49 protein-coding genes (1 of these 49 cut by a window edge) are annotated in these 57,671 nt (G+C 59.9%); 26 read left to right on the forward strand and 23 right to left on the reverse strand.

The genetic code is table 11. The features are described from left to right. Positions 1-3: 3 nt before the first annotated feature. Genes HXW87_RS17915 through pncA form a run of 3 tightly spaced genes read left to right on the forward strand, consistent with a single transcriptional unit; the run spans position 4 to position 1,894 of the window. Positions 4-462, forward strand: coding sequence for a sigma-70 family RNA polymerase sigma factor (locus tag HXW87_RS17915; RefSeq protein ID WP_230679381.1), 459 nt, complete (start codon positions 4-6; stop codon positions 460-462). Beyond that, entirely contained in the window at positions 459-1,217 is a 759-nt protein-coding gene (locus tag HXW87_RS17920) for a transcriptional regulator (RefSeq protein ID WP_239777082.1), read from the forward strand. Before HXW87_RS17915 ends, HXW87_RS17920 begins: the two co-directional genes overlap by 4 nt. A 50-nt stretch (positions 1,218-1,267) precedes the next feature. Beyond that, on the forward strand, positions 1,268-1,894 hold the full coding sequence (gene pncA / locus HXW87_RS17925) for a bifunctional nicotinamidase/pyrazinamidase (protein ID WP_121185359.1): 627 nt from the start codon (positions 1,268-1,270) through the stop codon (positions 1,892-1,894). 107 nt (positions 1,895-2,001) lie between these two features. On the opposite strand, the gene HXW87_RS17930 is transcribed toward pncA, so the two are convergent. Continuing rightward, the gene (locus HXW87_RS17930; RefSeq protein ID WP_239777089.1) at positions 2,002-3,303 is read right to left on the reverse strand and encodes an ATP-binding protein; all 1,302 of its coding nucleotides are present in this window, start codon (positions 3,301-3,303) and stop codon (positions 2,002-2,004) included. A 4-nt stretch (positions 3,304-3,307) separates the two neighbouring features. Next, the gene (locus HXW87_RS17935) at positions 3,308-4,009 is read right to left on the reverse strand and encodes a response regulator transcription factor (RefSeq protein WP_007963407.1); all 702 of its coding nucleotides are present in this window, start codon (positions 4,007-4,009) and stop codon (positions 3,308-3,310) included. A 277-nt stretch (positions 4,010-4,286) separates the two neighbouring features. Between HXW87_RS17935 and HXW87_RS17940 the strand changes: the two genes are divergently transcribed. The 3 genes from HXW87_RS17940 to HXW87_RS17950 all read left to right on the forward strand — a co-directional run bounded on the left by HXW87_RS17940 (position 4,287) and on the right by HXW87_RS17950 (position 9,775). After that, positions 4,287-5,444 (forward strand): efflux RND transporter periplasmic adaptor subunit, encoded by a 1,158-nt coding sequence (locus tag HXW87_RS17940; protein WP_121185355.1) that lies wholly within the window; start codon positions 4,287-4,289, stop codon positions 5,442-5,444. Between the two features lie 15 nt (positions 5,445-5,459). Beyond that, a complete protein-coding gene (locus HXW87_RS17945; protein ID WP_239777091.1) occupies positions 5,460-8,558 on the forward strand; it encodes an efflux RND transporter permease subunit in 3,099 nt (1,032 codons plus the stop codon). Positions 8,559-9,133: 575 nt separating this feature from the next. Further along, complete coding sequence (locus HXW87_RS17950; protein WP_095666623.1) at positions 9,134-9,775, forward strand: DUF1345 domain-containing protein; 642 nt, start codon at positions 9,134-9,136, stop codon at positions 9,773-9,775. 52 nt (positions 9,776-9,827) lie between these two features. On the opposite strand, the gene HXW87_RS17955 is transcribed toward HXW87_RS17950, so the two are convergent. Together HXW87_RS17955 and HXW87_RS17960 are read right to left on the reverse strand one after the other, a co-directional pair. Continuing rightward, on the reverse strand, positions 9,828-12,362 hold the full coding sequence (locus HXW87_RS17955) for an autotransporter outer membrane beta-barrel domain-containing protein (protein WP_239777093.1): 2,535 nt from the start codon (positions 12,360-12,362) through the stop codon (positions 9,828-9,830). Between the two features lie 258 nt (positions 12,363-12,620). Beyond that, positions 12,621-15,461, reverse strand: a complete 2,841-nt coding sequence (locus tag HXW87_RS17960; RefSeq protein ID WP_239777095.1) for a hypothetical protein — start codon at positions 15,459-15,461, stop codon at positions 12,621-12,623. 233 nt (positions 15,462-15,694) lie between these two features. Between HXW87_RS17960 and HXW87_RS17965 the strand changes: the two genes are divergently transcribed. From HXW87_RS17965 to HXW87_RS17985, 5 genes are all read left to right on the forward strand, one after another. Further along, the gene (locus HXW87_RS17965) at positions 15,695-16,723 is read left to right on the forward strand and encodes a LacI family DNA-binding transcriptional regulator (RefSeq protein WP_121185351.1); all 1,029 of its coding nucleotides are present in this window, start codon (positions 15,695-15,697) and stop codon (positions 16,721-16,723) included. A 178-nt stretch (positions 16,724-16,901) separates the two neighbouring features. Beyond that, positions 16,902-17,684, forward strand: coding sequence for an AP endonuclease (locus tag HXW87_RS17970; RefSeq protein WP_239777097.1), 783 nt, complete (start codon positions 16,902-16,904; stop codon positions 17,682-17,684). Beyond that, positions 17,677-18,735, forward strand: coding sequence for a sugar kinase (locus HXW87_RS17975; RefSeq protein ID WP_239777099.1), 1,059 nt, complete (start codon positions 17,677-17,679; stop codon positions 18,733-18,735). Before HXW87_RS17970 ends, HXW87_RS17975 begins: the two co-directional genes overlap by 8 nt. Before the next feature lie 43 nt (positions 18,736-18,778). Beyond that, a complete protein-coding gene (locus HXW87_RS17980; RefSeq protein ID WP_239777101.1) occupies positions 18,779-20,077 on the forward strand; it encodes an MFS transporter in 1,299 nt (432 codons plus the stop codon). A 14-nt stretch (positions 20,078-20,091) separates the two neighbouring features. Continuing rightward, on the forward strand, positions 20,092-21,069 hold the full coding sequence (locus tag HXW87_RS17985; RefSeq protein ID WP_239777103.1) for an NAD(P)-dependent oxidoreductase: 978 nt from the start codon (positions 20,092-20,094) through the stop codon (positions 21,067-21,069). 141 nt (positions 21,070-21,210) lie between these two features. Here HXW87_RS17985 and HXW87_RS17990 read toward each other — a convergent pair whose 3' ends face one another. The 4 genes from HXW87_RS17990 to HXW87_RS18005 form a co-directional block, all read right to left on the reverse strand. Next, on the reverse strand, positions 21,211-22,398 hold the full coding sequence (locus HXW87_RS17990; RefSeq protein ID WP_239777120.1) for an aminotransferase class I/II-fold pyridoxal phosphate-dependent enzyme: 1,188 nt from the start codon (positions 22,396-22,398) through the stop codon (positions 21,211-21,213). A 41-nt stretch (positions 22,399-22,439) separates the two neighbouring features. Continuing rightward, a complete protein-coding gene (locus HXW87_RS17995; protein ID WP_239777122.1) occupies positions 22,440-24,065 on the reverse strand; it encodes a methyl-accepting chemotaxis protein in 1,626 nt (541 codons plus the stop codon). Between the two features lie 335 nt (positions 24,066-24,400). Then, positions 24,401-25,543, reverse strand: a complete 1,143-nt coding sequence (locus HXW87_RS18000) for a glycerate kinase (RefSeq protein WP_239777124.1) — start codon at positions 25,541-25,543, stop codon at positions 24,401-24,403. Between the two features lie 246 nt (positions 25,544-25,789). Next, complete coding sequence (locus tag HXW87_RS18005) at positions 25,790-26,911, reverse strand: sugar diacid recognition domain-containing protein (protein WP_182401032.1); 1,122 nt, start codon at positions 26,909-26,911, stop codon at positions 25,790-25,792. A 172-nt stretch (positions 26,912-27,083) separates the two neighbouring features. Here HXW87_RS18005 and HXW87_RS18010 point away from each other — a divergent pair, with 172 nt between their 5' ends. From HXW87_RS18010 to rarD, 4 genes are all read left to right on the forward strand, one after another. Beyond that, positions 27,084-28,394 carry an MFS transporter gene (locus HXW87_RS18010; RefSeq protein WP_041063709.1) on the forward strand — a complete coding sequence of 437 codons (1,311 nt, stop codon included), beginning with the start codon at positions 27,084-27,086 and terminating at the stop codon, positions 28,392-28,394. A 176-nt stretch (positions 28,395-28,570) separates the two neighbouring features. After that, entirely contained in the window at positions 28,571-29,470 is a 900-nt protein-coding gene (locus HXW87_RS18015; protein WP_239777132.1) for a LysR family transcriptional regulator, read from the forward strand. Positions 29,471-29,538: 68 nt separating this feature from the next. After that, positions 29,539-30,552, forward strand: coding sequence for an aldo/keto reductase (locus tag HXW87_RS18020; protein ID WP_239777146.1), 1,014 nt, complete (start codon positions 29,539-29,541; stop codon positions 30,550-30,552). 260 nt (positions 30,553-30,812) lie between these two features. Beyond that, complete coding sequence (gene rarD, locus HXW87_RS18025) at positions 30,813-31,694, forward strand: EamA family transporter RarD (protein WP_131670374.1); 882 nt, start codon at positions 30,813-30,815, stop codon at positions 31,692-31,694. A gap of 177 nt (positions 31,695-31,871) precedes the next feature. Here the strand turns inward: rarD and hppD are convergent, their stop codons facing one another. Both hppD and HXW87_RS18035 read right to left on the reverse strand, forming a co-directional pair. Continuing rightward, a complete protein-coding gene (gene hppD / locus HXW87_RS18030; RefSeq protein ID WP_041067161.1) occupies positions 31,872-32,948 on the reverse strand; it encodes a 4-hydroxyphenylpyruvate dioxygenase in 1,077 nt (358 codons plus the stop codon). Positions 32,949-33,193: 245 nt separating this feature from the next. Continuing rightward, on the reverse strand, positions 33,194-34,141 hold the full coding sequence (locus HXW87_RS18035; protein ID WP_239777148.1) for an EamA family transporter: 948 nt from the start codon (positions 34,139-34,141) through the stop codon (positions 33,194-33,196). 78 nt (positions 34,142-34,219) lie between these two features. Here HXW87_RS18035 and HXW87_RS18040 point away from each other — a divergent pair, with 78 nt between their 5' ends. The 3 genes from HXW87_RS18040 to HXW87_RS18050 all read left to right on the forward strand — a co-directional run bounded on the left by HXW87_RS18040 (position 34,220) and on the right by HXW87_RS18050 (position 37,343). Further along, on the forward strand, positions 34,220-35,092 hold the full coding sequence (locus HXW87_RS18040) for a LysR family transcriptional regulator (RefSeq protein WP_047294259.1): 873 nt from the start codon (positions 34,220-34,222) through the stop codon (positions 35,090-35,092). Positions 35,093-35,207: 115 nt separating this feature from the next. Beyond that, on the forward strand, positions 35,208-36,743 hold the full coding sequence (locus HXW87_RS18045) for an EAL domain-containing protein (RefSeq protein ID WP_131670373.1): 1,536 nt from the start codon (positions 35,208-35,210) through the stop codon (positions 36,741-36,743). Between the two features lie 234 nt (positions 36,744-36,977). Continuing rightward, entirely contained in the window at positions 36,978-37,343 is a 366-nt protein-coding gene (locus HXW87_RS18050) for a histone-like nucleoid-structuring protein, MvaT/MvaU family (protein ID WP_003224630.1), read from the forward strand. Between the two features lie 215 nt (positions 37,344-37,558). Here the strand turns inward: HXW87_RS18050 and HXW87_RS18055 are convergent, their stop codons facing one another. Next, on the reverse strand, positions 37,559-38,077 hold the full coding sequence (locus tag HXW87_RS18055; RefSeq protein WP_239779168.1) for a DUF4946 domain-containing protein: 519 nt from the start codon (positions 38,075-38,077) through the stop codon (positions 37,559-37,561). Between the two features lie 139 nt (positions 38,078-38,216). Here HXW87_RS18055 and gloA point away from each other — a divergent pair, with 139 nt between their 5' ends. Further along, positions 38,217-38,738: a lactoylglutathione lyase gene (gene gloA, locus HXW87_RS18060; RefSeq protein ID WP_007963339.1), complete on the forward strand. Its 522-nt coding sequence runs from the start codon at positions 38,217-38,219 to the stop codon at positions 38,736-38,738. Positions 38,739-38,864: 126 nt separating this feature from the next. Here the strand turns inward: gloA and ahpF are convergent, their stop codons facing one another. The 3 genes from ahpF to HXW87_RS18075 form a co-directional block, all read right to left on the reverse strand. Beyond that, positions 38,865-40,427 carry an alkyl hydroperoxide reductase subunit F gene (gene ahpF, locus HXW87_RS18065; RefSeq protein ID WP_041067149.1) on the reverse strand — a complete coding sequence of 521 codons (1,563 nt, stop codon included), beginning with the start codon at positions 40,425-40,427 and terminating at the stop codon, positions 38,865-38,867. A 132-nt stretch (positions 40,428-40,559) separates the two neighbouring features. Then, positions 40,560-41,123, reverse strand: coding sequence for an alkyl hydroperoxide reductase subunit C (gene ahpC / locus HXW87_RS18070; RefSeq protein WP_003224621.1), 564 nt, complete (start codon positions 41,121-41,123; stop codon positions 40,560-40,562). Positions 41,124-41,259: 136 nt separating this feature from the next. After that, the gene (locus tag HXW87_RS18075; RefSeq protein ID WP_041067146.1) at positions 41,260-42,198 is read right to left on the reverse strand and encodes a site-specific integrase; all 939 of its coding nucleotides are present in this window, start codon (positions 42,196-42,198) and stop codon (positions 41,260-41,262) included. 177 nt (positions 42,199-42,375) lie between these two features. Between HXW87_RS18075 and HXW87_RS18080 the strand changes: the two genes are divergently transcribed. Next, entirely contained in the window at positions 42,376-43,392 is a 1,017-nt protein-coding gene (locus HXW87_RS18080; RefSeq protein ID WP_239777159.1) for a DNA-binding protein, read from the forward strand. Here HXW87_RS18080 and gorA read toward each other — a convergent pair. Next, on the reverse strand, positions 43,389-44,747 hold the full coding sequence (gorA, locus tag HXW87_RS18085) for a glutathione-disulfide reductase (protein ID WP_239777160.1): 1,359 nt from the start codon (positions 44,745-44,747) through the stop codon (positions 43,389-43,391). The two genes, HXW87_RS18080 and gorA, sit on opposite strands and share 4 nt — an antisense overlap. Then, complete coding sequence (locus tag HXW87_RS18090) at positions 44,731-44,958, reverse strand: hypothetical protein (protein WP_047294243.1); 228 nt, start codon at positions 44,956-44,958, stop codon at positions 44,731-44,733. Before HXW87_RS18090 ends, gorA begins: the two co-directional genes overlap by 17 nt. Between HXW87_RS18090 and HXW87_RS18095 the strand changes: the two genes are divergently transcribed. Together HXW87_RS18095 and HXW87_RS18100 are read left to right on the forward strand one after the other, a co-directional pair. Next, on the forward strand, positions 44,945-47,191 hold the full coding sequence (locus HXW87_RS18095; RefSeq protein ID WP_239777169.1) for a TonB-dependent siderophore receptor: 2,247 nt from the start codon (positions 44,945-44,947) through the stop codon (positions 47,189-47,191). The genes HXW87_RS18090 and HXW87_RS18095 overlap by 14 nt on opposite strands. A gap of 203 nt (positions 47,192-47,394) precedes the next feature. After that, positions 47,395-47,604 carry a hypothetical protein gene (locus tag HXW87_RS18100; protein WP_239777170.1) on the forward strand — a complete coding sequence of 70 codons (210 nt, stop codon included), beginning with the start codon at positions 47,395-47,397 and terminating at the stop codon, positions 47,602-47,604. A gap of 84 nt (positions 47,605-47,688) precedes the next feature. Here the strand turns inward: HXW87_RS18100 and HXW87_RS18105 are convergent, their stop codons facing one another. The 5 genes from HXW87_RS18105 to HXW87_RS18125 all read right to left on the reverse strand — a co-directional run bounded on the left by HXW87_RS18105 (position 47,689) and on the right by HXW87_RS18125 (position 52,246). After that, positions 47,689-48,186, reverse strand: coding sequence for a GNAT family N-acetyltransferase (locus HXW87_RS18105; RefSeq protein WP_121187753.1), 498 nt, complete (start codon positions 48,184-48,186; stop codon positions 47,689-47,691). Positions 48,187-48,339: 153 nt separating this feature from the next. Then, entirely contained in the window at positions 48,340-48,921 is a 582-nt protein-coding gene (locus HXW87_RS18110) for a DinB family protein (protein ID WP_239777180.1), read from the reverse strand. Positions 48,922-48,938: 17 nt separating this feature from the next. Beyond that, positions 48,939-50,057: a cell division protein ZapE gene (gene zapE / locus HXW87_RS18115; RefSeq protein WP_239777182.1), complete on the reverse strand. Its 1,119-nt coding sequence runs from the start codon at positions 50,055-50,057 to the stop codon at positions 48,939-48,941. Positions 50,058-50,178: 121 nt separating this feature from the next. Continuing rightward, positions 50,179-51,138, reverse strand: coding sequence for an agmatinase (gene speB / locus HXW87_RS18120; RefSeq protein ID WP_103368976.1), 960 nt, complete (start codon positions 51,136-51,138; stop codon positions 50,179-50,181). A 16-nt stretch (positions 51,139-51,154) separates the two neighbouring features. Next, positions 51,155-52,246, reverse strand: a complete 1,092-nt coding sequence (locus tag HXW87_RS18125) for a polyamine ABC transporter substrate-binding protein (RefSeq protein ID WP_121187751.1) — start codon at positions 52,244-52,246, stop codon at positions 51,155-51,157. Between the two features lie 99 nt (positions 52,247-52,345). On the opposite strand from HXW87_RS18125, the gene HXW87_RS18130 reads away from it, so the two are divergent. From HXW87_RS18130 to HXW87_RS18140, 3 genes are all read left to right on the forward strand, one after another. After that, the gene (locus HXW87_RS18130; RefSeq protein WP_239777183.1) at positions 52,346-53,239 is read left to right on the forward strand and encodes a LysR family transcriptional regulator; all 894 of its coding nucleotides are present in this window, start codon (positions 52,346-52,348) and stop codon (positions 53,237-53,239) included. Positions 53,240-53,454: 215 nt separating this feature from the next. Further along, entirely contained in the window at positions 53,455-54,921 is a 1,467-nt protein-coding gene (locus HXW87_RS18135; RefSeq protein ID WP_086791097.1) for a nucleobase:cation symporter-2 family protein, read from the forward strand. 64 nt (positions 54,922-54,985) lie between these two features. Next, positions 54,986-55,459 (forward strand): LEA type 2 family protein, encoded by a 474-nt coding sequence (locus tag HXW87_RS18140; RefSeq protein ID WP_007966053.1) that lies wholly within the window; start codon positions 54,986-54,988, stop codon positions 55,457-55,459. Between the two features lie 142 nt (positions 55,460-55,601). On the opposite strand, the gene HXW87_RS18145 is transcribed toward HXW87_RS18140, so the two are convergent. Further along, positions 55,602-56,525, reverse strand: coding sequence for a carbon-nitrogen hydrolase family protein (locus HXW87_RS18145; RefSeq protein WP_182401008.1), 924 nt, complete (start codon positions 56,523-56,525; stop codon positions 55,602-55,604). Positions 56,526-56,609: 84 nt separating this feature from the next. Between HXW87_RS18145 and HXW87_RS18150 the strand changes: the two genes are divergently transcribed. Next, entirely contained in the window at positions 56,610-57,524 is a 915-nt protein-coding gene (locus tag HXW87_RS18150) for a LysR family transcriptional regulator (protein WP_239777185.1), read from the forward strand. Between the two features lie 8 nt (positions 57,525-57,532). Here HXW87_RS18150 and HXW87_RS18155 read toward each other — a convergent pair whose 3' ends face one another. After that, positions 57,533-57,671: the 3' portion of a hypothetical protein gene (locus HXW87_RS18155; RefSeq protein ID WP_003224595.1), read on the reverse strand. It continues 116 nt past the right edge of the window; only the last 139 of its 255 coding nucleotides appear in the window; its start codon lies off the right edge, out of view; its stop codon occupies positions 57,533-57,535.

The following is a 57,671-nucleotide window of genomic DNA, read 5'->3' on the forward strand; positions in this document are numbered from 1 at the left end:
TTGCTGCTGTCGCGCAATCGGCACGTGGCCGAGGATCTGGTGCAAGCCACATGCGTGCGGGCGCTGGAACGTGCCGGGCAATATGTGGCCGGCACGCGCATGGATCGCTGGTTGCTGAGCATCCTGCATTCGATCTGGCTCAATGAAGTGCGCGCCCGCCGGGTGCGTCAGGGTGCGGGCCAGGTTGATGCCGACGGGCAACTGGCCTTCGACGGCGAATACGCCGCGCAGACTCACGTGATGGCAGCGCAGGTGATTCGCCGGGTCGATGCGTTGCCGGAAACCCAGCGCGAGACCGTATACCTGGCTTACGTCGAAGGCCTGTCCTACCGCGAAGTCGCCGAGATCCTGCAAGTGCCGATCGGTACCGTGATGAGCCGTCTGGCCACCGCGCGCCTGAAACTGGCCGAGTACCCGCCGCTGCAAGCCGTGCCGAAAACCACCGGAGGTGACCGCCCATGAACAAGCCCTCCGACGGACAACTGGTGGCCTACCTTGATGATGAGCTGGACCCGGCGTATCGCAAGCAGCTCGACAGCGCAATTGCCGACGACCCGTTGCTCAGCCTGCGCGTGCAATGGTTCGAGCGCAGCAGCCTGCCGTACAAGGATGCCTATGACGAACTGGCGCAACAGGCGCCGCTGGAGCGTTTGCAGGCGCGCCTCGATGCCATCCCCGCTCCCCAGCGGCCGGGCTTGAGTCGACGCTGGTTTATCGGTGCGGCTGCCGCGAGTCTGCTGGCGGGCGGCGTATTGGCCGATCGCCTGTTTCTCGCCTGGCAGTCACAGCAGGCGCATAACTGGCGCGCCTTGGTGGGCGACTATATGGCGCTGTATGTGCCGCAGACGCTTGATCATTTGCCGGGCGATGAAGCCAGCCAACGCGCGCAATTGCGTGCGGTAGATGCACGGCTCGGTCTGAAGCTGTCACCGGCAGTGCTGAAGTTGCCGGGCGCCGAACTCAAACGTGCACAAATGCTCGAGTACGACGGCGTACCGATTGCGCAACTGACCTATCTGGACGCCCGGCATGGGCCGCTGGCCTTGTGCGTGACCCGCTCCAATAGCGGCAGCCGGCCACTGGCGCACGAACGGCGCCATGAAATGAACGTGGTGTACTGGACCGAAGGCGAGCATGCGTGGATGTTGATCGGGCGCAACCCGGCGCCGGAACTGGAAGATCTGGCCAGGCGCCTGATCGAACGGTTGAGCGCATGAGTGCCGCTGCCATTATGCTGAGCGCGTGATTATCCAAGGAGGAACCACCGATGCAGATTTCACCCCGCAGCGCCCTGCTGGTCATTGACGTGCAGAACGACTTCACCCCGGGCGGCCAGTTGGCCGTACCCGAGGGCGATCTGATCGTGCCGCTGATCAATCGCCTCAGCGGCCTGTTCAAACAAGTGATCATTGCCCAGGACTGGCACCCGAGCGGCCACGCCTCGTTTGCCTCGAGTCACCCCGGGCGCAAGCCTTACGATGTGATCCAGTTGCCCTACGGCGAGCAGGTCCTCTGGCCGGATCACTGCGTGCAAGGCACCGTCGGCGCCCAATTTCACTGCGAGCTGAAGCTGCCCCACGCGCAACTGATCATCCGCAAGGGCTGCAACCCGGACATCGACAGCTATTCGGCGTTTGTCGAGGCGGACCGGCGCACCACCACCGGTCTGGCCGGATACCTGAAAGAACGCGGTATCGACACGGTGTACATGGTCGGTCTGGCGCTGGATTTCTGTGTGATGTTCTCGGCGCTGGACGCGCGGGCGGCGGGGTTCAATACGTTTGTGGTGCTGGATGCCTGTCGCGCGATTGATATGGAGGGCTCACTGGCGACGGCCATGGAGCGGATGCAGACGGCCGGCGTTGGCCTGATCCAGTCAAACCAACTCATCTGACCCTGTAGGAGCTGCGGCACGCTGCGATCTTTTGATTCTGATTTCAAGAACAAGATCAAAAGATCGCAGCCTCGTTTCACTCGACAGCTCCTACAGTGGGTTGATGCTCAGCTTGCAGTGGGCAACCACAGCCTGAACCGCGCCCCACCCAGCGGCGAACTTTCTACCGTCAGCGTTCCGCCCTGCGCCTCCAGCGCCCGGCGGCTGATGGCCAGGCCCAGACCAAAACCACCGGTAGCGCGGTCGCGGCTGCGATCCAGGCGATAGAACGGTTCGAAAATCCGCTCGCGCTCGTCATCCGGGATACCAATCCCATCATCGTCGACCCAGATCCCGCAGCCATCAGGGCTGACCTGCACGCCAATCTGGATACGCTTCTCGCAATAGCGCATGGCATTGCGCAGCAGGTTCTGGATCGCTCGGGCGGTCAGACGCGGATCCAGCGAAAAGCGTTCGAGCTGACCATGCAGCAGCACATCAATGACGATGTCCGGTGATTCCAGCTCTTCATCGACGCTGCCCAGAATGCTGTCGATGAACTCATCCAGCGAAACCTCAACCTGTTCCGGTAAATGCGCCGGATTCTGCAGGCGGCTGTAAGACAACAGTTCCAGCACCAACTCATCCAGTTCACGAATGTGCGCCACCAGCCCTTGCAGGCGCTCGCGACTGGTCGCCGGCAAATCATCGGACAGCGCCAGGGCCAGACCGAAATCCAGACGGGTCAGCGGCGTGCGCAATTCGTGAGACACCGCATTGAGCAGGTCGCGCTGCTGGTTGAGCAAATCCTCGATATCGCCGGCCATGGTGTCGAAAACATTGGCCAGGCTGCCGATGTTGGAGCTGGCGGGAATCTGCGTACGCTCGCTCAGGTGGCCTTTACCGAAGCGCTCGGCGGCACCCTTGAGACGCTCCAGATCACGCCAGTGCGGGCGAATCCACAACAGCAGGCAGGCGAGCATGGTCGCGCCGATCAGCACGTTGATGCTCCAGTACAACAGATTGACGTCCAGCGGATCCGGTGGCACCACCATTTGCACCGCGACATCGTCGTTCAGTGGCGTGACCGCCAAGGTGCGCCATCCCCAATCGCCAATGCGCACCACGTTTTCCCCACGGCGCAAACGCGCCTGCTCGGGGGCGGTGAAACCAGCGTCGTCGATGCGCGCCAGAACGATGTGCAGCGGCTGAAAGTCCTTGTCCATCGACTGCGCCAGCGCCGGCCATTGATCCTGCGGCACCGCGTGAAACTGGCGGGTAATCAGCGATTGCAGGCCCCGGGAATAGTCGAGGTTATAAGTGATAAAGCGCTCGCGGAACGCCATGATCACCAGATCCGGCACCAGATAGATTGCCGCGCTGTAGGAGACGATCGTCACCAGGTACAGGCGAAACAGGATTCTGAACATCAGCTCAGCATTCCCATTCGGAACGGCTGAACAGATACCCCTTGCCCCACACGGTCTTGATCTTGCGCGCCTCGCCGGCGTGGTCGTCGAACTTGCGCCGCAGCTTGGAAATCGCCACGTCCACCGAGCGATCGGTGCCGTTGAACTCGATGCCGCGCAGGCGTTGCAGAATCTGATCGCGGCTCAGCACTTCACCGGCATGCCGGGCCAGCACCACCAGCAAATTGTATTCGCCGCTGGACAGCTCCACCGGTTGATCGCGCCAGGAAACCGTGCGTTCGGACAGGTCGATGCACAGATTGCCCATGACGATCCGGTCATTGACCGTCATCGGCTCACCAAGGCTGCTGCGTCGCAGCAAAGTACGCACCCGAGCCAGCAGAACCCGTGGCTCGCAGGGCTTGGTGACGTAATCGTCGGCGCCCATTTCCAGGCCCAGCACCTGATCGTGGCTGTCGTCGCGGGCGGTCAGCATAAGGATCGGCAGCGTCGCCGAATCGGCCCGCAGCAGACGGCAGACTTGCAGGCCGTCAAGCCCCGGCAGCATCAGGTCGAGAATGACCAGATCCGGCGGATTGATCCGTGCCCGTTCACGCACATGGTCGCCACGACCGATCACGCTGACGGAATAGCCGTTGCGCTCCAGGTAGCTGGAAATCAGTTCGGCGAGGGCGGTGTCGTCTTCGACCAGGAGGATGTTGGGCATGGGGGTGTTCCAGATATTGCTGTGGTGGATGTCAGACCCTCTTCGCGAGCAGGCTCGCGCCCACATCGATTTTGCGTCGTTCACAAAACCTGTGTGGGGGCGAGCCTGCTCGCGAAAGCGGTCCAACCGTCACAAAAGAATTCAAGGCGTAAAGGATATACGCCCTCACCCGTCCCTGAGTAAAACCCTTACACAATTTCACACAGCGCCTACAAAGCTTCACCGCTACCCTCGGCGTCTGGCCTTAGGATGCGGGCTTCAATATTGGGGGTGGTACATGTCGAAAAAACTTCTGGCCGGGCTCGGCCTGATCGCTGTTGCGTCGTTGCTGAGCGCCTGTGATTCGTCTTCGAAGGCCGAAGAAGAAGCGCCGCCGGCCACCGTGCGTATCGAAACCATCGAAACCCGCCCCCTGTCGATCAGCAGTGAACTGAGCGGGCGCATCGCCGCACCGCGCATCGCCGAAGTGCGGGCTCGGGTGGCTGGCGTGGTCCTGCAACGCACGTTCCGCGAAGGCAGCGACGTGAAAAAGGGCGACGTGCTGTTTCGCATCGACCCGGCACCGTTCAAGGCTGATCTGGACAGCGCCGAAGCCGCGCTGCGCAAGGCCGAGGCCAACGCCTTTCAGGCAAAATTGCAAGAGCAGCGCTACGCGCAGTTGATCGACGACAAGGCCATCAGCGCTCAGGACTACGACAACGCCCGCGCCAATGCCCGGCAAACCGCCGCCGACGTGGCCGCCAATAAAGCCGCAGTAGAGCGTGCGAAGCTGAGCCTCGGCTACGCCACCGTCACCGCGCCGATTTCCGGGCGGGTCGGCCGCGCGCTGGTTACCGAAGGCGCGCTGGTCGGGCAGAACGAAACCACGCCACTGGCGCTGATCCAGCAACTCAATCCGATCTACGCCGACCTTACCCAGTCGACCCGTGAACTCAACGAACTGCGTCGCGCGTTCCGTTCCGGGCAGTTGCAGGCAGTCGGTCAGGATCAGGTCAAGGCCACACTGATTCAGGATGACGGCAGTCTCTATCCGTTACCGGGCAAGTTGCTGTTCAGCGACATCACGGTCGACCCGGGCACTGGCCAGATCATCCTGCGCAGCGAGTTCCCCAATCCCGATCTCGACCTGTTGCCGGGCAGTTTCATCCGCGTACGCCTGCAACAAGCGACCGTGCAGAACGGCATCACCGTACCGCAACGTGCAGTGCAGCGTGACAGCGCAGGTATCGCTCAGGTGCTGACTGTCGACCAGCAGATGCGCGTGGCGCAGCAACCGGTGCAACTGGGCGCAGTGCAAAACGACCGCTGGATCGTCACCGGCGGCCTCAAGCCCGGCGACCGTATTGTCATCGAAGGCCTGCAACACGCCCGTCCCGGCGAAAAAGTGCAGATCGACGACACCCCTCTTCCCCTTGCCCAGACTTCTGGTCAGTAAGCAGGACGCTCTTCTATGCCGCAGTTCTTTATCGACCGCCCGGTGTTCGCCTGGGTTGTCGCGCTGTTCATCCTGTTGGCCGGTGCGCTGGCCATCCCGCAATTGCCGGTGGCGCAGTACCCCGACGTCGCGCCGCCACAAATCGAAATCTATGCGGTGTACCCCGGTGCCTCGGCGCAAACCGTCGATGAAAGCGTGGTCAGCCTGATCGAAGAAGAGCTCAACGGCGCCGATCACCTGCTGTACTTCGAATCGCAGAGCAGCCTCGGCAGCGCGACGATCAAGGCCACCTTCCAGCCGGGCACCAACCCGGAACTGGCGCAGGTTGATGTGCAGAACCGCCTCAAAGTGGTCGAGTCGCGCCTGCCGCAGGCGGTCAATCAGCAAGGCCTGCAGGTGGAAAAAGTCTCCGCCGGCTTCCTGCTGCTGATCACCCTGACCTCCAGCGACGGCAAACTCGATGACGTAGCGCTCAGCGATTACCTGGCGCGCAACGTGATGAACGAAATCAAACGCATCGACGGCGTCGGCAAGGCCCAACTGTACGGCGCTGAACGCGCGATGCGGATCTGGATCGATCCGCAGAAGCTGATCGGTTTCAACCTGACCCCGGCCGACGTCAACGCCGCCATCGTCGCGCAGAACGCCCAGGTATCGGCAGGCAGCATCGGCGATTTACCCAATCCGTCTACGCAGGAAATCACCGCGACCATTCTGGTCAAGGGGCAGCTGTCGACGCCGGAAGAGTTCGCCGACATCGTGCTCAAGGCCAACCCCGATGGTTCTACCGTACGCATCGGCGATGTGGCGCGGGTCGAGATCGGCAGTCAGGAATACCAGTTCGGCACGCGCCTGAACGGCAAGCCGTCCACCGCCGTTGGCGTGCAACTGGCGCCGGGGGCCAATGCGCTGGCGACCGCCACGTTGATCCGGGCGAAGATGGACGAGTTGTCGCGCTACTTCCCGGCGGGCGTCGAATACAAGATTCCGTACGACACCTCGCCGTTCGTCAAAGTCTCGATCACCAAAGTGGTCTACACCCTCGGCGAGGCGATGCTGCTGGTGTTCGCGGTGATGTTCCTGTTCCTGCAGAACATCCGCTATACGCTAATCCCGACGCTGGTGGTGCCGGTGGCGCTGATGGGCACCTTCGCGACCATGCTCGCGCTGGGTTTCTCGATCAACGTGCTGACCATGTTCGGCATGGTGCTGGCCATCGGCATTCTGGTGGACGACGCCATCGTGGTGGTGGAGAACGTTGAACGGATCATGGCCACCGAAGGCCTGTCGCCGAAAGAGGCGACGCGCAAGGCGATGACCCAGATCACCGGAGCGATCGTCGGCATCACGCTGGTGCTGGTGGCAGTGTTCATTCCGATGGCATTCATGCAGGGTTCGGTGGGCGTGATTTACCGGCAGTTCTCGCTGTCGATGGCGACGTCGATCCTGTTCTCGGCATTCCTGGCCCTGACGCTGACGCCTGCCTTGTGCGCCACGCTGCTCAAGCCGATTGCCAAGGGCGAGCATCATGAAAAGAGCGGTTTCTTCGGTTGGTTCAATCGCCGCTTCGAGCAACTGACCGATCGCTATCAAGGCTGGGTCGGTTACGCGCTGAAGCGCAGCGGACGTTATCTGTTGATCTATGGCGTGCTGCTGATCGGCATGGGGTTGTGCTTCGCGCGGCTGCCCTCCTCGTTTCTGCCGGTCGAGGATCAGGGTTACACCATCACCGATATTCAGCTGCCGCCGGGCGCGAGCAAGAACCGTACGGTGCAGGTGGTCGAGCAGATCGAGGCGCACAACGCCAGTGAACCGGGGGTGGGCGACAGCACGGTGATTCTCGGCTTCAGTTTCTCCGGCAGCGGTCAGAATGCCGCGCTGGCGTTCACCACCCTGAAAGACTGGTCGGAACGCGGCAGCGACGATTCGGCTACTTCCATTGCTGACCGCGCCAACATCGCCCTGAACCAGATCAAGGACGCCATCGCGTTTGCAGTGTTGCCGCCACCGGTCGACGGCCTCGGCACATCCAGTGGCTTCGAGTTCCGCCTGCAGGATCGCGGCGGTCTCGGTCACGCGACGTTGATGCAGGCGCGTACCGAATTGCTCGCCGCCGCCGAGAAAAGCCCGATCCTGATGAACGTGCGCGAAAGCGCGCTGGCCGAAGCGCCGCAGGTGCAACTGGAAGTGGACCGCAAGCAGGCCAACGCGCTGGGTGTGTCGTTCGCCGACATCGGCAACGTGCTGTCCACCGCCGTGGGTTCTTCGTACATCAACGACTTCCCCAATCAGGGGCGCATGCAGCGGGTGGTGGTCCAGGCCGAAGGCGATCAGCGCAGTCAGGTCGATGATCTGCTGAAAATGCACGTGCGCAATAACGCCGGGCACATGGTGCCGCTGTCGGCTTTCGTCCAGGCGAACTGGACCCAAGGCCCGGCGCAACTGACCCGTTACAACGGTTACCCGGCGATTGCGATTTCTGGCGAACCGTCGCCGGGGCACAGTACCGGTGAAGCGATGGCAGAGATTGAACGACTGGTCGCCCAAGGGCCGAAAGGCCTGGGTCAGGAATGGACCGGGCTGTCGCTGCAGGAACGTTTGTCCGGCAGTCAGGCGCCGATCCTGCTCGGCCTGTCGCTGCTGATCGTGTTCCTGTGCCTGGCGGCGTTGTATGAGAGCTGGTCGATTCCGACTTCCGTGCTGCTGGTGGTGCCGCTCGGTGTGCTTGGCGCAGTGCTGGCGGTGACTTTGCGCGGGATGCCCAACGACGTGTTCTTCAAGGTCGGCCTGATCACCATCATCGGCCTGTCGGCGAAGAACGCGATCCTGATCATCGAGTTTGCCAAGAGCCTGTACGACGAAGGTCACGATCTGATTGACGCCACGTTGCAAGCGGCGCGTCTGCGGTTACGGCCGATTGTCATGACGTCGCTGGCGTTCATTCTGGGCGTGGTGCCGTTGGCGATTGCCACGGGCGCGAGTTCGGCGAGTCAGCAAGCGATTGGTACCGGAGTAATTGGCGGGATGATCACCGCGACTTTGGCGGTGATCTTTGTGCCGGTGTTTTTTGTGGTTGTGGTGAAAGCCGTAACCCGATGGGCCGGAAAAAAATGATGCTTCACTATAAGACGGTCGGCTTTTACACCTGTCAACATTGACAGGTTCGCCGATGGCCTGAGGCGTTTAGGCTAGCTCCTGTCACGTTTCACTTCGCGGTTTGACTTGAATCAAGAGCTGCTCATGTCGAATGTCAAGGGCAATGCAGATGGCAACCGCTGATGTCGATGGTCTGAAGCCGCCAGTGAAGGGAAGCTACGGATTCGAGTCTGGTCAGGGCAGTGTTCGTGGAAAGACTCGCCGTTGGTATCGACCCTTTTTACCGAGCGATTCGAGGGACAGTCACTTTTTTCAAGCTCCCTGCTGTCGGCTCAGACAAGGGGCAGATTGAAGCCGAATTCGAGTTCCAGGGGCAGAACGGGGATCCTCTTCCGGAAATCGTGACGGTCTCCAAAGGCAAGCTTCATATCCAAAACCGATGCTTTTATGCGCCAGTCCATCTGAAACGAAAAAACCTTGAACCTCTGTCAAAGCTGACAAAGGTTCAAGGTTTTTTTGTTCGCCCTCCTGCCACCTGCCAGAACCCACACCCATGCTATGGTTTGCTCGACACCGTCAACACAGAGCCTGCCATGCGCTTCCTCGCCCGCACCCACCCTCGCCTCTCTGCCGCCGCCTTGTTAGGCCTTGCCGCAGGCCTCCTGGCCCCAGCGGAATCCGTCATCAGCAAAATCCTCATCGGCTGGAACGCCGGGGTCTGGACTTACCTGATCCTGATGCTTTGGCTGACCATCCGCGCCAAAGCGCCGGACGTCAAACGTATTGCCGAAGTCGAGGATGAAAATGCCGGGCTGGTGCTGTTTGTCGTCTGCATCGCGGCGTTGGCGAGCCTGGCGACCATTACCGTCGAGCTGGCTGGCAGCAAGGATCTGGAAGCCACCCGTAAACTCCTGCACTACGGTTTTACCACGCTGACGGTCATCGGCTCGTGGCTGCTGATCGGGGTGATTTTCTGCGTTCACTATGCCCGGCTGTTTTACACCTGGGACGGCAAGGAGCCGGCGCTGCGATTTGCCGAAGGTCTGACGACGCCCAACTACTGGGACTTTCTGTACTTCTCGTTCACCATCGGCGTGGCTGTGCAGACGGCGGATGTCGGCGTGGCAACGCGGGAGATTCGAAAGATCGTGCTGGCACAGTCGCTGATCGGTTTCGTATTCAATACGGCGATTCTGGGTTTCTCGATCAACATCGCCGCCGGATTGTTCGGCTGAGCGCAAAAAAACGCCCCGACATCTCTGCACGGGGCGTTGTTGTTTCAGCGCATCAGAAGAAATAACTGACTCGCAGGCTGCCACTCCAGTCCTGGTTGACAGTATTGCCCTTGCTGCCGCCAACCTGGCCCGAAACCTGCCAGTTGCGTTGTGCCGGCGTCCACTTCAGACCCGCTCCATATTCAACCCCGCTGCTGGCGCGATCATCATCGAAGCTGTCGTCGTTGATCTTGATCCGGTTGGCTTTGACGAACTCATGGTTGGCACCCAAAGACAGGCTCGGCTCCAACAGACTGCCGTTTTCAAGCGCAATGACTCGCCCCCCCCTTACACCGACATTGCCCTGAAGCGAACGCATGGTGTCGGCTTCGACTTCAAGACCGTTGTCCAACCGATAGCTGTCGCTCTGGGTCACACCGGTCGATACCCGGACCTGCGGCTCGACAAACCAGTTGTCCTTCAGGCGAATATGCTTGCCGACCGCCACCGAACCGCTGGCGCCCAGAGCCTTGTAATCGCCCTTAGCCCGCGTGCCATCGCTCATGGTGACCTTGGCCTTGTTGTCGAACTGATTGACCTTGGCCATGACGTTGACGAACACGCCGCTTTCAACATCGTAGGTGCTGCCGTAGACGCCGACGTTCAGACTGTCGACCGTCGCGCTGGAGCCGTATTTGAGATCCATGTTGGTACGGCTGGAACCTACAAAACCACCGATCACCCAAGGGCGACCGCCGATGTCCACGGTGGTATCGGCACCACCAGTGACGCCGTTCTGGTTCTGGGTGTAGCCGTCGCCGTAGGCATTTTTGACGTTGTACTGGTTGCCATAAGTGCGTACCCAGACGCTGTTGCTCAGCTTGGTGGTATCACTGTCACTGGCCGCGCGAAGCGCAGCATCGGGGCGGATACTCAGACCACGATCGCCGATCTGGTCGCTGAGCATGTTCATTTCGGCGTTCAGCACGCTGCGGGCACTGCCGGCCAAAGCCAGCGCGGTGTTGGCCGAGGTGCTGACAGTTTCCTTGTCCGGGGTGAGGTATAAGCCCTGCCCCTCCTGCTTCAATCGGTAAACGAATGTGCCGGCATCCACTGTGTCCTTGTTGGCCAGCGCAAAAGCAGCAGTGCCGGCGGCAATGTTGCCGACTTGCACCGGTTCTGCAGTAACCGGCGTCGTGCCCGTGGCAGAAACCAGCAATTGATGCTGACCGCTTGCGGTGCCGGTCACGTTCAGGAAGTCGGTACTGCCTGTTCCCAGGTCGGTGCCCATCACGAAGGTGCCGTTACCTGTGAGATTGCCGACGTTCAGTCGCTGAAATTGCTCGTTGGTGCCCATTTGCACGACACCATTGTTCATGCCCAGTTGCTGCACGGTGCTGTCGTCGGTCATGACCCATCGCGCAGCATTGTTGATGGTCAGGTTAGCCGAGTTATTGATCTGGCCGGTGAGTACCGAACTGTTATCCAGCAGCACACTGCCGTTGGCATCGCTGGTGACGTTACCGGTCAGCGTGCTGCCATTGTTCAGCGACAGGCTGGCGACATTGTCGACGTTACCGTTGATGGCTGAGCCATTGTCCAGGCTGACAGTGGCCGCGGTTCCCGCCACGGCTTCTACGTTGCCGTTCAAGGTAGCGCCGGTGTCGAACCGGGACCGGGTGACATTCTGCAGATTGCCGTTGAGCGTGGCGCCGTTCTGCATCAGCAGTGCAACCGTACTGCCGGTCTCGGCATTCACATCACCTGCCAGGGTACTGCCATCGACATTGAAGTTGGCGGTGGAGCGGTTGATCGCCTTCAAAACCGAGCCATCGCCGCCGATCAGTTCAGAGTTGCCACTGACATTGATGTTGGCGACAGTCCCGGCCCTGGCGGAGGAACCCAGCACGATAGCTGACCCGGTTCCACCGTTCACGCGAGTATTGTCGAGCGTCACGGTACTGGCGTTGACGCCTTCCGAGTCCGTCACGATTTGCAACCCGTCCTTCGCGCCAGTGATCGTGCTGCCCGTCGCTGAAAGTGTTGCGCCGCCCAATTGCACGCCGTAACTGGTAGCGCCCGTGCCGACGACAGTGGAGTCTGTAAGGTTCAGCACGGCAAAACCTACCGCGTTTACACCGCCAGTCACGCCGGTGATGACACTGTTACCCGAAACGGTGGCGGAGGAAGAGGCTGGCGTGTTGATGTTTCGTCCCAGCAGAAGCCCGAAACTGTTGGTACTGGTAATCGTCGAGTTGTTGATCGTTGCATTGCTGTTGAGCAGTTGAATGGCTCCCCGGCCCGCCGCGCTATTGACCGTGGCGCCGGTCATATTCAACGAGGAGGTGTTGGCATCGATACGCCGGCTCTGGCCACCGTTGAAAACGACATTGGCATTTTGTGAAGCGATGGTCAGCGCTGTCGCGTTGTTGACGGTCAACGTTCCCCCCTGGGACACCACCCAGGCTTCCGGTGCAGGTGGATTGGTGACCACTTCACTTTCGCCCGGCAACAGGGTTCGGCTGTAGGCCTCGGGAGAGGCGATCAACGCCGCTGCCATCATCAGTCTGATAGTGTTCGAGTGTTTTGGAAGGAAAAAAATGGACATGGGTACTCCTCAAACCTGCACGATTACAGAAACTGTTTTTTGGCAGTGTTGAAAGCTCCCACCCAAAAAACGTCCGACAGCCTAATGAGAAAACCGAATGTTTAATGTAGGAATAGTCCTTATATGAGTGACGATTTGTCCTTCAGAAGTGAAGACATTCAGGATATTTCCCTCCTTGATATCGGTAGAAATCGCGAGAGAGACCGTCAGATCCCTCTCGCGGTGCAAACAACCTCCACTCTGTTAATCAACACAGCGTTAAGCAGGAGCCACTGTCAGATCGCAATACTGGAAGCTGCTATTGATGGTATCCAGAGGTTTGATGATCGGAGCTGACGATTGCGTACCGCCAGCAGCCGTATACCAGTACTTCCCATACGCAATGACACCTCGCTTCGGCTGTGCAGCCTTGAATTTTGTGGCAGTACCTACACCTGCAACGTCAGGCACATCGGCAGCCTTGATGGTGTAAGGTTGCGAGTCCGCCGTACCGTTAATCAACTGTGTACCTGCAGCATCCGAGTACGCTTCAAAGTGTGCGGTAATAATGGTGCCTGGCGGTAATAACGGGTCTTTTTTGATATTCAGCCCCATCACATAATTACTCGTAGGGCTGATCATCGCGAAGCACTCGATATAGTCGCGAGTTGCTGGTTTGCGGACATTGACCGTTGGAGGCGGCAGCAAGATCGGGATCTGGTCGACTACCACTGTTTGAGGCAAGGATTTATTGATGTTCTTACCCAGTCCCGTGATTTCGATCGTGTAGCGGGCCGTATCGCTTGGTGGTTTCAACTTTGCCATTTCACTTGCCGGGATAGCAACAGAAAAACTCGACACAGGCCTAAACGGACTAAATGTTTCAAAAGGTACTGTAGCGTTACCCAAGTAACACTTGACCTCATGCTCCGGCAGAATGTCCGGATCGTTCAGGGCGTTTGTCACTGTAAATGTGCCTGGTTTGTCACGATCAGTGGCCGCCACAACGTTTGCAACACCGGAAGCCCCCGTCACAACCGGTAGTTGGAGATCCGCGTTCTCCAGATCAGGTGGATTCGTAGGTATTACACCCGCGACACGCGAGTCAAAAGTAAAGGTTGCAATCGGTGATTCGGCATCAGGCGAAAGACCGGCACGCACTATTAAGGAGTTGATATTAATGTCGACAGGGCTATCGGGATCAGCAAACAGCGGATGTATATTTTTGAAGTCAATGCTGTAAGTCAAATTACCGTTAGCCCATGGCTGTTTCGCAGTCTCGAAAGAAACAATGACATCGTTGGCTTTAGTAAGCACCAGAGAGATTTGATCCCCCGGCTCCGCGTCTTGAATTGTCGAGTTTTCGACGATAGCCGTAAGCGCGATGGGGGCTGGAGGTGTAGCCGTGCTGAGAAAATCTTCCCAGTAAAGCGTCGTGGTGTAACTTGGATCAGTCTTCGGCACCAATGGGGCTTTATTGATCGATGGTGCTAATGGTAATTTCAATGTCAGCAAGGGTGCAGAAACAGATTCCTGGCCTTGATTACCGATCCAGTCGGTCCATTCATAAATCCAATTGACGCGCCCGTTGGGGAATACAAGCAACTCGGTGCTAGGAAAACTGAACTTACCCGTCGCATCGACAGTTCCATTGAAGACCTCAACTCTTTGCGTACCGGAAACAAGCCAGACTCTTAAATTGTCATCGACCCTGCGCCCGAAATACCCGACGTTAACCGTACCCTCCACATCTTGATTCGAGTTTATCCAAGTGGAATCAACCGTCTTTTGTGCATCCGCAGGACCGTTGTCAAAACTTGGAGCGGGCGTTGGCTTGATTTTTTTGGGAGGGTTTTTTGTATCGACCGGCGCGAGTTGGTCAACGATAAACTCCACTTGGCCGTCATCGAAATTACCGCCCCCCTCTTTGTAGTACCTGACCAGCAGCTCCCAAACAGTCGGGCCTGGGGATGTCGCCTTTTCCTTAAACAGATTCGCGTCCAAGTCCAACGGGATAGGCGAGACAGGTCGACCAGCGATAGGGCCAAGCACCGCGTCATCCGGGTAATCAATCCAGGTCACTTCGCCTTTTTCACGATATTTGAATCCAACTTCATCATCATCATGTTCATCATCGGGGCGAGCCAGGTTGATCATCAATTTACCGGAATCCATCATGGCCTTCTTGATAAAACCACCCGCCAGCGTATCAATTGTTATAGTCAAGTTAAGAACCCCACCACCTGACAAAACAGAAACCGGGCGTTGTTTTCTAGGTACAAATGTAATTCCCATTGTCGTCTCTCCTTGCGAGTTCAGGCCGGAAGGGCCAGATGTACCAGGTGTTATTCGATCGATTTTCACCAATCCTTCTTTTGATTCAGCAACGAGCCTGCTGCCATCAAACACCTGACAAATAAAAACAGCGGAGCCATAATTTCCCAACGAACTTATATAGCTTGGAAATGGCACTTCATGCATAAAGCCATTTATTATTTCTTTATCGGAAAGCGTTCTCCTCCATTGGCCAAAAGCTTCTTCCACTTCCGTACCACTTCCGTTGATTGACTGGTATCCCCTCCAGGTAATCACTGCAACATATCCCGACAGCGCAATGTTAAGCAGGGAAGGAATTTTTACAGCACCGCCACTTGTCAATGGAGGAATTTTGTCGTTATTCCAGTACCCCCAGGTTGTTGCACCCACCGGCGAAGGTTCCGAAAAGGTTAAAGGCAGCTTGTGATTAATGGTCAGTTTACGGAGTGGAGATAAATCCGGATTACCTCCACCTCTCTTCCATAAATTGTAATAAACATGCGCAACACCGTTAGTTGCCATTTGTTGAGGCGTCAAAGGCACATAAACAAAAGTATCAATAATTCCCGCTGGATATTCATTATCAAAAATAAGTGTTTCTACTGAGTTTTGTACCCAGAACACCATCAGTTGATCTTTGGGTCCCGTGTCATCCGGGCGAGGTATTTTGATTCGAGTACCAGCCAGCAGGATATCTCTGGGAATATGTCCGTCCAGATCATTGTCATCAACACCTTCAACTGAAAGAGGTGCGGAAAATATGCCGTTTGAAGGACTGTTTCTGGAAAAATCAGCTGAACTCATGATTCAAATCCACCACATTAATCGGAGTTCCGTTTGTGAAATCCCCTGCTGATCCGTTGGTCAAATTAGGCGCTTCTGTATGTCTTTCTCCAACTGTCAGATCTGACAGGTGCAGCTACCGCCTGTCGGAAACGGTGGACCTTTTTTCCAATCAGCCCCCCACCCTTCACTTGACGCAGCCAAGGAATCTGGTGTTACCTGAAACCGGTTTCAGACAATAAGAAGACTTAACCGTGAACGATTTCTCCGCCGCCCAGCGCAGCCGCGTGACCATGCTTGATGTCGCCGAACACGCCGGCGTGTCCAAGGCCAGCGTCTCGCGCTTTATCGGCGATGACCGTGCCCTGCTCTCCGATACCATTGCCCAGCGCATCGAGCAGTCGATTGCCGAACTCGGCTATCGCCCCAATCAAATGGCCCGTGGTTTGAAACGCGGCCGGACCCGCCTGATCGGCATGCTGGTGGCCGATATCCGCAACCCTTATTCAATTGCCGTGATGCACGGGGTGGAAACCGCCTGCCGGCGGCACGGCTACAGCCTGGTGGTGTGCAACACCGACCGTGATGACGAGCAGGAACGTCAGCACCTGGCGCTGTTGCGCTCGTACAACATCGAAGGGCTGATCGTGAATACCCTCGGCCATCACCGTGACGAACTCCACGAGCTGCACCGCGAGATGCCGTTGGTACTGGTGGACCGCAAAGTGGAAGGCCTGGACAGCGATATGGTCGGGCTGAACAACCCACAAGCTATCGAGATGGCGCTGGAGCATCTTCAACATCGTGGCTATCGCGACGTGCTGATGGTGACCGAACCGTATGACGGCACCAGTTCGCGGATCGAGCGGGTCAGCAGTTTTCAGGCGCAGATTGCCCAGCGCTCCGGGCTGACCGGGGCAGTGCAGGAAACCAGCGACGCGCTCGTCACTGATCTACAAACATTTTTAAACACCAAGGCTACCGGCCCCAAAGCACTGTTTTGCGCCAATGGCGTGGCGGCGCTGGCCTGCACGCTGGCCTTGCGCGAAATCGGGTGTCGGCTATTCGAAGATCTCGGGTTGATTGCCCTGGATGATCTGGATTGGTACCCGTTGGTGGGCAGCGGAATTACCGCCCTCGCCCAGCCGACGGCCGAGATCGGTGCGCGGGCGTTTGAGTGTTTGCTCAAGCGTTTGCGGGGGGATGTTGAGGTGACCCGCAGGCTGGATTTTGCGCCGGTGCTGGTTGAGCGCGGGTCTACCCGAGGGAATGGTGGTGTTTGAGCTGACGCGTTCGCTGGCAAGCCAGCTCCCACAGGGTTTTGTGGTGTCAATGCAATCTATCCCATACCCCGGAACATTGTGGGAGCTGGCTTGCCAGCGATGCGGCCCGAAAGGCCATCACAGAACCACCTGATATTTTTTTGCACAAAAATGAAACCGGTTTCAGAGGCAGATAACAATGAATAAACCCGCCGTTTCCATCAGCCTGTCCAGCTACGGCGCCGAGCTTGTGCGCCAACGCGGGCAAGATTTCTTCATCGACGTGCTGGCCGCCGCCGGTGCCAATCGCATCGAATGGCGCGAAGAGTTGCTGACCCGCGAAGTGCCTGCACAACTGCAGGCCGCCACCCAGGCGCAGGGTCTGCAAAGCATCTATTCGTCGCCGACCGAACTATGGCTCGCCGGTCAGGCGCGGCCCAATCCCGAACTGATCAACGCCCTGCAACACGCCCGGGCGTTTGGCTCGAAATGGCTGAAAGTCTCGCTCGGCTACTTCACCGACAACTGTGATCTGCAGGCGCTGCAGCAACTGCTGGGCAACACCCCGGTGCAACTGCTCGTGGAAAACGACCAGACCTTGCAGGGCGGCCGCATCGAGCCGTTCCAGCGTTTTTTCGCGGCGGTCGAGCAGCATGATTTGCCGATCAAGATGACCTTCGACATCGGCAACTGGCAGTGGCAGGACCAGTCCGCCGCTAACGCCGCACGTCTGCTTGGACGGCACGTCGGCTACGTGCACTGCAAAGCTGTGGCCCGGCGCGCCGACGGCAAACTGGTGGCGGTGCCGCCCGCCGTCAGCGATCTGCATGTGTGGGAACAACTGCTGCGCCACATGGCCCAAGGCGTTATGCGCGCCGCCGAATACCCGTTGCAGGGCGAAGATCTGGTGGCACTGACCACCGAACACGTCGCCGCCCTCGCCCGCCTTGGTCAATCGCGTCTGGAGCCTGCCCATGTCTGAGATCGATATTCTGTCGTTCGGTGAAACCATGGCGATGCTGGTCGCCGAGCAGACCGGTGATCTGGCGGCGGTCGAGCATTTTCACAAACGCATTGCCGGCGCCGACAGCAATGTGGCGATCGGCTTGTCGCGCCTGGGTTTCAATGTGGCGTGGCTGAGCCGGGTCGGCGCCGATTCCCTCGGCCGGTTCGTGGTCCAGACCTTGATCGAGGAAGGTCTGGATTGCAGTCACGTCGCGGTCGATGACCAGCAGCCGACCGGTTTCCAGTTCAAATCCCGTAACGACGATGGCAGCGACCCACAGGTCGAGTATTTCCGCCGTGGCTCCGCGGCCAGTCGTCTGTCCGTCCAGTCGATCACCGATACCTTGCTCAGCGCCCGTCACCTGCACGCCACCGGGATTCCACCGGCACTGTCAGCCAGCGCTCGGGAAATGTCGTTCGAGCTGATGACACGCATGCGCCATGCCGGGCGCAGCGTGTCGTTCGACCCGAACCTGCGCCCAAGCCTGTGGGCCAGCGAACGGGAGATGATCCGCGAAATCAACCGCCTCGCCGCCCTCGCCCACTGGGTACTGCCGGGTTTGAGCGAAGGTCGCTTGCTGACCGGGTTCGAAGACCCGGCGGACATTGCCGCGTTCTATCTCGATCACGGCGCTGAAGCCGTGGCGATCAAGCTTGGCCCGCAGGGCGCCTATTACCGCACGCAACTGGATCAGGGGTTTGTCGCCGGAGTACCGGTGGCCAACGTAGTCGACACGGTGGGTGCCGGTGATGGCTTTGCCGTCGGCATGATCAGTGCCCTGCTGGAGCATCAGAGTTTTGCCGAGGCGGTGCAACGCGCCAACTGGATTGGCAGTCGGGCGGTGCAGAGTCGCGGGGATATGGAGGGGTTGCCGACCCGGTCCGAGCTCATCGCTGAATTCCAGTCCGCCATCGCTGGCAAGCCAGCTCCCACAGGGTTCGGCGGTGGGAATGCAATAGTCGACTTACCCGAGATACCTGTGGGAGCTGGCTTGCCAGCGATGAGGCCCGCTCAGACAACCCATTAATTGAACCTGCTGCGACAAAAACAACAAGCTCAGGAGCAACACCATGAAAACCGCAACCCTCGCCGCCCGCCGCTGGTGGTACATCATGCCGATCGTGTTCATCACCTACAGCCTGGCGTATCTCGATCGCGCCAACTACGGCTTCGCCGCCGCCTCGGGCATGGCCGCGGACCTGATGATCACCCCGGGTCTGTCTTCATTGCTCGGGGCGCTGTTCTTCCTCGGCTACTTTTTCTTCCAGGTGCCCGGGGCGATCTACGCGCAAAAGCACAGCGTGAAAAAGCTGATTTTCTTCAGCCTGATCTTCTGGGGCGGGCTCGCCACGCTGACCGGCGTGGTCTCCAATGCCTATTGGCTGATCGTCATCCGCTTCATGCTCGGCGTGGTCGAAGCCGCGGTGATGCCGGCGATGCTGGTCTACCTGTGCCACTGGTTCACCCGCGCCGAGCGCTCGCGGGCCAACACTTTTCTGATCCTCGGCAACCCGGTCACGATGCTGTGGATGTCGGTGGTCTCGGGCTATCTGGTGCAGCACTTCAGCTGGCGCTGGATGTTCATCATCGAAGGCTTGCCGGCGGTGCTCTGGGCGTTTATCTGGTGGAAACTGGCCGATGATCGTCCGGCTCAGGCCAAGTGGCTGAGCGATCAGGAAAAGCACGATCTGGAAAGCGCTCTCGCCGCCGAACAGGTCGGGATCAAAGCGGTGAAGAACTACGCCGAAGCCTTCCGTTCGCCGAAGGTGATCATTCTGGCGCTGCAGTTTTTTTGCTGGAGCATCGGCGTCTACGGCTTCGTGCTGTGGCTGCCGTCGATCCTCAAGGCCGGCGCGCAAATGGACATGATCGAAGCCGGCTGGCTGTCGGCGTTGCCGTATCTGGCGGCGGTGATCGGCATGCTCGCGGTGTCGTGGGGCTCGGACAAACTGCAGAAGCGCAAACGCTTCGTCTGGCCGCCGCTGCTGATCGCCTCCATCGCGTTCTACGGCTCCTACGCCTTGGGCGCGGAACATTTCTGGTGGTCCTACACGCTGCTGGTGATCGCCGGCGCCTGCATGTACGCGCCGTACGGGCCGTTCTTCGCCATCGTTCCGGAGATCCTTCCGGCCAATGTTGCCGGCGGTGCCATGGCGCTGATCAACAGCATGGGCGCGCTCGGTTCGTTCGGCGGCTCGTACCTGGTCGGTTATCTGAACAGCTCCACCGGCTCGCCCGGCGCTTCGTACCTGCTGATGAGCGGCGCGTTGCTGCTGTCGGTGGTGCTGACGATTTTTCTCAAGCCCGGCGCCAGTGATCGTGTCGTGGCCAAAGCCGTTGCCACGCGTCCCGTGCCGGTGCATTCCTGAAGAGATTTTTGCCCATGAAAAAGCAAGTCGTGCTGTACAAAAAACTGTCGCCGGCGCTGATGACGCGCCTGCAGCAACACTGTGACGTGACGCTGATCGAAACCCTCGACGCCGACGGCCTGATGAAGCTGCGCGACGCCTTGCCGAGCGCCCACGGTTTGCTCGGTGCCAGCTTGAAACTTGACGCCGCGCTGCTCGATCTGGCGCCGCAACTGCAGGCGATTGCCAGCGTTTCGGTGGGCGTCGACAACTACGACATCGACTACCTGAGCCGACGCAAGATCCTCCTCAGCAACACTCCTGACGTGCTCACCGAAACCACCGCTGACACTGGCTTCGCGCTGATCCTCGCCACGGCCCGGCGCGTGGTGGAACTGGCGAACATGGTGCGCAGCGGCCAGTGGCACCGCAACATCGGCCCGGCGCATTTCGGCACCGATGTGCATGGCAAGACCCTGGGCATCATCGGCATGGGTCGCATTGGCGAGGCGCTGGCGCAACGCGGGCATTTCGGTTTTGGCATGCCGGTGCTTTATCACAGCCAGTCGCGCAAACCGGCAGTCGAGGCACGTTTTGACGCGCAGTACCGCAGCCTTGAGGCGCTGCTGCAAGAGGCGGATTTCATCTGCCTGACCCTGCCGCTGACCGCGCAGACCGAAGGTTTGATCGGCACCGAGCAATTTGCGTTGATACGCCCCGAGAGCATCTTCATCAATATCTCTCGCGGCAAAGTGGTCGATGAAGCGGCACTGATCGACGCGCTGCGCCATCAACGGATTCGCGCGGCGGGGCTGGATGTGTTCGAGCGTGAACCGCTGAATCACGACTCATCGTTATTGCAGCTGAATAATGTGGTGGCAACGCCGCACATGGGCTCGGCGACACATGAGACGCGGGAGGCGATGGCGCGGTGTGCGGTGGACAACCTGCTGGTGGCTTTGGCTGGGGAGAAGCCGGCTAATCTGGTGAATCCAGCGGCTTGGCAGGGCTGAAAAATCGCCGACTGAGAGTCCGTCTTCGCGAGCAGGCTCGCTCCCACAGGGTTCAGGTTGCACATAAAACTTTGTGCCCCCCTCCACCCACTGTGGGAGCGAGCTTGCTCGCGAAGGGGCCAGCCTCGACAACACAAACCATCAGGCACTGCGCGCCTGCAACAACTGCACCGCACACAACGCAATCCGTGCACAGGCATCCGCCAGCTTCACCCGGTCCAGCACCAGCCCGATGCGAATATGCCCCGCCGCACTCGGCCCGAACGCTTCACCGGCCAGCACCGACACCCCGTAACCTTCCAGCAGCCGCTCGGCAAATGCCTGCGCACCAAACCCGGTCTGGCGCACATCGACCATCACGAACATCCCGCCATCCGGGCGAATCGGCTGCAGCCCCGGGCAACCGCGCAAGCGTTCGCACACCAGATCGCGACGCAACCGATATTCCTCGCGCATCTGCGTCACCTCCGGCAGATCTCTTGCCAACGCGACCTCTGCTGCTTTCTGCACAAAATCCGGCAGACCGAACAGCATGCTCAACGACAGGTTCACCAGATGCTCCGCCAGCGCTTTCGGCCCGATCGACCAGCCGATGCGCCAACCGGTCATGGCGTGGGACTTCGACAGACTGTTGATGGTCGTCGTGCGTTCGGCCATGCCCGGCAGACTCGCCGGGCTGATGTGCTCGCCCTCGTAAAGCAGATCGCTGTAGACCTCGTCGCTGATCAGCCACAAATCGTGACGCACGCACAGCGCCGCCAGCGCTTGCCAGATCAGCAGGGAAAGGCTCGCGCCGGAAGGATTATTGGGACTGTTGAGCAACATCGCGCGGGTCTTCGGCGTGATCCGCGCGGCGACATCGGCGGGGTCAACGCGAAAGCCGTTTTCCGGTCGTACCGGTACCGGCACCACCGTCGCGCCGCACGCGCCGAACACCCCCTCGTAGGTCACGTACATTGGCTCGGCGACGATCACCTCGTCACCCGGATCCAGCAGGCATTGAGCGACCGAATACACCGCGCATTGCGCGCCGGGCAGCACGATCACGTGCTCGGCATCCACCACTTGACCGCTGCGCCGCTGGTGGCGAGCGGCGATCAGCTTGCGCAGCGCCAGTCGGCCACGCACTTCGGAATAATGCGTATCGCCAGCCAGCAGGCTGTCGATGGCGCCGTGAATGATCGGCAGCGGCGTGTCGAAATCCGGATCACCCACGCTCAGCAGCAGAATGTCGACTCCCTCGGCGCGCAACGCCAGCGCGCGGTCATGAATCTGCCAGGCCGCTGCCCCCTCCCCGGCGATGCGTTGGGTCAAGGCTGAATAGCGCATGTACGTCTCCTGATGGCGCGGTCTCCAGCCTTCACCCTAGGTCAAATCACAAACCGCGCCACCATCGCGTTCAAATCCACCGCCAGACGCGACAGTTCATGGGTCGCGGCGCTGGTCTGGTTGGCCCCGGCAGCCGATTGCGTGGCCAGGTCACGGATGTTGACGAGGTTGCGGTCGACCTCACGCGAGACCTGCGCCTGCTCTTCCGAAGCGCTGGCGATCACCAGGTTGCGCTCGTTGATCTGATGGATCGACTGGGTAATCTGCTCCAGTGCCACGCCAGCGGCACGAGCCATTTCCAACGTGGTCTGGGTGCGCTGGTTGCTTTGCTGCATCGACGACAAGGCTTCACCGGTGCCGTTCTGAATACCGGCGACCATTTTTTCGATTTCCTGAGTCGACTGCGCGGTGCGATGGGCCAAGGCGCGCACTTCGTCCGCCACCACCGCAAAACCACGTCCGGCCTCACCGGCACGCGCCGCTTCGATCGCCGCATTGAGGGCCAGCAGGTTGGTCTGTTCGGCGATGGCGCGGATCACGTCCAGCACCTTGCCGATGTCACGCCCCTGCGCGGCGAGGCCTTCGATCATTTGTGCAGTGCTCTGCACGTCATGGGTCATGGTCTGGATCGCGTCGACGGTTTTCACCACTTGATCGCGCCCTTCGCGGGCGGCCTGGGTCGACTGGTTCGAGGCTTCGGAGGTCGACACCGCGTTGCGTGCCACTTCTTCCACCGCGGCGGTCATTTCGTTGACGGCGGTGGCGGCCTGTTCGATTTCGTTATTCTGCTGTTGCAGGCCACGAGAGGCTTCTTCGGTGACCGCGCTGAGTTCTTCGGCTGCAGCGCCCAATTGAGTGGCGGAGCCGGCAATCTGTTCGATGGTTTTGCGCAGATTGGTCTGCATCGTCGACAAGGCTTGCAGCAATTGTGTGGCTTCGTCTTTGCCATCCACTTCAATCGACTGGGTCAGGTTGCCGCCAGCGATGGTTTGCGCCGCCTGCACGGCACGGTTCAGCGGGGTGACGATGCTGCGGGTCAGCAGCAGGGCCAGCAGGACAGTGGCAAGCGCCGCGACAACAGCCACAATGACGATACCGGTAATGGCGCTGTCGTAGTGCTCACCGGCCTGCGTGGAGGCGACTTTCGCGCCTGCAGCGTTGATTGCAATCAGCTTGTTGAGCTGTTCGCCCATCTGGTCAGTGCCGTCCTTGATCCGCGTGTTGATCAGGGTGCGCATTTCGTCGACCTTGTCCTGACGCGACAGCTCCATCATCTGGTTTTGCGCTTGCAGGTAGTTATCGAGTGTGGTCGCGAACGTCTGGTACAACGCTCGCTCTTCGCTCTCTGCCGGCAACGCGGCATAACTGGCCTGAGCACTGCGCACCTTGTCCACCAGCACGCCGATACGGGTTTGCGCTTCTTGCAGGCCTGCCGGGTCGCGGTTGACCAGAATCCGGAACGACAGAATCCGCAGGCGCAGAACGTTTTCCGTTACCACGCCAAGGTACGTGACGCTGGGCAGTTGATTGGTCTCCATGTCGATGGAGGCCTGGCGGATGGTCGACATGCGGTTGACGGCGAACACACCAAGGACAATCACCAACAAGGCGATAAAGGCAAAACCGAGGAAAGCACGAGGCGCGATATTCAGGTTACGCAAGGACATGGTTGGACTCTCGGATAGAGGTAACTGCGAGCGTCCTTGCCGTCATCACTGGCCCTTGAGCGGGGTCAGTCCGGCGGCACTGTTCGAGGGAATCTGTGTGCGCCTGACCTCTGTATCGGCGGCGCTTTAGGAAGATTTCGTGTAAAGCGAAAATATTTTTCAAGGTGTTTCACAACTGAAACACCCTGACACCAACCCTCTGTGGCGAGGGGATTCATCCCCGATCGGCTGCGCAGCAGTCGCAAAATCTCAAAACTCGTTTTTAGCGAAAAACGCAGGAGGCTGCTTCGCAGCCCATCGGGGATGAATCCCCTCGCCACAACATCTTCACGCAGTCAGTTATTGACTTTGGCCATCCGCCAGACGCGGGCAATGTCAGTCGCGCGTTCACGCAACAAGCGTGGGGCTTCGGCGCAGGCCTGCTCCAGGGTCATCGGGCCGCTGGTGACTGCGAATGCGGCGTCGATGCCGTGTTCGTAGAGCTCCTGATAACCCTCGCCGAGCGTGCCGGCGATGACAATGACCGGGACATCGTGTTTTTTGGCGATCCGCGCCACACCAAACGGCGTTTTGCCGCGCAGGGTTTGCGCGTCGAACCGCCCTTCTCCGGTGATCACCAGATCGGCGCCGTTGACCGCTTCCGCAAGGCCCACCAATTCGGCCACCACTTCCACGCCTGCTTGAAATTGCGCACCGAGAAACGCTTTCGCCGCAAAGCCCAGCCCGCCGGCCGCGCCGCTGCCCGGCTCATCGCGGACGTCTTTGCCCAACGCTTGCGCGCAGAAGTCGGCGAAGTGACCGAGGGCCTGATCCAGTTGTTGCACCTGTACCGGTGACGCGCCCTTTTGCGGGCCGAAAATCGCCGAGGCACCGTGCGGCCCGCACAGTGGATTGTTGACGTCGGCGGCGATATCGAAGCGCACGTGGGCCAGACGCGGATCAAGCTCGCTCAAGTCCAGCCGCGCCAGTTGCGCCAAGGCCAGGCCGCCCGGCACCAGAGCCTGCCCCTGAGCATCGAGCAATGTCACCCCGAGCGCCTGCATCGCGCCAGCGCCGCCATCGTTGGTGGCGCTGCCGCCAATGGCCAGAATCACCCGTTGCGCGCCGGCATCCAGCGCGGCGCGAATCAGTTCACCGGTGCCGAAGGTGCTGGTGATACAGGCATCGCGCTGCCCCGTAGGCACCAACTGCAAACCACTGGCCTCGGCCATTTCAATGATCGCGGTGTGGTTGTACGGCAGCCAGCCCCACGCCGCATCGACCGGAGTGCCCAGCGGCCCGCGCACCCGAGTCCGGCGCAGTTCGCCTTCGCAGGCAGCAAGAATCGATTCCACCGTGCCCTCGCCGCCGTCGGCCATCGGACATTTGACCAGCGTGGCGTGTGGCCAGACTTGCGCCAGCCCCAGCGCAATGGCCTCGGCAACGCCTTGGGCACTCAGGCTGTCCTTGAACGAATCGGGGGCGATGACGATCTTCATGCGAATTCTCCAGTTCCAATGCTCCTCATGCTGCCAGTCGGCATGCGCATTGACGCCTGTCCGCTGCACAAGGGCGGTTGGCGTTTATTGTTCATTTCTACAAAAGCCTTGGACTTGATGCCGAATGCTCTGGCCTCATCGCTGGCAAGCCAGCTCCCACAGGGATCTTCAGTGGCTACATAACTTGTAATCACCTTGTAAACCTGTGGGAGCTGGCTTGCCAGCGATGGCGGCCTTAAGAACAACTCATACCGCCGGATCAGTCTGCGGCAGTAATTGCACCCCAAGGTACAAGGCCAACATCCCGTCCAGCCGCAACGGATCAACTCCGCTGATCTCGGCAATCCGCTCCATCCGGTAACGCAAGCTGTTGCGGTGAATGCCCAGCGCATCGGCACAGGCCTGACTCTGGCCGTCGTGTTCGCACCAACTGCGCAGAGTCGCGAGCAACTGGCCGTTACCGTCCTTGGCAATCACTTTGCGCAACGGTTTGAGCAGTTCATCCAGCGCGTCGTCGTTGCGATGGCGCCAGAGCATCACCGGCAAACGATAGCGATTGAGCGTCAGCAGTCGCGACTGCGGCAGTACCTCCCGCCCATACGCCAGCAGATCACCGACCCGTCGATAACAGCGGCGCAAACCGGCCAGCCCATCCGCTTGCCCGCCGACGGCGATGCGCAGAATGTTCCAGCCCAGGCCATCGAGCTTTTCCAGCAAACGATCATGCTCAACCGTCTGACTGGCGGGCCGGCACCACAGCAGCGATGACTTGGCCGAACTCACGCACCAGCTGTCCGGGTAGCGCGAGGTCAGCCACGCACTCAGCGCCTCGACGGTTTGTCCCGGCCCTTGTTCCAGGCCCAGCTCGAACAGGTACGGCACCCGGGTCAACTGCGGCTTGAGCCCCAGTTGCTGCGCCTCATCGACCAGCCGCGGCGAGTCGCCGGCGTCGCTCAGCAGCAACGCCAGCAGGTCATCGCAACGCTGGCGCCGCCATTGCTGCTCGGCCTGCTGATTGCGCTGACCAACGAGCATTTCGGCAGTCATGCGCACCAGTTCGGCGTAGGTGCGCAGTTGCTCCGGCTCGCCGGTAATGCCGAGCACGCCGATCAGGCGTTGATCAAGCATCAGCGGCAGGTTGATCCCCGGCTGCACGCCTTTGAGATGCACCGCAGTTTGCGCATCGATTTCCACCACGCGGCCGTTGGCCAGCACCAGTTGCGCGCCTTCGTGACGGGTGTTGATGCGCTCCGGTTCGCCACTGCCGAGGATCAGGCCTTGGCTGTCCATGACGTTGACGTTATAGGGCAAAATGGCCATGGCCCGGTCGACGATATCCTGAGCGAGGTCGTGATCGAGTTCGAACATGATCGGCAAAATCCTTAAGCAACGGCGGCGGACGGTTGTTCACCCGCACAGGGTCTGGCGGCAAACCCTGTGCTCAGGCACAAAGACAATCCGGCCACAGGTGGCCGAGACTCTCAGGGCGATCAACGTTAACCTGTGCATCGCAAAAAATCATAATAAAGAGAGAGCCGCTATGTCGCAGAGCGCCGCAGCTACCCAGACCATTGATGACGGTAAAAACGCCGTCTACAAACGCATCACCCTGCGTTTGATTCCCTTCATTTTCATCTGCTACCTGTTCAACTACCTCGACCGGGTCAACGTCGGCTTTGCCAAACTGCAGATGCTCGACGCGTTGAAATTCAGCGAAACCGTGTACGGCCTCGGCGCCGGGATCTTCTTCATCGGCTACGTGCTGTGCGGCGTACCGAGCAACCTCGCGCTGACCAAGTTCGGTCCACGGCGCTGGATCGCGCTGATGATGATCACTTGGGGCACGCTGTCGACCTGCCTGCTGTTCGTCACCACTCCGACCCAGTTCTACACCCTGCGCCTGTTCACCGGTGCGGCCGAAGCCGGGTTCTTCCCCGGTGTGGTGCTGTATCTCTCGCAGTGGTTCCCGACGTTTCGCCGTGGGCGGATCATGGCGCTGTTCATGTCGGCGATCCCGGTCTCGGGCCTGCTCGGCAGCCCGTTTTCCGGTTGGATCCTCAATCACTTCGCCGCCGGCCAAGGTGGACTGGCGGGCTGGCAGTGGATGTTCCTGCTGCAAGGCATTCCGACGGTGATCCTCGGCGCCCTCGCCTATTTCCTGCTGAGTGACAGCTTTGCCAACGCCAAGTGGCTGAGCCCGCACGAGCGCGCGGTGCTTGAAGCCGATCAGGCCGAAGACCTGGCGAACAAACCGAAAACCACCTCCGACTCGTTGCTCGCGGTATTCAAGAACCCGGCTATCTGGGCGTTTGGCCTGATCTACTTCTGCATCCAGAGCGGCGTTTACGCGATCAACTTCTGGCTGCCGTCGATCATCAAGAACCTCGGTTTCAGCGACAACCTGGTGATCGGCTGGTTGAGCGCGATTCCGTATCTGCTGGCGGCGGTGTTCATGCTGCTGGTCGGGCGTTCGGCGGACTTGCGTAAAGAACGTCGCTGGCACTTGGTGGTGCCCATGCTGATGGGCGCCCTCGGTCTGCTGATCGCGGTGAACTTCGCCGCCAACCCGGCCATCGCGATCCTCGGCCTGACCCTTGCAACCATGGGCGCGCTGACCGGTCTGCCGATGTTCTGGCCAGTGCCGACCGCGCTGTTGAGCGCGGGCGCGGCGGCCGGTGGCCTGGCGTTGATCAACTCAATGGGGCAGATGGCCGGTTTCCTCAGCCCGTACCTGGTGGGTTGGGTCAAGGACAGCACCGGGTCGACCGATGCGGCGTTGTATCTGCTGGCGGGTGTGATTGTTGGCGGGAGTTTGCTGGCATTGCGCATGACGCGGACGCTGCGCGCGTAATTACGCTTGCAGATCAAAAGATCGCAGCCTGCGGCAGCTCCTACAGGGAAACACGTATTTCCGTGTAGGAGCTGCCGCAGGCTGCGATCTTTTTTCTTTACTGATTGCAACGCCGCAACTTGCCAATCACGGAAAAATCCCGCAAAAACGCGCGAATATTTAAAGGATTTTTACCAATGAGCTCGATTCTCGATCTGGAGATCTTCGTCCGCGTGGCCGACTCCGGCAGCATCTCCGCCGCCGCCCGCGCCCTGGAACTGACGCCGGCCGCCGCCAGCATTGCGTTGAAGCGCCTGGAAACCCGCCTAGGCATCCGCCTGCTCGCGCGCTCCACCCGCAGCATGCGCCTGACCGAAGAAGGTCGGCGCTATCTCGACAGCGTACGCATTGCCTTGTCTGCCCTGGCCGAAGGCGAACAAGCGCTCAAGCAACACGGCGAAGGCCTCAGCGGGGTGCTGCAACTGGCGGCGCCGTCGGATTTCGGGCGCAACGTATTATTGGCATGGCTGGATGATTTCAAACGCGAACACCCGAATATTCAATTGCAACTGCTGCTCAACGATCGGCACGCCGATCTGTTTCGCGAAACGGTGGATGTCGCGCTGCGCTTCGGCGTGCCCAGCGACTCGACGCTGGTGGCGCTGCCGATTCTGCCGGCGCATCGACGGGTAGCCTGCGCCAGCCCGGACTATCTGGCTCGCCATGGTACCCCGCAACATCCCGGCGAACTGAGCGAGCACAGCGCCCTGCTCTATTGGCGCAACGGCCGGCCTTACAACACCTGGCGCTTCAGTCGCGAGGACGAAACGCTGGAAGTTGAAGTCCACGGTGACTATCTCAGCGATGACGGCGAAGTCGCGCGGCGCTGGGCGCTGGCCGGGCATGGCATTGCCTACAAGGCGTGGCTGGACATCGCCGAGGACGTGCGCAGTGGACGCCTGCTGACGCTGTTCGATGACTGGCATGGCGAGAGCGTGCCGTTCAATCTGCTCTGCCCGCATCGGGTGCAAGTGTCCGAGCGCGTTCGGGTGCTGCAGGCGTTTTTGCAAACGCGTTGCGCGGCACTGAGCCGATAATTCACTTTGCCCCGTCGGGCGCTTCTGGTATTTGATGGAAGCTTTCCCACCGATAAAAGGATTTCGCCATGAGCTATCGCACACTGGGGCACTCGGGGTTGCAGGTGTCCACCCTCACCCTCGGCACGATGATGTTTGGCGAGCAGACCAGCGCTGAAGACTCACTGCGCATTATCGACAAGGCCTGGGATCAGGGCATCAATTTCATCGACACCGCCGACGTCTACACCAACGGCCGCTCGGAAGAAATCGTCGGCGAAGCGATTGCCCGCCATCGTCACGAATGGGTGTTGGCAACCAAGGTCGGTTTCGGCCCGGTGGATGGCCTGCCGAACCGCAGCGGCTTGAGCCGCAAACACATCTTCAACGGTCTGGAAGCCAGCCTCACGCGCCTGGGTACCGACTACCTCGACATCTATTACCTGCACCGCGAAGACCACAACACGCCGCTGGAAATCAGCGTGTCGGCGATTGGTGATCTGATTCGCCAGGGCAAGATTCGTTACTGGGGCCTGTCGAACTATCGCGGCTGGCGCATCGCCGAGGTGATTCGCATCGCTGACAAGCTCGGGATCGACCGCCCGGTGATCAGCCAGCCGCTGTACAACATCGTCAACCGCCAGGCCGAGACCGAACAGATCACCGCCGCGCAGACCTATGGCCTCGGCGTGGTGCCTTACAGCCCGCTGGCCCGCGGCGTGCTCAGCGGCAAATATGCACCCGATGTCACTCCGGATGCCAACAGCCGCGCCGGGCGTCAGGACAAACGCATTCTGGAAACCGAATGGCGGGTTGAATCGCTGCGCATTGCTCAGCAGATCCAGCACTACACCCAAGGCCGTGGCGTGGGCATGGTCGAATTCGCGATTGCCTGGGTGCTGAACAACAGTGCGGTGACTTCGGCGATCGTCGGGCCGCGCACCGAGCAGCAGTGGGACGCTTACACCAAGGCGCAGGCGGTGCAGATCACGGCGGAAGATGAAGCGTTTATCGACTCGCTGGTGACCCCGGGGCACGCGTCGACACCGGGGTTCAATGATGTGAGCCATTTTGTGTCGGGCCGTAAACCGCGTCAGGCCTGAAAGCCTCACAAGCCGGGCATCAGCGGCGTCAGCAGATTACGAGGGCAACACAAATCCATTGTGGGAGCGAGCCTGCTCGCGAAGAGGCCGGCACATTCAACATCTGCGTTGTCTGGCACACCGCTTTCGCGAGCAGGCTCGCTCCCACAGGTTTTGTGCTTATCTTCAGAATGTGGGAAATATTGAGCACTCGGCCAATATTCAGCACAAAAACCACGTATCCTGCGCGCCCTGTTTGATCACCCACCCGCGAGGACAGTTTGTCTAAAGGTATCGCTCTATCGGTATCAGCTTCGGTGCTGTTTGCCGTCATGTATTACTACACCTCGCTGCTCACCCCGTTGAGCGGCGTGGAAATCTTTGGCTGGCGGATGCTGCTGACCGTGCCGTGCATGACCGTGTTCATGCTGGTTTCCGGTGAATGGCGGCGAGTGCTGGAGTTGCTGCGGCGCGTGGCCGGCTCTCCGAAGCTGATAGGCGGCCTGAGCGTTTCGGCAGCGTTGCTCGGCGTGCAGTTGTGGCTGTTCATGTGGGCGCCGCTCAACGGTTATAGCCTTGACGTGTCGCTGGGCTATTTCCTGCTGCCGCTGGCGATGGTGCTGACCGGGCGCATCGTCTACGGCGACAGCCTGTCGTACCTGCAGAAAATCGCGGTGTTCTTTGCCGTTCTCGGCGTGGCAAACGAGCTGTATCGGGTCGGCGGTTTTTCCTGGGCGACCCTGGTGGTTGTGGTCGGTTACCCGCTGTACTTCGTGCTGCGCAAACGCTTGAAGACCGACAACCTCGGCGGTCTGTGGGTCGACATGACGCTGATGCTGCCGGTGGCGTACTGGTTTGTACGCGGTGGCGAGCAAGGCTTTGCCGTGTTCGATCAATACCCAGGCCTGTTGTGGCTGATTCCGCTGCTCGGCCTGATCAGTGCCTCGGCGCTGGTGGTGTACATCATTGCCAGCCGCTTGTTGCCGTTCAGCCTGTTTGGTCTGCTCAGCTATGTCGAGCCGGTATTGCTGCTCGGTGTCGCGCTGTTGCTCGGTGAAAGTATCAAGGCCGGTGAATGGCTGACTTACATCCCGATCTGGCTGGCGGTGGTGGTGCTGGTCTTCGAAGGCTTCAAGCACTTGATGCGGCAGCGCCGCTCTTAAAAGCAACCCAAAACAACTGTGGAAGCGGGCTTGCCCGCGAAAGCGTCAGGTCAGTCGACAAAGACGTTGAATGAAAGACCGAATTCGCGAGCAAGCCCGCTCCCACAGTTTTGCTGACGCAAAAAAATCCCGGCTCTACATTACTGCAAGCCGGGATTTTTTCATTCTAGTGGCGGCTTACTCGGTCGCGAGCACACCACGGCGCACCTGGTCACGCTCGATCGATTCGAACAGCGCCTTGAAGTTGCCCTCGCCAAAACCATCGTCGCCCTTGCGCTGGATGAATTCGAAGAACACCGGCCCCATCAGGGTTTCCGAGAAGATCTGCAGCAGCAGACGCTTGTCGTCCGGGTTCGACGAGCCGTCGAGCAGGATGCCACGCGATTGCAGTTGATCCACCGGCTCGCCGTGGTTCGGCAGACGGCCTTCGAGCATTTCGTAGTAGGTGTCCGGCGGCGCGGTCATGAAGCGCATGCCGATCTTTTTCAATTGATCCCAGGTCTTGACCAGGTCATCGGTGAGGAACGCCACGTGCTGGATGCCCTCGCCGTTGAACTGCATCAGGAACTCTTCGATCTGCCCGGCGCCCTTGGACGACTCTTCGTTCAGCGGGATGCGGATCATGCCGTCCGGTGCGGTCATCGCTTTCGAGGTCAGGCCGGTGTATTCGCCCTTGATGTCGAAGTAGCGGATCTCGCGGAAGTTGAACAGCTTCTCGTAGAAGTTGGCCCAGTAGGCCATGCGGCCGCGGTACACGTTGTGGGTCAGGTGATCGATGATCTTCAGGCCGGCACCGACCGGGTTGCGATCAACGCCTTCGATGAACACGAAATCGATGTCATAGATCGAGCTGCCTTCGCCGAAACGGTCGATCAGGTACAGCGGCGCGCCGCCAATGCCTTTGATCGCCGGCAAGTTAAGCTCCATCGGCCCGGTTTCGATATGAATCGGCTGAGCACCCAATTCCAGGGCGCGGTTGTAGGCTTTCTGCGAGTCCTTGACCCGGAACGCCATGCCGCAGACCGACGGCCCATGCTCGGCCGCGAAGTACGACGCTACGCTGTGCGGTTCATTGTTGAGGATCAGGTTGATCGCGCCCTGACGATACAGGTGCACGTTCTTGGAACGGTGGGTCGCGACTTTGGTGAAGCCCATGATCTCGAAGATCGGCTCCAGGGTGCCAGGAGTCGGCGATGCGAACTCGATGAACTCAAAGCCCATCAGGCCCATTGGGTTTTCGTATAAATCTGCCATGGTGACGCCTCATCATTCTTATCAATTAACCAGAGTTAGTTGTCAGTAATGCTGAGACCGGCGGGTGGTGCGCAGGAGATGCCTCGCACACTGCGGGCGAGGAAGTCACCATAGATCAGTTGAAACCCGAATATCTTCATTGTCGACCCAAGGCTCTTGCGGGCGAGGCTTCTGCTGCCAGAAGACGTTTATTATTGTATGCGTAACCGGATTCTACACAGCGTAAATAGGGTTGTCTGCCCTCTCTATAAAATCCGCCTTTTTCGCATCGGTGCAAGGGGTTTGTTGCACAGGTAAATTCCCGCCAGCACCAGCGCGCCGCCAAGGCACAGAGTCAAGGTGAGTCGTTCGCCAAGCAACAGCGCGCCGAGCAGCACTGCGGTCAGTGGATTGAGGGCTATGAACACGCCGGATCGGGTCGCGCCGATTTTGCGGATGCCGTCGTAGTAGCCGATATAAGCCAATGCCGAGCCGAACACGCCGAGGTAAATCAGGCTCAGCCATTGTGGCGTGTCGAGGTTGAACAAGGCTGCCGCGTTCATCTCGCCACGCAGTGTTGCCAGCACCAACAGCATCACGCAGCCGATCAATACCGAAAATGTCACTGTCTGCAGCGGGCCGAGTGCCTGATTCAACTCGCGGGAACACAGCGAATAAATGCCCCAGCCCGCTACGCAACCGAGAATCAACAAATCGCCGATCCAGGCATTCGGTGTCACGGCGAGCAATTGCGGGTTGCGACTGACGATCACCAGACTCGCGCCGCCAATGCACAGGGCGATGCCGGCGACTTTCACCCGGCCCAGGCGCTCCTTGAACAACAGCCAGGAAGCCAGGCCGATCACGGCCGGATTCAACGCGACGATCAACGAAGCGCGCGAGGCATTGATGTACTGCAGGCCATAAAAGAAACACAAGTTGTAGAAAAAGATCCCGAAGAACCCCAACAGCGTCAATTGCAGCCATTGCCGAGGCGTCGGTCGTGCCAGCGGGATGCGCGCAACCCATACAAACCCGAGCAACGCCACGCTGGCGAGCAGGAAGCGCAGGCTGGCGGCGAACAGCGGGCTGAGGCTGCCCGCCAGAAAACGCCCGGCGACAAAGGTCCCGCCCCACATCATGGTCACGGCTGCCAGCGTCAGATAAACCGACCGGTCAGAAACGTTACTGCGAGTTTGCTCCACGTTGCGCATAACGCTCCAAACCAGAGAAGCCAAAGGATGGCGTATCATTCACTTCATTCCTTGTCATCGTAAAATGAGCAAACACTCATGACCCTCACGCAACTGGAGATCTTCTCACTGGTCGCCGAACTGCGCGGCTTCACCCTCGCTGCCCACCGTCTGGGGATCTCGCAGTCAGCGGTATCCCACGCCATGAAATCCCTGGAGCAGGAGTTGGGCGTTGAGTTGTTGCGCCGTCACTCGTCGCAGGTGGAGCTCACCGATATCGGCGAGCAGGTGCTCCAGCGCGCACGCGCCATGCTCGGTCTGGCCAACACTCTGCGCCAGGAGGCGGCCGATGCCCGGGGCATGAAAAGCGGTACGCTGCGCATTGGCTCGTTTGGCCCGACGGCGTCGATCAAGTTGCTGCCGAGAATTCTGCAGCGCTATCGCCAAGTCCATCCCGGCATAGAAGTGCACATCGATGAGGGGCCGGACCGGCAGGTGCTGCAGTGGCTGGAAGAGCGGCGAATCGACGTCGGTTTCGTGGTGTTGCCCGAGGAACGCTTCGACACTTTCGCGCTGGTCGAAGACCAGATGGTTGCCCTGCTCCCGCTCGGTCATCCACTGGCCGCCAGCGCGGCGCTGAGCCTTCAGGATTTGTGTGCCGACCCGTTTGTGCTGACCGAGGCCGGTTCAGCGGAACTGGTTTCACGCCTGTTCACTGCCGCGCGCCTGCAACCGAACATTCGCTACCGCTGCTCGCAATTGCTCAGCACACTTGACGTTGTCAGCCGGGGCGATGCAGTCACGGTCGTCGCCGAAGGCTCATTGCCAGACGATCCAGCGCCGTGTTACGTGAAGAAGCCGCTGTTGCCGGCGGTGCAACGTCTGATCGGCCTCGCTGTTCTCGATCAGCGTCAGGCTTCGCCCGCCACGCGGGCATTTATCGAACTCGCCAAGCAGATCAATCAGCCGTGAGCGGCACAAGCGCCAGCGGCCATCTATCATGCCTTCTGACTCCGCTGTTCCTCACCGGTGCGCCGTTGCCAGGCCTGCATTCGAGCGTTCCACCTCATCGCAACAGGATGCGCCTATGCCCTTGACCGTCAGACCCCGCCGCAAACGTAGCGTACGCATTTTGATGACCCTGCTCTGCGGTGTATTGCCCGTCCTGCTGGGCGGCGGGATTCTGTATATGCAAGCCGAACGGGCCTTGCAGCAGAGCACGCAAAATACCGCCGATGAGGCGTTGCGCCAATTCGAGCTGATGCTCGACAACACCGCCCAGGCCGCCAGCGAATTATTGCCCCTGGCTGGCCAGCCCTGCGAAAGCGTAAAACTGGCTTTACGTGAGCAGGTAACCCGCCGGCCTTTCGTGCGTTCGACCAATCTGGTGTGGGACAACAACCTCTATTGCAGCTCGCTGTTCGGTGAATTCAAGGAAGCCGTCAACCCGGGCGACTATGCGCAAGGCAAACTGTGGTTGATGAATGGCAACCCCGTCACGCCCGACACCGCGCTGCTGGTGTATCGCCTCAGCGAAGGTCGCGGCGGCGCGCTGACTACGCTCGATGGCTATCACTTGAGCAACATCCTGCGCCTGATCGGCCGGCAGACGCAGTTGGTGCTGCTGGTCGGCGACAACTGGCTGTCGGCCGATGGCAAAGTGCATCAGGGCGCCCTGCCGCCGCTGCCGATAGCGCAAAGTACGTTGGTGTCTTCACGTTACGCCTTCAGTGTCAGCGCAGGGTTCGCGCAAGGGCAAACGTGGCGCTACATGGCCGCCGAATACCCACCCTTGTTCAGCCTGCTGATCTTTTTCGGGGTGATATCGGGCGCGATCGCTCACGTCCTGCAACGACGTGCCACCTCGCCCAGTCATGAAATGCTCCGCGCCCTGGAGGCCGGCGAGTTCATCCCTTACTTTCAGCCGGTGGTGCATGGTGACAGCAGGAAATGGTCCGGCACCGAAGTGCTGATGCGCTGGAAACACCCCAAGGAAGGCCTGGTGCGCCCGGACCTGTTCATCCCGTTCGCTGAACATTCGGGGCTGATCGTGCCCATGACCCGTTCGCTGATGCAACAGACTGCCGCCCTGCTCGGCCCGCTCTCTGCAGACTTCGACCAACCCTTCCACATCGGCATCAATATCACCGCCAGTCACTGCCAGGACTTGGAGCTAGTGGAGGACTGTCGCGAATTTCTTGCCGGGTTTGCCCCCGGCAGTATCAATCTGGTGCTGGAGCTGACCGAGCGCCAACTGATCGAGCCGACCGACGTCACGCACCAGTTGTTCGAGCAGTTGCACACGCTCGGCGTGATGATCGCCATCGACGACTTCGGCACCGGGCATTCAAGCCTGGGCTACCTGCGAAAATTCAATGTCGACTTTCTCAAGATCGACCAGAGTTTTGTCGCGATGATCGGCATTGATGCGCTGTCGCGGCATATTCTGGACACGATTATCGAACTTTCGGCCAAGCTTGATCTGGGTATTGTTGCCGAAGGTGTAGAAACTCCGGCACAGGCTGACTACCTGACCGCACACCACGTCAACTTCCTGCAAGGCTATCTGTTCGGAAAACCCATGCCCGGTGCCGACTTCATCGCTGCATTAAGTGATCGTTAACTAAAAATAAATTAAGCCCGACGCTTCGACGCGACGCACCAAATTGATACAAAACAACACTGTTGTTACATGACGACAAGATCAGGATTTACTCTTGGCGCATTAACTACTACAATTTTTTCAGCCTGTGCAAGATTGACAGGTGAGCCATTATCACCGAGTCGCTTCAAGGCTCTTGGCTTATAGCTTTGTTTGCGGTTGGTATCAGCCAAACACACTATTGGAGTAAAGATATTGTCCAGACTCGCTGAATTTCGTGCAGCTGAAAAGGCCCTTCAGGAACAGCTCAAGCAGCTGGAATCGCTGAAGAACGATGCCGGGCTCAAGAAAGAAATCGAATTCGAAGAAAAGCTCCAGGGGCTGATGAAAACCTACGGCAAAGGCCTGAAAGACATCATCGCCATCCTCGATCCGAACCCGTCCAAGTCCGGCTTGCAAGTGTCCGCCGCACCAAAAACCCGCCGCGCTCGCGTGGTCAAGGTTTATCAGAATCCGCACACCGGTGAACTGATCGAAACCAAGGGCGGCAACCACCGTGGCTTGAAAGCCTGGAAGGAACAATACGGTGCAGCCACCGTTGATTCCTGGTTGCGCGGTTAATCTTGCGCCAACAAACAAGCCCTGCTGTATGCAGGGCTTTTTTTTGACAATATCTAACAAAAGCAACGATTTCCCCCGCGCTAGTTATCAATCCGCTTTAACACCCACAAGACGTGAGGCTAAAAACTCTTGCCGGATGTTGCGACGGTCATCGCTGCTAAACTTTGTGCTTAATGCCTTCGAGGTATCTAACCTGGCCGAGGTGAAACAGAGGCTTAAAGTTTCAAGCTGTTTCTCACGGCGACTATTTCGTCAGCGCTGGCCTTATAAATCTCAGCCTGACCCGCGTAAGAAAGTACATACGCCTTATCCGCCCCGACCGCCGCAACCAATGTTTGCGACAACACATGTCGGCCATTTTCAGTGATCGTACAGGTGGTTTCCAGTGCGTCCAGGGCGCCGAGTTTCGCCGGGTGCACCTTATTGCAAACACTCTGATAACCGCCCTGGAAAAAGTCTTTCTGAATTGACTTGCGCATCTCCAGCAGCACGCCCTGCACATTGACCTGATGGCCAGCTTCAACCTGAGTCATGGTCAACTCCATCACCATGACCTGATTGCCATCGGCGTCGTTTTTCACCGCACGCTGGCGCGACACCTGCGGCGGCGTGTCGGGCAATGCCTGGGTTTCCCACCCCGCAGGCCAGGTGATACTCGGCTGATCGGCCCATGCCGGAGCGGCCAGCAGCGACGAGAAAAGGCAAACGAACAGCACTTTGAACGGTCGGATCATTACCAGAGGCACTCGCAGATTGAGCAGCAAAGTCTGAGGCCCGGTCGCCCACAGAGCAAGCCGCGCATTCGGTTTGGCGATGCCGCCCCGCATGCGTATCATTGCGCCCATTCACTCGCCCCATTGTTACGGAGGGCCTATGAGCCTGCACGAACTGAACACTTTCCCCGGCGTCACTGCCACGCCAGACAGCGCAACCCGCAACTTCGTCTTCAACCACACCATGCTGCGCGTGAAGGACATCACCAAGTCCCTGGACTTCTACACCCGCGTCCTGGGCTTCTCGCTGGTTGAAAAGCGTGACTTCCCGGAGGCCGAATTCAGCCTGTACTTCCTCGCGCTGGTCGACAAGGCGCAGATCCCGGCCGACGCCGCGGCCCGCACCGAATGGATGAAGTCGATTCCCGGCATCCTCGAACTGACTCACAACCACGGCACCGAAAACGACGCCGACTTCGCTTATCACAACGGCAACACCGACCCGCGTGGCTTTGGTCATATCTGCATCTCGGTGCCGGACATCGTCGCGGCTTGCGCGCGTTTTGAAGAGCTGGGCTGTGATTTCCAGAAGCGCTTGACCGATGGCCGCATGAAAAGCCTGGCGTTCATCAAGGACCCGGATGGCTACTGGGTAGAAATCATCCAGCCTGCACCACTGTAAAAAGATCGCAGGCTCCGCCAGTTCCTACACATTCCTTGTAGGAGCTGCCGCAGGCTGCGATCTTTTGCTTCAGCCATAAAAAAACCCATGATCGCTCATGGGTTTTTGCGTTTCAGCGACTGATGCTTATGCCGGCGCCGAAGTACGGATCAAGTGATCGAACGCGCTGAGGGAAGCCTTGGCGCCCTCGCCCACTGCAATCACGATCTGCTTGTACGGCACGGTGGTCACGTCACCCGCCGCGAAGATCCCCGGGATCGAGGTCTCGCCACGGTTGTCGACGATGATCTCGCCGCGTGGCGACAGCTCGATGGTGCCTTTGAGCCAGTCAGTGTTCGGCAGCAGACCGATCTGTACGAAGATCCCTTCCAGCTCGACGTTGCGCAGTTCGTCAGTCTTGCGATCCTTGTAACGCAGGCCGTTGACCTTCTCGCCATTGCCGGTGACTTCCGTGGTTTGCGCACTGGTGATCACGGTGACGTTTGGCAGGCTGTGCAGTTTGCGTTGCAGCACCGCGTCGGCACGCAGTTGCACGTCGAATTCCAGCAACGTCACATGGGAAACGATACCGGCCAGGTCGATGGCCGCTTCGACGCCGGAGTTACCGCCGCCGATCACCGCCACACGCTTGCCTTTGAACAGCGGGCCGTCGCAGTGCGGGCAGTACGCCACACCCTTGTTGCGGTATTCCTGTTCGCCCGGCACGTTCATTTCACGCCACCGTGCGCCGGTCGCCAGGATCACGCTCTTGGCTTTCAGGGTCGCACCGCTGGCGAAATGGACTTCGTGCAACTCGCCATTCTTGCCGGGAATCAGCTTGTCGGCGCGCTGCAGGTTCATGATATCGACGTCGTACTGCTTGACGTGTTCTTCCAGCGCCGTGGCCAGTTTCGGGCCTTCGGTTTCCTGCACGGAGATGAAGTTCTCGATGGCCATGGTGTCCAGCACCTGACCGCCGAAGCGCTCGGCCGCCACACCGGTGCGGATGCCTTTACGGGCGGCATAGATAGCAGCCGAAGCACCGGCCGGGCCACCGCCAACTACGAGCACATCAAAGGCTTGCTTGGCGCTGATCTTCTCGGCCTGACGCTCGATGGCGCCGGTGTCGAGTTTGGCGAGAATTTCTTCCAGCCCCATACGGCCCTGACCGAAGTTTTCACCGTTGAGGTAGATGCTCGGCACAGCCATGATCTTGCGATCGTTGACTTCGTCCTGAAACAACGCGCCATCGATGGCGACGTGACGGATGTTCGGGTTCAGCACCGCCATCAGGTTCAACGCCTGGACCACGTCCGGGCAGTTCTGGCACGACAGCGAGAAGTAGGTCTCGAAGCTGAACTCGCCCTTGAGCGAGCGGATCTGTTCGATGACTTCAGCACTGGCTTTCGATGGGTGGCCGCCGACTTGCAACAGGGCCAGCACCAGCGATGTGAATTCGTGGCCCATCGGAATGCCGGCAAAACGCAGGCTGATGTCGGCACCTGGGCGATTGATCGAAAACGACGGCTTGCGCGCATCGGTGCCGCTGTCGATCAGGGTAATTTGGCTCGAAAGACTGGCAACGTCTTTGAGCAGGTCAAGCATTTCCCGGGATTTCGCACCGTCGTCGAGGGAAGCAACGATCTCGATCGGCTGGGTGACCCGTTCCAGGTACGATTTCAACTGGGCTTTAAGATTGGCGTCCAACATACGGGCGATCTCCTGTGTCTTTATTCAAGGCGAAAAAAAGCCCGAGCGAATCTCGCCCGGGCTTTTTCAATGGGCGGTGCAGCTTACTGAAGTAGGTGCGGAGTACCGCCCTGTGTTGCGTGTCTCACAGACTCAGATCTTGCCGACCAGGTCCAGGGACGGAGCCAGAGTGGCCTCGCCTTCTTTCCACTTGGCTGGGCAAACTTCGCCTGGGTGAGCAGCAACGTACTGAGCAGCCTTGATCTTGCGCAGCAGCTCGGAAGCGTCACGGCCAACGCCGCCATCGTTCAGCTCAACGATTTTGATCTGGCCTTCAGGGTTGATCACGAAGGTGCCACGGTCAGCCAGACCAGCTTCTTCGATCAGCACGTCGAAGTTGCGGGAGATGACGTGGGTCGGGTCGCCGATCATGGTGTATTCGATTTTGCCGATGGCTGGCGAAGTGTTGTGCCAGGCAGCGTGAGCAAAGTGGGTGTCGGTCGAAACGCTGTAGATTTCCACGCCCAGTTTCTGGAACGCAGCGTAGTTGTCGGCCAGGTCTTCCAGCTCGGTTGGGCAAACGAAAGTGAAGTCGGCTGGGTAGAAGAACACTACGGACCATTTGCCTTTCAGGTCAGCGTCCGAGACTTGTACGAAGTCGCCGTTTTTGAACGCGGTAGCTTTGAACGGTTTTACTTGGCTGTTGATGATAGGCATTGATGACTCTCCGTCAGGGTTGTGAATTCGATGGGTGAATCCTACCCACTCACTTGACGGATGGCTCATTGGCAAACCTGATGCTGCTGATTTGTTTTCGCTATTAGCTGACTGTATTAATAGAAGAAAACCATATCTACGACGAAGCCGGCTTATCCGTAATCCGAGCCATCCCGTGAAAGGGGCTCGCTTCAACATAGCGCATGGCTGACTTCATATCCTTCCAGCCGACATAGCTCATCAAGGATTTCAAATCCCAGCCACTTTGATGCGCCCAAGTGGCAAAGCCGCGACGCAGGGAATGGCTGGTGTAGCGCTCGGCCGGGATGCCGGCGCGCTCCAGCGCCTGACGCAGTAATGGAATGACACTGTTGGCGTGCAAGCCCTCCTCGCTCAGATGTCCCCAGCGGTCGATGCCGCGAAATACCGGACCGCGTACCAGCGCCGCCTCGGTGATCCAGTCGATATAAGCCTGCACCGGGCACAGCTTGAGCAGCGCCGGCGCCTGATACGTCTGCCCGAGGTTCTCGCGGTCGCCCTTGCTGCGTGGCAGATACAAGGTGATGCCGCTACCGGCGTGCGCCTGCACATGCTCAATCTGCAAACGGCACAGCTCATCACTGCGAAAGCCGCGCCAGAAGCCCAGCAGGATCAGCGCCCGGTCGCGACAGGCCTTGAGCAACTGCGGGCGATCTTGCTGCTGCCGCGCACTGCGGACTTCCTGTTCAAGCCAGTCGACCACTTGCTGCAGATCGTGCAATTGCAGCGGCTCGGCCTGTTTTTCCTGCGCCGGATGCAGTGCGCGAATGCCTTTGAAGACCTTGCGCACCACTGGCGCCTTGGTTGGGTCGGCAAAACCCTGACTGTTGTGCCACTGCGCCAGCGCCGACAAACGCAGCTTCAGCGTATTGATCGACAGCACGCCGGCATGCTCGACCAGATAACGCGCAACGCTATCGGCCGTCGCCGGCAGGAACCCGCCCCACTTCACTTCAAAGTGTTCAATCGCCGAACGATAGCTACGGCGGGTGTTGTCACGGGTGGCAGCTTGCAGATAGCGATCAATCTCGCTCATGGACAGTGTTCTCGCTGGCGTACTGATTCAGGGCGCAAAAAAGCAATTTAATCACCTGACATTGGGTAATACCAGTATATCCCGTCTGTTATTAATCAAACATTTAACTTTATTTTCAGCGTGGTACACTGCGCACTTTAGTGGCATGTACCACAGTACGAAACGGTAGGAGTTCACATGGCCCGTGGCGGCGTAAATAAAGCAGTGGTTCAGATCGCGCGCGCAGCGATTCTGGCCCGAGGCGAACACCCCAGCATCGATGCGGTACGCATTGAGCTGGGCAACACCGGCTCGAAAACCACGATCCATCGCTATCTGAAAGAGCTCGATGACGGCAGCCAACCGGTCGAAGCGTCCGCAGAACCGATCAACGATGAGCTGACGGCGCTGGTCTCGCGCCTCGCCCAGCGCCTGAAAGAACAAGCACAAGAGCCCATTGAACAAGCGCGCGAGCAGTTCGAAGAGCAGCGTGAAACGCTGGAAGCGGAACTCAAGCAAGTACGCCAGGCACTCGAACAACTGGAGCAACAGCACGACATTCAGGGCGCGGCGCTGGCCAAGGAATCCGAGGCGCTGAAAGAAACCCGCTCGATGCTGCAGACCGAGCAAACCCGCAACGCCGGACTCAATCAGGCACTGGCCGACTTCGAATTGCGCCTGCAGGACAAGGACGAGCAGATCCGCTCGCTGGAAGAAAAACATCTGCACGCCCGCGATGCTCTGGAGCACTATCGCAACGCCACTAAGGAGCAGCGCGAGCAGGAGCAGGCCCGTCACGAAGGCCAGCTTCAGCAATTGCAGATGGAGTTACGCCAGGCGCAACAAAGTGCGCTGGTGCGTCAGGACGAGATCACCCAGCTGCATCGCGACAACGAACGTCTGCTCACGGAAAACCGTGGTACCCAGCGCGAACTGAGCCTGATGCAGGATCAGCTCAAGCACAGCAACCAGCGTCAGGATCAGTTGCTGGAGCAAGCCACTCGCGTCGACAACGAACGCACCCTACTCCAGGAACGCCTGCGCGTGGCCCTGCTGGAGAGTCAGACGCTGAAACAGGATGCCGACGAACAGCGGCAGCTCAATCAGTCACTGGAGAAGGAATTGACCAAGACTCAAGCGAGTCTGGAAGACAGCTTGCGCCTGGCGGCTACCGTTGCAGCAGCGCCAGACACAGGCAAAGCGAAGGATGCTTAAGCGCCGACCGGCGTACGCATGGTGACGAACTCTTCGGCGGCCGTCGGGTGCACCCCGATTGTGTCGTCGAAGTCACGCTTGGTCGCGCCAGCCTTCAGAGCAATTGCCAGACCTTGCACGATCTCACCCGCGTCCGGGCCGACCATATGGCAGCCGAGCACTTTGTCGGTCTTGCCGTCGACCACCAGTTTCATCAGGGTTTTCTCCTGACATTCGGTCAGCGTCAGCTTCATCGGGCGGAAGCGGCTCTCGAAAATCACCACTTCGTGGCCCGCTTCCCGCGCCTCTTCTTCGGTCAAACCGACAGTGCCGATGTTCGGCAGGCTGAACACCGCCGTCGGGATCATCTTGTAATCCACCGGGCGGTATTGCTCCGGCTTGAACAAGCGCCGCGCCACCGCCATGCCTTCGGCCAGTGCCACCGGCGTCAGTTGCACCCGGCCGATGACATCACCCAACGCCAGAATCGACGGTTCGCTGGTCTGGTATTGCTCGTCGACCTTGATGAAGCCCTTTTCGGTGAGCTGCACATCGGTGTTTTCCAGACCCAGATTGTCCAGCATCGGACGGCGACCCGTGGCGTAGAACACGCAGTCGGCTTCCAGTACGCGGCCATCCTTGAGGGTCGCCTTGAGGCTGCCGTCTGGCTGTTTGTCGATGCGCGCGATGTCGGCGTTGAACTGCAGATCCATACCGCGCTTGGTCAGCTCTTCCTGCAAATGCTTGCGCACCGAGCCATCGAAACCACGCAGGAACAGATCGCCGCGATACAACAGCGTGGTGTTGGCGCCCAGGCCATGGAAAATCCCGGCAAACTCGACCGCGATGTAACCACCACCGACCACCAATACACGTTTCGGCAGTTCTTTGAGGAAGAACGCCTGATTGGAGCTGATCGCGTGTTCGTGCCCCGGAATCTCCGGAATCTGCGGCCAGCCACCCGTAGCGATCAGGATGTTTTTCGCGGTGAAGCGCTCACCGTTGACCTCGACCTCATGCGGGCCGACGATCTTCGCGTGGGCTTCGTGCAGGGTCACGCCACTGTTGACCAGCAGGTTGCGATAAATGCCGTTGAGGCGATTGATTTCGCGGTCCTTGTTGGCGATCAGGGTCGCCCAGTCGAAATTGGCTTCACCCAGACTCCAGCCGAAACCGGACGACTGCTCGAAGTCTTCGGCGAAATGCGCGCCGTACACCAGCAGTTTCTTCGGCACGCAGCCGACGTTGACGCAGGTACCGCCCAGATAACGACTCTCGGCCACCGCCACTTTCGCGCCGAAACCGGCCGCGAAGCGCGCTGCACGTACACCGCCGGAACCGGCACCAATCACATAAAGGTCAAAATCGTAGGCCATTGCTATCTCCTCGGCAGGCCAACAGCATACCCGCCACCGTCCATTGGGCAAGCGCCGTGCGCAGCTTTTCGCCCGCCTCGGCGAAGTCGGGAAACTTCTCCAAATAATAATATTTCTTGTTTGATACTAAATCGTCGGGCTGCACCTCGTCTTTGAACCAACGGATTTTTTCCCTCGAAGACAAGGAGTCGGCTGCGATGTTCGCGCCCATTACCCGTTCCATGACCTTGACTGTCGGCTTGTTCAGCATGGCGTTGAGTCCCGATCTGCTGGCTGAAACCGACCCTGAAACAGCGCCACAATCCGCCGCCCAGGCGCTGGAACTGGACGCCACCAGCGTCAGCGCTGAAGGCCTCGGCCTCAATACCGAAAACACTCATTCCTACACCACCGGCGCGATGAGCACCGCAACGCGGCTGAACCTGTCGATCAAGGAAACCCCGCAATCGGTGTCCGTGGTCACGCGCCAGCAGATGGATGATTTCAAGCTCGGTACATTGTCCGAAGCCATGCGACAGACCACCGGTATCGTCGTGCAACACAACGACTCGGACCGAGTCAGCTATTCGGCGCGGGGTTACCCGATCAACAATTTCCAGATCGACGGCATGCTCAACACCTTCGGGCGCATGAAGTCGGATTCGGACACCATCATCTACGACCGCATCGAAGTGGTCCGCGGCGCGACCGGCCTCACCACCGGCGCCGGTGATCCCTCCGCCACCATCAACATGGTGCGCAAACGCCCGACTGCCCAGTGGCAGGCACTGGCCGGGGTCAGCGGTGGCAGCTATGACAACTATTACAGCTATGTCGACGTTGGTGGGCCGCTGGCTTTCGACGGCCGGCTGCGCGGGCGCACGGTGCTGGCCTATCGTGACAGCCAGTCGTTCCGTGACAAATACGCGCTGCAACGCGAGGTCGGCTACGGCATTCTCGAAGCTGATCTGACCGATTCCACGGTGCTAGCCGTCGGTTACGACTATCAGGACAAGCAGGTACAAGGCACCTCCTGGGGCACCGTGCCGTACTGGAACGCCGACGGCAGCAAGGCGGGTCTTGGCCGGTCAACGAACATGGCGACCTCCTGGAGTTCCTGGCCGCTGAAGGACAAGACCGCATTCGTCACCCTGGACCAGCAATTGGGTGATGGCTGGAAGTTGAAGGCCGCCTACACCCACCGCGAAAGTGATACCGACGGCAAGGTCTATTACGGCGGCAGCGGATTCCCCGAGGCCGACCGCAGCGGCATGACGGCCTACATGGGGCACATGCTTGGCACGCAGAAAATGAGCGTGTACGACTTCAACCTGTCGGGGCCGTACCAATTGTTCGGCCGCGAACACGAGATGATGTTCGGCTACGGCGAGGCGGAAAACCGCTCGACTTCGCCCTACGCGTTCAACAGCCCCCAAGCCGCCGACTACGGCAAGATCCGCGGCTGGAAATACATGGGTGACATCGGCAAATTCGCCGACACGGTTACCGGCCTGCCGGGCGCGCGCGGCATCACTCGGCAAAAGGCCGGTTACCTCGCGACCCGCCTGAGCCTGACCGATGAGCTGCATGCCGTCATCGGCAGCCGCTATGGCAGCTGGGACGAATCCAGCACCGATTACTACTATGACGCGCAGCAAAAACTGACCAGCACCGATGCCACCCATCAGCGTCAGAACGATATCTGGACGCCCTACGCCGGCCTGCTTTATGACCTGACGCCGGAGTACACGGCTTACGTGAGCTACACCGATATTTTCAAACCGCAGAGTAAACGCGACAGCAACCGCAATTACCTCGACCCCGTGGTTGGCAGCAACTACGAAGTCGGGCTCAAGGGCAGCCTGCTCGACGAACGCCTGAACCTGGCGACGGCAGTGTTCTGGAGCAAACAGGACAACGTCGCCGAGCGCGACAACTCGGTGCCCCCAGACCCGGTGAGTGGCGAGGAGTTTTTCAAGTCCGGCGGCAAGGGCAACAAGGTCAATGGCTTCGAGGCCGAAGTGTCCGGCGAAATCCTCAATGGCTGGAACATGACCGCCGGCTACACCTACACCCATTCCGTCGACGGTGAAAAACAGCGCAGCAACACCGCTCAACCGCTGAACATGCTGCGGCTGTCCACGGCCTATCGCTTGCCGGGCAACTGGCACGCACTGACTGTCGGTGGCGCGGTGAACTGGCAGAGCGACGTCTATGGCGCGGCCAACCGCCCGGTCGGGCGCGGCGCCAACGGCCGGATCATCACCGAACCGGCGCGGATCAATCAGCAGGCCTACAGCGTGGTCAAGCTGATGTCACGTTATGAATTCGACAAGCACCTGTCGGCATCGCTGAACGTCGATAACCTGTTCGACAAGAAGTATTACGACAACGTCGGTTTCTACAACGGCGTGTACTGGGGCGACCCACGCACGGTGACGCTGAGCCTGGACTGGAAGCTCTGACCCATCCAATCAAACCAAACCCTGTGGGGAGGGGATTCATCCACGATGGGTCGCGAAGCGGCCCCACGCTCGAGGTGACGCGCAATGCGTCACCCAATCCCTCACCACCGCTGTTAACCCCGAGTTAATGCCGCGCCGGGACACTGTGCCCCGAGATCTGCTTCATGGACGAACGGCTCCCACGTTTTTCAGTAGGAGGCACCATGAAAACCACCACCGCCATTTTTGCCGGGCTACTCGCCCTCGGTTCCGCCAGCGCCTTTGCCGAGGGCGGCGCCGAACGCATGCGACATTACTACGACAACTTCCCGGTCCACCCCGCGCCAAGCGAACAACCGACCGACAGCAAAGCAGCGGAACTGCAGGTTCCGGACGATCAGACCGCACAAGTCACCGAGTCTTATCGCAACTGATTCAACGAGCAACCGACGGACCTCCGATGGCTCCGCTCTGGCCTCGGAGACGACAGTTGGGCGCCCTGTGTGGGGCGCCTTTTTTTATGCCTGCAGATCCTTGATCCAGAACAGCATGCGGCCATGTTCCGGGTCGAACATGCCAGGGGCGAAGCCGAACTTTTGATAGGCGTTCTGCGCCACCGCATTGCCTTCGAGCACTTCCAGGGTGATCTTGCAGCAGCCGCGCTGACGGGAAATCTCCTCCACCTTGCGCAGCATTTTCTGGCTCAGCCCGAGGCCGCGAAATTTCGAAATCACCGCCACGTCATGAACATTGACCAGCGGTTTGCAGGCAAACGTCGAGAACCCTTCAAAGCAGTTCACCAGCCCTGCCGGCTCACCACCGACAAACGCCAGCACGCTGAACGCGTGGGGCCGGCGGGCCAGTTCTTCAGGCAGGCGACGCAGCAGCTCGGGGGCAATCGGCTGACCGCCGCCCATCGGATCTTCTGCGTAGTGATTGAGCACAATGCCGATAGCTTCGGCGTGCAGCGGATTGGTGTAGCTGGCTTGCAGCACAAGTATTTCTGCGGAATCCATTTCCATCCCCGATCAAAGCCCCGGCGTGCAAGGTGCGCACCTGAAAGGCTGCTCGACCTTAACGCGAGGCTGCCGTGGGCCACAACCCGAGGAACGCTGATAGCAAACGCCTGCAGGAGCTGCCGCAGGCTGCGATCTTTTGATTTTCCAGCGTCAGCGCCCCCAGATCAGCTCCTCGGTCCAACCCAGTTCGGCAAAATCCTGAGCACGCAAGTCGCTCTCGCCAGCGCAGAAAAACTCATCCAGTTGCGGCGGATTCACCGAGGTCGCGCTGAGCATCGCATGCACTTGCCCACGATGATGGATCTGATGCTCGAACAGGTGCGAAAGCATGCGCAGGCGACTGTCGTGCTGCGGCGTTTCCCGGGCGATGGTGACGATCCGCCCCAGATCGGCATCGCGCAGTTGCTCACAATAAGCGATCAACCGACGGTCCACGTGCGCCTGCTCTTCACGCAGCGCAGAGGCCTCGGTAAACGGCTCGTCACGTTCGAAAAACACATAGCAGTCGGGATGCGGCTCGTCACCGCGCAACTCGCGCTCCAGCGCGTCGACGTAGAACCAGTCGCACGTCAGGATGTGATTGAGCGTGAGGCGGATGCTCGGAAAAAAACTCACCCGTGGCGCTGCCAGAGCCTCAGCGTCGAGTTGGGCCCAGGCGTTGCCCAAGCGATGATTGGCCCACGCGTTCTGGTAGGCCATGGTCAATAAATGATGCGACAGCGGTTGGCTCATGTTCGCGCCCTCTGCGCTCAGGATTCGGCAAAACGCTGCAACTGCATCTCCTGCAATCGGCTGAGGGTGCGCCGGAACGGAAATTCCAGATAACCCTCGGTGTACAGCGCGTCCATCGGCACCTGCGCCTCAATGTACAGCGGGACTTTACGGTCGTAACACTCGTCGACCAAGGCGATGAAGCGACGCACGCCGTCGTCGTGCACCGACAGTTGCGGCAGTTCGCGGTCGCCGGCCACCACCTGCGCCGAGCCATCCTCGGTACCGCGAGCGATACGCCCTTCGCGCTTCTGCGCGCTGAGGTTCGGCACGTCGCTCAACAGAATAGACCGATAGCGGTCGCACAGCGCGATGAAGTCCATCGCGGCAAATGGTTGCTCGCAGAGATCAGCGTAGCGGCACCAGAGCACCGATTCGCTGGCCTGCACCACGTTCAACAGGCGATGGCCGACGGACACTGGATCGTTGCTGGCGGGCTGCCCGGCGTTGAGCGACTGGAAGACCTGCTGCAGCGCGCTGTCCTGCCCCTGCGCAACGACAAAATACCGCTGCAGACCCGCACCCGGATGCAGGCGATGATCCTCGGCGCCATTCACCGCCACCACCTGCATGTGCGCCTTGATCGCGGCAATCGCCGGGACAAACCGGTCGCGGTTGAAGCCGTCGGCATACAGCTCATCCGGCGGCAAGTTGGAGGTGCAGACCACCACCACGCCTTCGTCGAACATCACCTGAAACAGCCGACCAAGGATGATCGCGTCGCCGATGTCGTTGACGAACAGCTCATCGAAACACAGCACCCGCACTTGCGCCGCCAGCTCCTTGGCCAGCGCTCGCAGCGGATCGGCGATCCCGGTCAACTGGAACGAGCGCTGGTGCACCCAGCCCATGAAATGATGAAAGTGCTGCCGTCGGGCCGGCACCCGCAGGCTCTGATAGAACTGATCCATCAACCAGGTCTTGCCGCGCCCGACCGGGCCCCACAAATACACGCCGGCGACCGAACGGGCACCGGCATGCAAGGCTTCATGGCATTTTTGCAGCGCCCAGACCGCATGTTCCTGGGCTTCATCCTGGATGAAGCCCTTGTGCTTGATCGCGTGTTGCCAGGCGCTTAGAGGAGAGTCGAAAGTCATGCGCGGCAGTATATATCCCTGCAGGAGCTGTCGAGTGCAACGAGGCTGCGATCTTTTTATTTTGTTTTAAAGATCAAAAGATCGCAGCCTTCGGCAGCTCCTACACAGGGGTTGTGGGGTGTCAGAGGTCGACTTTGTGTCGGGCAGCGTAGAGGCAGAGCATTTCCATGGCCAGGGTTGCCGCTGCCAGTGACGTTACGTCCGCATGATCATAGGCCGGTGCCACTTCCACCACGTCCATGCCCACCAGATTGATCCCGCGCAAGCCACCGAGGATCTCCAGCGCCTGCACCGTGCTCAACCCGCCACACACTGGAGTGCCGGTACCCGGAGCGAAGGCCGGATCGAGGCAGTCGATATCGAACGTCAGGTACACCGGGTGATCGCCAACCCGTGCGCGAATTGCCTCGACAATCGCCTCGCAGCCACGCCGATGTACCTGACGTGCATCAAGCACGGCAAAGCCTTGATGATCGTCATTGGTGGTGCGTAACCCGATCTGCACCGAGCGCGCCGGATCGACCAGCCCTTCCCTGGCCGCATGCCAGAACATCGTGCCGTGATCGACCCGTTTGCCGCCCTCGTCCGGCCAGGTGTCGCTGTGCGCATCGAAGTGGATCAGCGACAGCGCGCCGTGTTTGCGCGCATGGGCCTTGAGCAGCGGATAGGTGATGAAGTGGTCGCCGCCAAACGTCAGCATGGCGCTGCCGGCATCAAGAATGCGTTCGGCGTGAGCCTCGATGCTTTCCGGAATGGTGTGCGGCGAGCCGTAATCGAAGTCGCAATCGCCGTAGTCGATCACCGCCAGATGATCGAACGGATCGAACGCCCATGGCCAGTGGCGTTCCCAGGCGATCCCGGTGGACGCGGCGCGAATCCCCCGTGGCCCGAAACGCGCGCCCGGGCGGTTGCTGGTAGCGGTGTCGAACGGAACCCCGCTGACCGCCACGTCGACGCCGCGCAAATCACGGCTGTAGCGGCGACGCATGAAACTGGTGATCCCGGCGTAAGTGCTTTCGGCGGCAGTCCCGTACAGGCTGTCACGGGTCATGGCCTGGTCGTTGAGCATCGGCACGTCCATCGGTGTGCTCCTTTGATTATTGATGGCTACGGAAAGTGGTCCACAGACGCGTGCGCTGACGCATGTCCTTGAGGCTCATGCTGCGGTCGGCGTACAACCGATCGCGCACTTCGGCGGGTGGATAGATGTCCGGATCATTGCGCACCGCCTCGTCCACCAGCGGCGTTGCAGCCTGATTGGCGGTGGCAAAAAACAGCGTGTTGGTCAGCTCGGCGACGGACTCGGGGCGCAGCATGAATTCGATAAACGCCCGCGCCGCCTGCGGGTTCGGCGCATCCTTGGGAATGGCCAGGTTGTCCTGCCAGATCAACGTACCTTCGCGCGGAATCCGGTAAGCGACCTCGTACGGTTTGCTGGCCTTGTGCGCCTGATCGGCAGCCATGCTCACGTCGCCGTTGTAGGTCAGGGCCAGACAGACGCTGCCATTGGCCAGGTCGTTGATCTGCCGGCCGGTGGCGACATACAGCACCGAAGGCTGGAGTTTCTGTAACAAGGTTTCGGCGGCGGCCAGATCATTCTTGTCGGTGCTGTAGGGATCTTTACCCAAGTAGTGCAACGCCAGGCCAATGACTTCCTGCGGCGAGTCGAGCACGGCAATCCCGCAGTCCTTGAGCTTGCTGGCGTACTCGGGTTTGAACAGCAGGTCGAGGCTGTTGAGTGGCACATCCGGCAAACGCTTTTTCACCGCCTCGACATTCAGCCCCAGCCCCAACGTGCCCCAGGTATAAGGCACGGCGTAGCGATTACCGGGATCAACGGCGGCGAGTTTTTCCAACAGATCGGGATCAAGGTTGGCGTAACCCTTGAGGCCCTCATGGGGAATTTCCTTCAGCGCTCCCGCCGCCAAGCCACGGGCCAGCACGCTGGACGATGGCACCACCACGTCATAACCGCTGCCACCGGTCAGCAGTTTGGTTTCCAACACCTCGGACGTATCGAAGGTGTCGTAGCGCACATGAATGCCGGTCTCCTGCTCGAAACGCTGCAGCGTCTGCGCCGGCACGTAATCGGCCCAACTGTAGAGATTGAGGGTTTTATCCTCGGCCTGTGCCGGGATGACCACAGACAACAACAGCGCGGGAAAACACAGCTTGAATACGGGAGCCATGACGAACACCTGACCGGAGGAAGTGGTGGCAGGATGCGCCGTCGGATACATTGCAGAAATATCAAGTTTGTTAACCTGACTTTATCCGGGAGTAATGTGATGCTCGGTCAGCTTCATGACGTCGACCTGCAGTTGCTGCGCCTGTTTGTGCGGGTCGTGGAATGTGGCGGCTTCAGCGCGGCGCAAGGTGAGCTGGGCCTCAGCCAGTCGAGCATCAGTCAGCAAATGGCCAAGCTGGAAACCCGCCTCGGTTATCGCCTGTGCAGCCGGGGCAAGGGTGGTTTCAGCGTGACGCCCAAGGGCGAGCAATTGCTGATCGCCATTCGCACGCTGTTTGCATCCATCGAGACCTTCCGCCATCAATCCAACGGCGTCGCCGGACGGTTGATCGGTGAGGTGCGGCTGGGCCTTTCCGAAGCAGTCGATCAGTCGGTGCTGCTGCGGGTGGCGGATGCGATCCGGCGCTTTCGTGAGCGTGACGAGTCGGTGCGCATCGAGTTGATCAGCGCGATGCCCGGGGAGATGGAGCGCCTGCTGCTGCAACAGCGGCTGGACCTGGCCATCGGTTATTTCTCACAGGTGCAGAACGCTTTCGATTACCGCGAACTGTTCCGGGAAACCCAGCATCTGTACTGCGCACAGGGACATCCGCTGTTCAGCGTCGATGCGCCGGATGACGCGGCGTTGCAGGCGTGCGACCGGGTCGATCATCCGTATCGGTTCATGCGCCGTGGCGAGCCGATTGCGGACCAGCGCTGTTCCGCGCGTTCGGAGCAGGTCGAAGGTACCCTCGCGTTCATTCTTTCCGGCAAGCACATCGATTATTTGCCCGATCACTACGCGCGGGTCTGGGAGGACAAGGGACTGCTGCGCGCGCTGCGGCCGGGGGAACTGAGTTTCGAAGTGGCGTTTCATCTGGCACGACACCGCGCGCAGGTACCGGGGGATGCGCAGAAGGCGTTTGAGGAGGATTTGCTCGCAGCCTTTGTTTGAAGATCAAAAGATCGCAGCCTTCGGCGGCTCCTACATTTTGCATTCCTGTAGGAGCTGCCGAAGGCTGCGATCTTTTGATTTAAGGGAAAATCCTCCTCAAACCCAATAAAACCTGACCTTTCAGGCAATTTTTGCTCGTTGCCCTCGCCGCCCTCTTCCGGCATCCTGCGCCTCCATTTTCTGACCCGGCCCCGCCTCACGGCGCGCAAAACACCATGACCGCCTCTGAAAAAGTCCCGCGCAACAACGATCTGATCTACGGCCTCAACGACCGTCCGCACCTCACCGCCACGGTGTTCGCCGCACTGCAACACGTACTGGCCAGCTTCGTCGGCATCATCACCCCGACCCTGATCATGGGCGGCGCCCTCGGTCTGCAAAGTGAAATTCCGTACCTGATCAGCATGGCGCTGTTCGTTTCGGGCCTGGGCACGTTCGTTCAAGCCAAGCGTTTCGGCCCGGTCGGTTCCGGTCTGCTGTGCCTGCAAGGCACCAGTTTTTCCTTTATCAGCGTGATTCTCAGCGCCGGCTTCATGGTCAAGGCCCGGGGCGGCGGCACCGATGAAATTCTCTCGACCATTTTCGGCGTGTGCTTTTTCGCCGCGTTCATCGAAGTGGTGCTGAGCCAGTTCATCGGCAAACTGCGGATGCTGATCACGCCGGTGGTCACCGGCACCATCATCACCTTGATGGGTCTGTCGCTGATCAAAGTGGCGATGACCGACATTGCCGGCGGTTTCGGCGCGCCTGATCTGGGCGCAGCCAGCCATGTATTCCTGGCCGCTTTGGTGATCGGCACCATCGTTGTGTTGAACCGCGTTGACGTGCCGTTTCTGCGCCTGGGCGCCATCGTCATCGGCCTGACCCTCGGCTACGTGGTCGCATGGCTGATGGGCACCGTGGATTTCGCTTCAATGCCCGAAGTGCCGCTGGTCAGCGTGCCGGTGCCGTTCAAGTACGGCTTCAATTTCGACTGGGTGGCGTTCGTGCCGGTGGCGGTGATTTTCCTGGTTTCGCCCCTGGAAGCCGCTGGCGACCTGACCGCCAACTCGATGATTTCACGGCAACCGGTCAAGGGCCCGCTGTACATTCGCCGGATCAAGTCCGGTCTGCTCGCCGATGGCCTCAATTCGGCGATGGCCGCAGTATTCAACAGCATGCCGATGGTCACGTTCGCGCAGAACAACGGCGTGATCCAGTTGACCGGCGTCGCCAGCCGCTACGTGGCGTTCTTCATCGCCGGCCTGTTGGTGCTGCTGGGGCTGTTCCCGATGATCGGCGCGGTGCTGCAACTGATGCCCAAACCGGTGCTCGGCGGCGCCGAACTGGTGATGTTCGGCACCGTGGCCGTGGCCGGGATCAAGATCCTCGCCGAGGCTGGCCTGCATCGGCGCAACATGTTGATCGTGGCGATCTCCGTGGGCATGGGCCTGGGCATCGCCGCCGTACCGGAAGTGCTGCGCGAGTTGCCGCAAGCGCTGCGTAACATCTTCGAATCGCCGATCACCGTTGGTGCGTTGTGCGCTATCGTGCTGAATATCTTCCTGCCGGAAGAATTCATTGAACTGGAAGAAGACGATTTCGATCCGGAAGCGTCGATTCTGCAGGTCATGGAAAACCCCGATCTGCCGGCCAAAGCTGAACCTGCCAGCGCAGCGGCGGTCGCACAGTTGAACCGCTGACGCGACGCCATGAAAAAAGGGCTGAACCGGCAACGGTTCAGCCCTTTTCGTTGAGAGACTGTTTATGCGCCGCGTCCACGCCGTCATCCTGTCCCTGCTGCTGTTGTCCCTGAGCGCCTGCGCGCTGTTTCCCAACCGCGATCCGGTAAACATCAACGTGGTCGGCCTCGAACCGTTGCCAAGTCAGGATCTGGAAGTGCGTTTCGCGATCAAGCTGCGGGTGCAGAACCCTAATGAGACGGCCATCGATTACAACGGCATCGCACTGGATCTGGAGGTCAATGGCCGTCCACTGGCCTCGGGCGTCAGCGATCAGGTCGGCTCGATCCCGCGCTTCTCGGAAACCGTGGTCAGCGTGCCGGTCAGCGTTTCCGCGTTCTCGGTACTGCGCCAGACCCTCGGTCTGAGCCAGACCCAAACCCTCGATAACCTGCCCTACGTCTTGCGCGGCAAACTCGCGGGCGGGGTGTTCGGCACCATGCGTTTTGTCGACAGCGGCAAGCTGAGTTTGCCAAAGGCCACTGCTGCGACGTGGTAAATACACAATTTTGCGACCGCTTATAAATACCTGTGGGAGCTGGCTTGCCAGCGATAGGGTCGCGTCAGCCAACATCGTCGTTGCTGACAGTCCGCCATCGCTGGCAAGCCAGCTCCCACAGTTTTTTTCAATCAGCCCGACGTTATGCGGTGAACCGCACGCCGGGTTTGGCGCGTTCATCAACCGACAACTCGAACACATCCGGCCGCGCATAGTGGCCGACCACGTCATAGTCGTAGCGTGCCCGTACCAGTTCATCGGTATCGATCTCAGCGGTGAGCAACCCCGCCTCCCCGCGCAACGGCCCGGCCAGCACATCGCCCATCGGCCCGACAATCACGCTGCCGCCGGCAATCAACGGTCGATCCGCCGGCCAGTTGGCAATCTCCACGCCCAGCGCGTTCGGCGAAGCCTGCACCTGACAGGCACTCACCACAAAGCAACGGCCCTCATGGGCGATGTGACGCATGCTGACCTGCCACATCTCGCGCTCGTCCACGGTCGGCGCGCACCAGACTTCAATGCCTTTGGCGTACATCGCCGTGCGCAGCAGCGGCATCATGTTTTCCCAGCACACCACCGCACCGAGCCTGCCGACCTGAGTGTCGAGTACCGGCAGCGTCGAGCCGTCGCCCTTGCCCCAGATCAGCCGTTCGGTGCCGGTCGGCATCAGCTTGCGATGCTTGGCCACCAGCCCCGCCTGCGGGTCGAAATACAGCGCCGTGCAATACAGCGTGCTGCCGGCACGCTCGATCACGCCGATCACCAGATTGGCCCCGGTGCGCGCAGACAGGCCGGCCAGTGCCTCGGTCTCGGGCCCCGGCACGTCAATGGCGTTCGCGAAATAGCGTGCGAAGGCCTCGCGCCCCTCGGGCAGGCGATAGCCCAACTGAGTGCCAAAGCCCTCGCCTTTCGGATAGCCACCGAGCAACGCTTCCGGCATCACCACCAACGCCGCGCCGGACTCGCTGATCGCGTCTTCCCAGCTGAGGATCTGTTCCAGGGTTTCACCCTTGCCACCGGGCAAGGCGCCAATCTGCAGGGCGGCGACGATTGATTTGGGCATTGCAGTCACTCCATCAGGTTCAAGTGTTGCCGATTCTGCGGCGGCGCGGGATCATGAATAAAGACCGATTCACTGCTGAATGATATGAGCCAAATGAATATCGCATCCGTCGATCTCAACCTGCTGAAAGTCTTCGAAGCCCTGCATGAGGAGTCCAGCGCCAGCCGTGCGGCGCTGCGTCTGGGCGTGACCCAATCGGCGGTCAGCGCGGCGTTGCGCCGGTTGCGTGACGTGTATGGTGATCAATTGTTCGTGCGCACCGGACGCGGTCTGGCACCGACGCTCAAGGCCAATCAACTGAAGCCGGTGGTCAGCGAGGCGCTGAACAAATGCCGGCAAAGCCTGGCGATGGTCGACCCGGCGGCCCATCACTATGACGGCCGTTCGGTGACGGTGGGCCTGTCCGATGACTTCGAAATAGCCTATGGCCGGCGCCTGATCGAAGAAATCGCCCGCTGTGCACCCAAGCTGCGGCTGATCTTCCGCCAGACCCACAGCCAGATCGTCGCTCGCGCCCTGATGGAGCGCAGCATCGACCTGGCGATCACCGCCGGCGGATTTGCCGAGCGCCTGCTCAGTCGTCTGGTATTGGGTGAAGGGGATTATGCCTGTCTGGTCGATCCGGGCAGTCTGGCGCCCGGCCAACAGGGCATCGATTTGCCGGAGTTCGTCGCCCGTGAGCACATTCTGGTGTCCTCGGGCGGCTTTATCGGCATCACCGATGAAGGTCTGGCGGCGCTGGGGCTGAGCAGGCGGGTCTGCGCCTCCACCACCCACTTTGCCGCGCTGCCGCATCTGCTCAAGGGCAGCGACGCCGTGGCAACCATCCCGACCCATGCCGCCCAGGCCATTGCCCAGCTCAGCGGACTGATGCTGCTGCCCTGCCCACTGGCGCTGCCGCGTTACCCGATCGAACTGGGCTGGCGCACCAGCACGCAGATCGACCCGGTGGTGATCAAGGTACGTGAGGCGATTGTTGCGTGTTTCAACGCAGACTGACGGCTGTGTTACTTGTTGGCCGCCATCAGTCGATTGACCTCACTGCGCACCATGTTGGCGAATTCCGGCGGGGACATGCCATCAAGCTCGGCGCGCACCCACTCGGCCCATTTGCCCTTGCGCTTGGAGCGTTCGCCGAACAACCGC

This window comes from Pseudomonas sp. Y5-11 (genome assembly GCF_022368695.1).
Taxonomy (GTDB): Bacteria; Pseudomonadota; Gammaproteobacteria; order Pseudomonadales; family Pseudomonadaceae; genus Aquipseudomonas; species Aquipseudomonas parakoreensis.

What these genes read in the sequence shown, in the direction of transcription:
- HXW87_RS17995 (WP_239777122.1), bottom strand. Translation starts at nt 24,065, where the DNA reads ATGTCCTTGCGTAACCTGAATATCGCGCCTCGTGCTTTCCTCGGTTTT.
- HXW87_RS17990 (WP_239777120.1), bottom strand. Translation starts at nt 22,398, where the DNA reads ATGCGCTATTCAGCCTTGACCCAACGCATCGCCGGGGAGGGGGCAGCG.
- HXW87_RS18140 (WP_007966053.1), top strand. Translation starts at nt 54,986, where the DNA reads ATGCGCCGCGTCCACGCCGTCATCCTGTCCCTGCTGCTGTTGTCCCTG.
- HXW87_RS18075 (WP_041067146.1), bottom strand. Translation starts at nt 42,198, where the DNA reads ATGAGCGAGATTGATCGCTATCTGCAAGCTGCCACCCGTGACAACACC.
- HXW87_RS18100 (WP_239777170.1), top strand. Translation starts at nt 47,395, where the DNA reads ATGAAAACCACCACCGCCATTTTTGCCGGGCTACTCGCCCTCGGTTCC.
- HXW87_RS18125 (WP_121187751.1), bottom strand. Translation starts at nt 52,246, where the DNA reads ATGGCTCCCGTATTCAAGCTGTGTTTTCCCGCGCTGTTGTTGTCTGTG.
- HXW87_RS17935 (WP_007963407.1), bottom strand. Translation starts at nt 4,009, where the DNA reads ATGCCCAACATCCTCCTGGTCGAAGACGACACCGCCCTCGCCGAACTG.
- HXW87_RS18095 (WP_239777169.1), top strand. Translation starts at nt 44,945, where the DNA reads ATGTTCGCGCCCATTACCCGTTCCATGACCTTGACTGTCGGCTTGTTC.
- HXW87_RS18150 (WP_239777185.1), top strand. Translation starts at nt 56,610, where the DNA reads ATGAGCCAAATGAATATCGCATCCGTCGATCTCAACCTGCTGAAAGTC.
- HXW87_RS18005 (WP_182401032.1), bottom strand. Translation starts at nt 26,911, where the DNA reads ATGTTCGAACTCGATCACGACCTCGCTCAGGATATCGTCGACCGGGCC.
- HXW87_RS17980 (WP_239777101.1), top strand. Translation starts at nt 18,779, where the DNA reads ATGAAAACCGCAACCCTCGCCGCCCGCCGCTGGTGGTACATCATGCCG.
- HXW87_RS18090 (WP_047294243.1), bottom strand. Translation starts at nt 44,958, where the DNA reads ATGGGCGCGAACATCGCAGCCGACTCCTTGTCTTCGAGGGAAAAAATC.
- HXW87_RS18135 (WP_086791097.1), top strand. Translation starts at nt 53,455, where the DNA reads ATGACCGCCTCTGAAAAAGTCCCGCGCAACAACGATCTGATCTACGGC.
- HXW87_RS18145 (WP_182401008.1), bottom strand. Translation starts at nt 56,525, where the DNA reads ATGCCCAAATCAATCGTCGCCGCCCTGCAGATTGGCGCCTTGCCCGGT.
- hppD (WP_041067161.1), bottom strand. Translation starts at nt 32,948, where the DNA reads ATGGCAGATTTATACGAAAACCCAATGGGCCTGATGGGCTTTGAGTTC.
- ahpC (WP_003224621.1), bottom strand. Translation starts at nt 41,123, where the DNA reads ATGCCTATCATCAACAGCCAAGTAAAACCGTTCAAAGCTACCGCGTTC.
- HXW87_RS18015 (WP_239777132.1), top strand. Translation starts at nt 28,571, where the DNA reads ATGAGCTCGATTCTCGATCTGGAGATCTTCGTCCGCGTGGCCGACTCC.
- HXW87_RS18130 (WP_239777183.1), top strand. Translation starts at nt 52,346, where the DNA reads ATGCTCGGTCAGCTTCATGACGTCGACCTGCAGTTGCTGCGCCTGTTT.
- HXW87_RS18080 (WP_239777159.1), top strand. Translation starts at nt 42,376, where the DNA reads ATGGCCCGTGGCGGCGTAAATAAAGCAGTGGTTCAGATCGCGCGCGCA.
- HXW87_RS17920 (WP_239777082.1), top strand. Translation starts at nt 459, where the DNA reads ATGAACAAGCCCTCCGACGGACAACTGGTGGCCTACCTTGATGATGAG.
- ahpF (WP_041067149.1), bottom strand. Translation starts at nt 40,427, where the DNA reads ATGTTGGACGCCAATCTTAAAGCCCAGTTGAAATCGTACCTGGAACGG.
- gorA (WP_239777160.1), bottom strand. Translation starts at nt 44,747, where the DNA reads ATGGCCTACGATTTTGACCTTTATGTGATTGGTGCCGGTTCCGGCGGT.
- HXW87_RS17960 (WP_239777095.1), bottom strand. Translation starts at nt 15,461, where the DNA reads ATGAGTTCAGCTGATTTTTCCAGAAACAGTCCTTCAAACGGCATATTT.
- HXW87_RS18010 (WP_041063709.1), top strand. Translation starts at nt 27,084, where the DNA reads ATGTCGCAGAGCGCCGCAGCTACCCAGACCATTGATGACGGTAAAAAC.
- HXW87_RS18000 (WP_239777124.1), bottom strand. Translation starts at nt 25,543, where the DNA reads ATGAAGATCGTCATCGCCCCCGATTCGTTCAAGGACAGCCTGAGTGCC.
- HXW87_RS17975 (WP_239777099.1), top strand. Translation starts at nt 17,677, where the DNA reads ATGTCTGAGATCGATATTCTGTCGTTCGGTGAAACCATGGCGATGCTG.
- HXW87_RS17955 (WP_239777093.1), bottom strand. Translation starts at nt 12,362, where the DNA reads ATGTCCATTTTTTTCCTTCCAAAACACTCGAACACTATCAGACTGATG.
- gloA (WP_007963339.1), top strand. Translation starts at nt 38,217, where the DNA reads ATGAGCCTGCACGAACTGAACACTTTCCCCGGCGTCACTGCCACGCCA.
- HXW87_RS17930 (WP_239777089.1), bottom strand. Translation starts at nt 3,303, where the DNA reads ATGTTCAGAATCCTGTTTCGCCTGTACCTGGTGACGATCGTCTCCTAC.
- HXW87_RS18110 (WP_239777180.1), bottom strand. Translation starts at nt 48,921, where the DNA reads ATGAGCCAACCGCTGTCGCATCATTTATTGACCATGGCCTACCAGAAC.
- HXW87_RS17970 (WP_239777097.1), top strand. Translation starts at nt 16,902, where the DNA reads ATGAATAAACCCGCCGTTTCCATCAGCCTGTCCAGCTACGGCGCCGAG.
- pncA (WP_121185359.1), top strand. Translation starts at nt 1,268, where the DNA reads ATGCAGATTTCACCCCGCAGCGCCCTGCTGGTCATTGACGTGCAGAAC.
- HXW87_RS18055 (WP_239779168.1), bottom strand. Translation starts at nt 38,077, where the DNA reads ATGATCCGACCGTTCAAAGTGCTGTTCGTTTGCCTTTTCTCGTCGCTG.
- HXW87_RS17945 (WP_239777091.1), top strand. Translation starts at nt 5,460, where the DNA reads ATGCCGCAGTTCTTTATCGACCGCCCGGTGTTCGCCTGGGTTGTCGCG.
- speB (WP_103368976.1), bottom strand. Translation starts at nt 51,138, where the DNA reads ATGGACGTGCCGATGCTCAACGACCAGGCCATGACCCGTGACAGCCTG.
- HXW87_RS18045 (WP_131670373.1), top strand. Translation starts at nt 35,208, where the DNA reads ATGCCCTTGACCGTCAGACCCCGCCGCAAACGTAGCGTACGCATTTTG.
- HXW87_RS17985 (WP_239777103.1), top strand. Translation starts at nt 20,092, where the DNA reads ATGAAAAAGCAAGTCGTGCTGTACAAAAAACTGTCGCCGGCGCTGATG.
- HXW87_RS17950 (WP_095666623.1), top strand. Translation starts at nt 9,134, where the DNA reads ATGCGCTTCCTCGCCCGCACCCACCCTCGCCTCTCTGCCGCCGCCTTG.
- HXW87_RS18040 (WP_047294259.1), top strand. Translation starts at nt 34,220, where the DNA reads ATGACCCTCACGCAACTGGAGATCTTCTCACTGGTCGCCGAACTGCGC.
- HXW87_RS18020 (WP_239777146.1), top strand. Translation starts at nt 29,539, where the DNA reads ATGAGCTATCGCACACTGGGGCACTCGGGGTTGCAGGTGTCCACCCTC.
- HXW87_RS18035 (WP_239777148.1), bottom strand. Translation starts at nt 34,141, where the DNA reads ATGCGCAACGTGGAGCAAACTCGCAGTAACGTTTCTGACCGGTCGGTT.
- HXW87_RS18105 (WP_121187753.1), bottom strand. Translation starts at nt 48,186, where the DNA reads ATGGATTCCGCAGAAATACTTGTGCTGCAAGCCAGCTACACCAATCCG.
- HXW87_RS17940 (WP_121185355.1), top strand. Translation starts at nt 4,287, where the DNA reads ATGTCGAAAAAACTTCTGGCCGGGCTCGGCCTGATCGCTGTTGCGTCG.
- zapE (WP_239777182.1), bottom strand. Translation starts at nt 50,057, where the DNA reads ATGACTTTCGACTCTCCTCTAAGCGCCTGGCAACACGCGATCAAGCAC.